Below are 57,671 nucleotides of genomic sequence, written 5' to 3'. Positions count from 1 at the left end.
ATGAGCATAGGTGTAGTAAGAATATATAAGAGCAAAAATGACCAATGGGTACAAGTTGGTAATGACCTTATGACTGGAAATGAAATTGACGGTTTTGGCAATAGTAGTAGAGGTAACGGTATAGATTTATCTGCTGATGGCTCTATAATTGCCATTGGAGCTTTTGAACATTATGAAAGTGGCGAATTTGGAGATGATAATGGGCTTGTCAGAGTATTTAAAAACAATCAGGGGGCATGGGAACAAATGGGCAATGATATCATAGGAGATATCGAAACACATACTGGACAAGCTGTTTCTTTATCCGATGATGGATTTACTTTAGCTATTGGGGCGGCCAAATATAAAAATTTTACCGGGCAAATAGAGGTCTATCGCTTCCAAAACAATGATTGGGTACAAATAGGAAATGCAATTGCAGGTAACGCAATAGGTGACTTATTGGGTACAACCCTAAGTGTTTCGGCCAATGGCGATAGATTCGCTGTTAGTGCACCAAACCCAGGAAACTTTACCATGGGCTATGCAAAAGTGTTCGAGAATAGGAATAATGATTGGGTCCAGATAGGCGAGACAATTAACAGCGATGGTACTTATGATTATGCCCGTTTTGGATTAAGGTTATCATTTTCTTCTGATGGATCAATCTTGGCTTTAAGTTCAATAAATAGCACTAGAGTTTATAAAGTTTCAGAAAATACCATCGATCAGTTCGATATTGATATTGAAAGCATTACCGCACCAATGAACTTGTCCCCAGATGGTTCGCGCTTAATTGTTGAAAATGCATTTGAAGTATTCGTGTATGACATCAGTGAATTCACTATTTCTGACAAAAAACAATAAATCAAGAGCACTGGTTTTATGTCATCTTGAGCGTGTCGAAGTGTTTTTAAGTTCTAAGCTTTAAGTTATCAGCTATCGGTTTCCTGACCCCTAACCTCGAACCTCCAACTTCTTGTCTTAAAGTTTGTCACACTGAGCCCGTCGAAGTGCTTTCCAGTGCTACGTTGTCAGTTGTCAGTTGTCAGTTTTCAGTTTCCTGATTCCTGATTCCTGATTCCTGATTCCTGATTCCTGATTCTTAATATCGTACCTCCAACCTCGTACCTCTAACTTCTTGCCTTTACGATTGTCACACTGAGCCCGTCGAAGTGCTTTCCAGTGCTACGTTGTCAGTTTTCAGTTACCAGTTTTCAGTTTCCTGATTCCTGATTCCTGATTCCTGACTCTTAATATCGTACCTCTAACTTCGTGCTTCTAACCTTTTACCCCCAACCTCGTACCTCTAACTTCGTACTTCCAACTTCGTACCTCCAACCTCGCACTTCTAACCTCGCACTTCTAACCTCGTACCTCTAACTTCGTACTTCCAACTTCGTACCTCCAACCTCGCACTTCTAACCTCGCACTTCTAACCTCGTACCTCTAACTTCGTACCTCTAAAAGGGCCGCAATGTGTTCCCAAAGTTGTTTGGCACTGAAGAGCGCATTCTTTTCGTCCTCATCGATAACGTGGTCCGATTGGTACAGCGCCATATCGTGCAGCAGTTGCAAGGCGTTTACCAAATCTGGGGCGTTGCACTGATCGGTAAATTCCAGCAGTTGTAACTGTGCGGAGGTAAGCAGTTTTGGGATTTTGGGTACAGCTTGGGCATTCCTGGGTGCAATGACTGCTTTACAGTGCGGGCATTGTTTTTGACCATTTTGTGTTGACATAAGTAAATGGATTAAAAAATGAATTAAAAAGGAAGGTCACCGTCAACACATTCCAAGCAATGCTCAGATAGGTCTCGGGACTTGCACCCGTATGCCTTCCCAGTTTTTTCCGTTTAAACCGTTTTTGAAATTTTCGCATTGCGAGATTTATAAAATGTGTTGACAATACAAATGTACGTTTTCTTGAAATATAACAATGCAGTAAAAGAGAGCTACGTGTTGATAACTTCCTTACAACTACAACCAGAATATCATTGATTTTGAAAGAAAATTCCGTGAACTTCGTTATCGGTCAATATAATTCAATAAGACAGAATTATATCTTTTATGTTGGCACCAATTTGAAAATCACGAATACTAAGAAAATTAATGGATAAAAGTAAATTATTAGATGACCTAATTGCACAAGGCGAAAAACTGACTAATTCGATTTATTATGTTCCAGCTGGAAGTGGAGTAATTAGATTTCATTCTGTTTACAATACAAAGGAAAAAGAAGAATATCAAAATTGGCAATCTTCATCTCAACGTTTTATTAAAACCTATTTCCCAAGTGATTTAGAAGACTTTAAACGAAGTACTGAACAATTGAGTCCAGACAACCATCAAAAAATGATGGGAATTTTACGAGCAATTAAATTAATGCCGGAAGAACCTGTAAAGACAAACGGAAAAAGTTCTGGAAATACGAATATTACAATTAATAATACACAGCAAATAGTTTTAAATCTTTTTGCGGAAGCAGTAAAGGACGAAATAACAGGAAAAGAATATAAGGAGCTGAAAGAGATTCTAAAAAACTATGAACGTGAACCTGAAAAAACAACATCCAAAATAAAGGAAAGATTGAAAAAAATGAGTGGAGATGTTTTGACTAATATCATTACCAATATTTTGACCAATCCAAATATTTATGGTGGACTAGTATGAAAACAAATAAAAAACTGGTGCCAATAATGTATAAAATAATTGCACAATTATGGGCTTAACTACGGTCGTTACAAGTTTACTACCTCTGATTTTCCTGCGGAAAATCTTTGCATGCAAACCCGAAACTATTCTTATACAAAACAGATAACGACACCCTATATCCTAGTTCTAAAAATTAATCCAGTAACTTTAAGTTTTAATCTAAAGCATGAGCAAAACCAAAACCTTATTTTTCTTCTTTATGTTGGTGTTGCTCTCAGCCAATACCTTCGTAAGCGCCCAAAATGGTCAACAAAACGACTATCTGGTACTACAAACTGGTGACACCCTCTACGGTAAAGTAGGCTATATTAACGAAAAGGCAGTTAACAGAGATTTCCATAAAAAAATACGGCTCACGGATGCCCAGGGAAAAACAAAAAAATACAATTGGAAACAGGTTTCGGGCTTTAGGTGGGATGGTTTTGATTATGAAAGCTTTTGGTTGAGCAAAAACTCGCCATCAGGACTAACCTTAACAGAACCAAGGCACGACATAGATTACAGTGACGGCACACAATTCTTTTTAAAGGTCATTAGCAAAGGGAATGTAAGCCACTATGAACTGGAATGGTTCAATCAAGGAAACAGCACCCTATGGTCCAAGGCCCTGCTCAAAAAAAAGAAAGATCCATTTCTTATACGCGCAGACCTGGGACTGCTGGGGCTAAAACGAAAAGTGCTGCACAAGTACTTTAGCGACTGCCCAGAACTCCAAGAAAAATTGGAACAAAAAGAATTCAGAAAAGTGAGTGAGGTCGTTGCATTTTATAATGGCAATTGTGTTGAATGAGGATAACCTTAATAGGTTTCAGGTTTCAAGTTCTAAGTTTTAAAGGTGGCTCCTTAGGAAATTTGTGCCAATTCGTGTCCAACCCCATCGTAACGAAAAGCGCAGTTAAGCCCTTTAGACATTAAGATTTATAAAACCGAATTCCAAAAAAACGATTTTCCAAAAATTTGTGCCAATTTCGTGTAATTTGTGTAAAACATACGTTAAACCGTTTCCAACCATTTTTATGACGGAAATCAAACTCTATAAATCCAAACGAAAAGCGGTTATCCTGATACTTTTGTGCACGCCCTTTGTGGCGATGGGTATTTGGATGCTCGTGGACGGCAACCTATTTGGATGGGCGCTTATCGCATTCTTTGGACTCGCCTATCCCGTTGGTATTTTCAATCTGTTCGACAAAAGACCACAGATTATCCTAAATGAAATCGGCATATTTGACCGTAGTATCAGTCAAGATTTCATCAATTGGGAATTGATACAAAATGCCTATCCATTTGCCGTAGGTAGAGAGCGGTTTGTATGTTTGGTGGTCGATGAACAATTTAAGCCCTCAAAAAAGAAAGGTCGATTTTATAAGGACGTGGCAAAACTGAATGAAGCCATAGGCGCACAAGAACTGAACATTAATTTGGGACAGGTTCAAAAAATCAATGATATTCAACTGACCCTATTTATTCTTCAAATGTCAAAAGCGACCAAAACCGATAAGGCTAAACTATTGAAAAGTCTTCCCAGCAAAGTATATCGGCCTTAAGCGGGTTTTCACGTAGAAAATCTTTCAATCGATTGCCTTTAGTTGAGCAAGTACAATTTTTATACAAATTGTGAGCAGGTTTATCCAAAAACAGGAATATGGGCAAAAAACCAAAGATAACTTCGACCCAAAATCTATAGAAAAGTCAATTGTTTTGCCAGCAATACTTGTTAGCTTTTCATAGCTAGATTTTAGAAAAGCACAAATTAACGGTGGTTTAAGGTATTACAACAAAGAAGTATTAATTAACTGACATTCCTCATTGTATATGATTACTTTTTTATATAATTTACCAAACACAAACATAACAGAAGTCCTGCGCAATTTACACCAAACAAATGACCAACTGAATGAAAAGATTATATCTATTTTTAATTCTAACCACGCCCCTGCTCTTAACAAATTCCTGTAGCAGTGATACCGAAGAAGAAATACCATTAAACGATAAAAATACCATTGAATCCTTCAGTGTACTATTAGGTACTGTAGCTTACAAAGCACAAATAAACCAACAAAACAGTACCATTAGTTTAGCACTGCCCTTTGGAACCGATCTAACACAAATTAGCCCAGATATTACAACGGCTGAAAATTCTTCCATCCTACCCGTTTCCGGTACCGTACAGAATTTTCAATCTCCCCGAACATATGTGGTAACTGCTGAAAACGGTGATGTAAAAGAATATATCATTACGATAATCGCACCCAACGACGAGCGAAAGATTCTTACTTTCTTTCTTGAAACCGATGATGCTGAAATTATTACGGGCTTTATAGACGAAGAATCCAATTCAATACTTCTTGAGGTACCCAATTCGCTTGACCTATCTGCGTTAAAAATGAATTTTACCGTCTCTGAAAATGCAGTTTCCGAGCCATTGACCGGTAGTATCGTTGACTTGAGCAATCCTTTTATCTGCAACATAACTGCCGAGAATGGTACTCCTGCCAAGTATAAGGTAGCTGCATATACCACAAATCAATTGTTTAATCCAGACGGGGAAAACAATGGTGACGGATGGAACTTTGTTGGTGATACAGGCATAGAGTCAACTTCAGATTTTGGAAATATATTCTTTATAACCGCAGATGAAGGTGATTTCTCTCCAAATATTAATCAAACGATAACGTTTCCCAGAGATTACAGTAGAAAGTACGTTTTATTCATTGGTAATCTAACAACTGAAAAAGCAGTTGCAGGATCCATTACCAGACATCCGTATTTGTGGGCATATCAAACAGGGGAATTTTCACAAGACGATTGGATATATATGCAAGGTATGACTCACAGAGAAGATGAAAATGTATGGGAGGTTGTTTCAGGAACCCATCAACTTCTTCCAAATGTTACGGGCACTCATTTTAGAATTGCACAAGCGAGGCAAAAGGGTGATCCATTTGATGGGACTAGAAGTAAGTATAGAGATTTAGAAGTACGACTTTTTGAATCACCTGAAGATGCCAGTATTTATGTAAACAAGCTATATCAAAAATAAACAACCGGCATAAGTAAACAGGGAAGTTATATACTAAAACAAAGAGGACAATATACTAGAAGTTGAATTTCCTATACAACTATCCGTATCGCTTTTTAATACTTTATTACACATAAAGCAATTGACTTTATCAAGTAGCTTTTCCCAACGAAACTGATGAAAACTAAAAACCCATAAAGATTATATATCCAGTCAGTATTTGCTAAATTCAAAGTTTAAAGAGTACGGTCTCTATTTTATATCCCTTAAGTTTTACCATAGAAAAGAAAGAACATGGGCAAAAAACCAAAGATAGCTTCGACCCAAAACCTGGAAAAGGACTTTTTGGGCGGGTTGCGAAATGTCATCTTAACATCGGATGAAACGGATGGCGACATCTATCTTGTTCAGGGCATCATGCCCAAGGGAAGTGCCGTTCCGGTACACATACATGAGCTGGAAGATGAAATATTCCACGTATTGGAAGGGAGCGTTGAATTGGTTTTGGGAGAAGAAACAATAGAAGGAAAAAAGGGCGATATTATCTATTTGCCACGCGGCATTAAGCACGGAATAAAAACACTTGGAGATGAAACCGCCAAGGTGCTCAATTACGTTATCCCCGGAAAAAACTTTGAAGCGTTCTTCGATAAGATGAATCATATAGGCCTGGATGCATCCAAAGAAGAAAAAGCAAAGATAGCTGTCGAATACGGGATAAGATTTTTATAAGTAGGGCAAAATCGACCGTTTTTGCAACTATACGGGTAGCTTTTCATAGTTAGTTTCCAATCGAAATAGCTGTAGTTTGAGAGATAATAATAAGAAGTATTAATTAACTGACTTTTCTCATTAAATACGATTCGTTTTTTGAATAGGTTTACCTGTGATATTTGTGTACAAGCACATAGATATCCATTTGACCAAATTAATAACCGACAAATCAAACAAATGAGAACTATTAAAATCATCCTTTTTTCTATTGTAGTTTCAACGCTGACCAACTGTGCATCAGGCTATAAAATGATCGAGCCAAAATCCATTAATTATATTTCAAGCAATGAAACCGACAATGTAAAACTTGAATATAAATATGATTTACTTGAAAAAAAGTACGCTAAAAAAGAATTAAAAAAGGGTGTTAAACTTGTAGCCGTTAAAATAACCAACAATTCCGAAAGAGATTTAGTATTTGGGAGAGATGTAGTGCTAGCTTACGAAAATGGTTCTGAAGTTTATATAATGGAGAACGAAAAAGTATTTACAACAATTAAACAAAGTCCAGCATCCTATTTATTCTATTTACTTTTAACCCCCGTAAATCTTTATACAACAGAAACCAATTCAAATGGTTTTGAAGAAACCACTAGCTCTACTCCAATAGGTTTGATATTAGGTCCAGCATTGGCTGGAGGCAATATGATAGCCGCTGGGTCTGCCAATACAAAATTTAAAACTGAAATGCTCGATTACAATATCAATGGAACCGTTATTCCAAAAAATGAGACAAAATATGGGTTAATCGGAATTAAATCAAACTCTTTTGATTCATTGAAATTGAAAATAGAGTAAAAATATGTTCAACCACATTTGCCATTAATTTAAACTTTCTAGATTCTCGATAAGCAATTATTAAGAAAAGGAAACAGAGTTAGCATGACACTAACGTATAATTTGGAGTGCATATTCATGTTGCCATTTAAAGCAAAGATTCTCATATTTGAAATATTAAGTTCCGGAGGAGGCCAGAATATATACCTTTAATAGATAAAATCAGCTTTCAAAAGATTTGGCAAACCTACATTCCACCCCCACTAGGCTTTCATTCCCAAGCTTCGTATCTTTGCATTGTGGAAAAGGAAAAGAAAATAATCTTGTTTGATGGTGTCTGCAATCTCTGCAATGGCGTGATTCAATTTATTATAAAACGGGACAAAAAGGACCTATTTAGATATGCTGCCCTTCAGAGCGAAACGGGCATACGTTTGACCCGGGAACGGGGCATCAATACCTCAAAAATAGATTCCTTTATTCTTATTGAACCGGGCGTCGCCTACTTCACAAAATCCGATGCAGCACTGCGTATTGGGCAGGACTTTGGAGGTTTATGGAAGGTTTTAGCCATTTTCACTTGGATTCCTACATCCTTTAGAAATGTTGTCTATGACTTTATAGCCAGAAACCGCTACAGGTGGTTTGGCCGTAAAGATGCCTGTATGATTCCCACTCCGGAATTGCAAGCTAAGTTTTTGGGATAAGTCATATTGATATTTTACAGGAAAAAATAAATTAAGACCAATACAAAGAAATTATTGAGAGCATGAAGTATTATTCCCGTTCGAAGTCCATCTGTATTTTTAGCATAATATCCTGTAATTAAGCCAAAAAGAACATAATAAATAAAAAGTGTTAAGTTGAAGTGTACTAATGCAAATAAAACAGATTGAAATACATTAGCCGCAATAAATCCTAGATGTTTTTCTACTGACCCTAATATTACACCTCTAAATATTATCTCTTCGTAGATTGGGCCTATTATAGCCACAGAAAGTACTCCAATAACAAAACCGTAAGTTTTTAGAACGGCAGCTATTTCAGCTGTTGCGCTAAACATTAATTGTGATAATTCAAAATCCTCAAATCCTACAAAGAATCTCAATATTTTTAACACAATAAGGTTAAAAATTACAAAACCTACGCCGAGACGAATCGATTTCCAAACTGACAGTTTGGAACTATACAAACATGAAAGAACATTTTTTTTCAGAACCGCAACTGTACCAATTGCCATAAATAAGATGAAGAATATCATACTGTTTGCCAATTGTATCGTATCCTCCTCTGATTCCTCATAAATACTATTAACTCCAAAGAGTGCAGCTATACTCTCCTCATAGTAGAAAATCAATGAGAGTAAGTATTGGACAACTAAATAAACAAAGCTAATTATCCAAAAATGCTTTAGTCCCCATTTGAAATTCAATTTCGGTTTTATGATACTTAATGAAGTTCTTGATTTAAGAAATAGCCCAAGATTAAAAACTGGCAATATCCATAGGTATGGTATAATTCCTATCAAGATTATTGAGAGTATTAGAAAGAACAAGTTTAGTAGTTCTGACAAATTCCAAAGTAAAAATGGATTCTTCAAAAAAAGACGAATTCTTTTGATTGCAAAAAAGTCATCCATAGCATCGTTTTTTTGTAGGCTTCTATAACTGGTCAATGCAGTTCTGGACTTTGAATATTTCAAGTCATGATTGAAGAGCATTTGTAAACTGGACGTTCTACTCCATTCATTTACTGTATCTTTCACCAAAAAGCTTCTTGCGGCCTCATAGTTGTTTAGATTGGTCATTGCCTTTGCCATTTCCGAATTGTTAACAAGGGTAGAATCCCTTTCTTGAACTTCATCAAACAATTCCAAGGCTATATCAGTTTCGCCTAAATCCAAAAGTATTTGTGCTTTATTGTTTAAATTCCAAAGTATAGTATCCTTCCTCAAGTTATCCAACAATACCTCTCGTGCCAATATCTCATTTTTTTGTTCAAGATATACTTGAGCAATATTCAATGATAAATCTGAATCCTTATTTTGCTTTTGAGCTAATTCATAATATTTAAGAGCCAATCTATTGTTATCTTCACCCCAATGGTACTCCCCCAACATTTTATTAATTGAAGCTTTTTGGATATCCAGCCAATTACCTAGGTTTTTATTAATTTCTTCTTGAGCCTTATCAAGAATCTCTAACCTTTCAATTCCGTATAAGCTTTCCGCTCTATATATCAGAACTTCAGGGTGAGAAGGGTTTTTTTCAAATAGCTCTTTAATACATGCTTCCGTTTCTTCATATTTTAAATTATAGCCTTCATACTCATCGTAATAAGAATTGCCAATGAATTTACAGCGTTCTAGTTCAGCTATTATATTGGAAGGATTTCTTTCTATGTATATCTCATAAAGCTCAATAATTTGTTGAAAATCAGAATCTTTAGAGTTACTTAACTGTGAAACGTAATAATGATGGCTCCCTAAATCTCCAAAACCAGGCGCTATTTGTGAAATTAAAGATTGGGAAACAAAAAAAAGAAAGAAGTAAACTCTATAAAAATTCATCATCCAAATTTGTAGTTGATTATTAGATATGATTAAAATAATGTATAATACTAACTCAAAGCGTATTTTGACTCGTTAGTTATGAACTTTCACTCATCGTTGGTTTTAGTTTTCATCTGAACCGAATAGGTTTACCCCAACTTTAAACCCAACAGTCATGAAAAAGCTCATCCTTCTTGTTTTGTTTATCCCACTAATAGCAGTGGGCAATGACCTAAAAGTCCCTTCAAAAATTAAGAAAGTAACCGTGTATCTGAGTGGAGCGCAGGTCTATCGTAAAGCCGAGTGCAAATTGCATGAGGGCACCAATGAAATCGTATTTACTGGTCTATCTTCAAAAATTCAGGAAAGTAGCATCCAAATATCGGGGCTGCAAGCAGTTTCCATCCTTTCCATGTCGTACGACTTAAACTATTTGGAGAAAACCGAGACTAACCCACAAGTAGTCAAATGGGAAGATGAGATACTACAGATTCAGCATAAAATTACCCTACTAAAGAATTTGATTCTTGGGTTGGAAGAAGAAGAAAAGGTTATTACTACCAATAGAATGATAAGTGCAAATAACCAAACGCTGGATTTAGAAAAAGTAAAGGAAATTAGTGCCTATTATCGTGAACGTATCACTTCCATTAAAAATGAAATCTTCGAGACCAATCTTAAAATCAATGGACTCAATTTAAACGTAAGCAAATTACGTAAGCAACTGGCCGAGGTCAATAATGCCCCGCAAGAAGAACAGGGCGAATTGACCATTAAATTCGATGCGCCCGTAGCCACTGATCTGGACCTATCCATTTCGTATTTGGTCAATGATGCCGGTTGGATTCCCAATTATGACATCAAATCCAAAAAATTGAACGCTCCCGTAGATTTTACCTACAAGGCGCATGTATACCAGAAAACCGGGAAAGACTGGGACAATGTGAACATCACGCTATCCACTGGCAACCCCAATGTTAATGTGAGCAAACCACATCTAGGTACTAAATACCTCAACTTTGTAAATAGATATGCCAAACTAAATCGACAAAAAGTTAAGAAGAAAGGGTATATATATAACCCAACCGTTCGTGAAGTGGCGGGAACTATTGTTGACCAAGCAGGCAATCCGTTGCCAGGAGCTAATATCATGGTCAAAGGATCCAATAAGGGCACGCAGACAGATTTTGACGGTAATTTTTCGTTGGATGTTGCCTCCGGCAGGGAACTACAGATTTCTTATATTGGTTTTATTGCTCAAGAATTGCCTATCTATTCTTCGGTTATCAATGTACAGATGGAGGAAGATTTCGCTGCTTTAGAGGAAGTTGTGGTAACAGGATATGGGAGTGTTGCTGTTAGTGATTCAAGCATTAGAGTTAGAGGAAATACCAGTACAGCAGAACCTAAATCTCCCCTCTATGTTGTAGATGGTGTTCCACAAGCTGGCTTTATTGAAGGCGACTTAGATGAAAACGAAATCCAAAGTATGGAAGTACTAAAAGGAACTGAAGCTGCAGCACTTTATGGGAGTAGGGGAACTAACGGCATAGTTGTTATAACCACTAAAAAAAGCTCCATACAAGATAATCTTACAAACACAAAGTTTGTTATCAAAAAAGCCTATTCCATAGTTTCTGATGGAGATATTACAGCGATTGAGATTGGTGCATTTCAATTACCTGCGGAGTATGAATATTTTACTGCACCCTTAATCAACGAGAATGTTTTTCTAACCGCTAAATTAAAGGATTGGGAAAAGCACCAATTATTACCAGGTGAAGCAAATGTTTATTTTGAAGGTGGATATGCTGGCAAAACAAATATTGACCCATACACAGTAAAGAAAGAGATGATACTCTCCATGGGAATTGATCCCAATATTACAGTAACCAGAAATCAGCAACGAGACTTTAAGAGCAAATCTTTCACAGGAAGCAACCGTATCTTGAATCGTGCCTATGATCTAGAAGTAAAGAATAATAAAAACTTGGCCATCAACCTAAAATTGATGGATAGGATTCCAATATCCCAAAACAAAGAAATCAAAGTAGATGATGTAAACCCTCAAGCAGCAACCCACGACAAGAAAACAGGTTTGTTGACATGGAATTTGGAACTGGATAGCAAAGAGAGCAAAAAGGAGAGCTTCTCCTTTCAAGTAAAATATCCCAGAGGGAAGTATATCTCTCTTTAGTAAAGCTCACAAAGAATACGCTTGGAGAGCAGAATATCGCCTTCCAAGCAAATTTTTTCTTAAAAAAATTAAAGAAATAATCAATTTTTTGTTTTTTAACTATTGTACAACCAGCACTGGCACTGATTTTGTGGAGGTATTGATGAGCATTTCGTTGATATAATGTGATTTTCTAACGCTTCTAAATCTTCGGGTAACTATAAGGAACCCTTAGAAGATGAAAACCACTTTTTTCATTGAAGATAGATGAGTCTACAGACCTTTACCTCTAACAAAAAAATAAAAAATGAAAAAGTTATTATTACTGTTTTTCCTGTCAATTTCCCTTGTGGCATTTACACAACAAGGTGGTGTAAACGATATTTTATTCACCAAGTCGGGTGAAATTATACAAGGTAAGGTAACCAAGGTTACCGCTTCCAGCATTAGTTTTAGTTATCCCGGAGAATCGCTTGTAAATGAAATTAGCGCCGACCAACTTCAAAAGATTGTGTTTTCGAGTGGAAGAACGCAAAACTTTGGCAATGGTGCCGCCAATGCCGCTTCAACAGCAGCAACAGTTCCAGAAAATCCCCCAAACCAAATTGAAAACGTGAGAACACTTCCAAAGGAAGAAATCTACCTTGGGCCAAATTACGATGACAATAAGTTGTCCGTGATCCCCCTAAGTTATTATAAAAACGAAACTTACAACAAAGAAACATCGAGCAAAATTACCAAGTTTGCCACCGACTATCTTACCCGTAAGAATCAATCATCGCCCATAAACGTACAAGATATGTCAACCACCATAAAAATGTTGGTGGATGGTGGTGTAGGATTCCAACAGTTAAGCGAAACGACCGTGGATAAACTACAAAGTGTACTTAGGTCCGAATACTTGGTCATGATAGAAGTAAACGAGATTACGGATAAACCCAAAACAGCAAAAAAACCTGGTTTCTTTGATAGTCAAGATGCTGTGGTCGATACGGAATCCACGGTAAAATATGATATTGAACTCATTGTTTACGGTGGAATGGCGAGCGAGAAATATGCAATAAAATTTTCTGATGAACGCACGTCCAAAAAAAGTTCAGTTACCGGCAACCAAGAAGGCTGGAAAACTGCCATGCAATATATCTTGGACCAAGTATTGACTTCTGGTAGTCTGTAACGTTATTATAGAATAGCAGCTTATCTAGAAAGTATAATTTGTTAGGGTTGTCAAGTTGAGCCCTTCGAAACCGATTAAAGATTATCGATAATCAAAAAAATCGATGGGCTCAATTTGATATTTCAGTTTACTTTTTAGAAAGCTACTGTTCTTTTCTGAGCTGCACATTAAACGCAATTCCTTCATTTCATTCAAACCCTTTGGTCACACCGATCTTGTCGAAGTGCTTTTTCCTTCGACGGGCTCAGGATGACATAAAAACAACAAACTACGAGTAATTCAAAAATGAGCAATGAAGCTGGTTTTTACTTTAAATTGTTCAAAATAAAATCCAAAGTGGTATTGGTGTTCAGTTTTTGGGCAAAAGAATGGCTCTTGTATGTAATTGGTTGTGCAAGTCCCAGATTCTTCAGGTAACGAATTACATCTTCGTTCTCCAACGCTACTTTACCCGTGAACAAAACATCCAAACTTTCCTCTTTCTGATATTTCCTGTAAATTTTACTAAGGCCGCTCAAGTACAATCGGTCTTTAGTGAACCCTCCCCCTCTGTGAGCGCGTAATGTTATCGCAAAAGCTTCGTGCCTGTTCAGCTTGTACTGTCCGTGAATTAAATCAAATGTATCAGCAAACGAATACCCCTTGATAAGACTGTCAGCGGCCAGTACGCGATATGCCAATTCCTTTAATCGTTTTAGTGTAAGCGCTCCGCCCATATATTCGCTGAATACGGCCAAACCTTCCTGAGTCTCCACATTTTTGGCCAATCCGTTAGAGAATATTTTCAAGGGCTGCAGCAATCCATTGTATGTGGTTACCAAATGCACACCAATTTCATGGTTGGCCAAAGTCAATAGTTGGTTCTTACTGAACTTGGCATTCTTTTTTATGACTAAGGTCTGGGAACTATTGCTCACCATGGCATCTGCTGCAATGTGCGTGGAAAAGCGAACCTGAAGCGGAAAATCATATTGTTTGCTGAAATTCAGAAAATAAGATTTAGCTTCTTCCGGAGAGAAAACTTTTTCCATATCCGAAGAAACAGGTTCATCGGCAAAATGAAGAATGAACCTTGCATTTTGAACATCGCGCTCTCGTGGTGTACCATAAACCCGTAGTGAATTGTAATAGAAGTTTTTGCCCTTTCCAATAGTCTCGATACACTGAATCATATTGGCGTAGTGATAGATGACATCTTGATACAACTGCCGCAACCTATCATCTGCTATACGCTCCAACCGTTGCGAAAAGAACAGTCGATGCAACTTATAGGGATTGAACTTAAGCTTGGGGTATTTAAAATTAGGTTCCGAAGTAAATTTTGAAGCAAAAAATCGTTGTTTTTCCTTTTCAATATTTAAGGGGTTGATGTAGTTGAGAAGCTCGATACGACGAACCAAACGGTCAAGATTTGCATCAATTTCAAAGAGATGGTCGTATTCCTTTTCCAAATTTCCAACTTCATGTTCACGTATCATAATCCAGCTTCTTCAAATTCCTGTACCACCTCCGGTATCAATTCTTTTAAATGTTCTTCTACCGATTGCACTACTTCGGGATAAATGACCCCAGTCAGTTCATCGCAATATATTTTTGATATTTCTGTGGCCAAAACCAGAGTATCTTTAAAGTTTTGGGTGATATACTTTAGAAAATACCCGTTTCCTTGAAAAGTATCATTGACTTTAGAGGTTGACTTAATACCGTTGGGCAATTCCATACCCCCAAGCTTTGCACGCCACTTTTCAATCAAAGTACCATAACGTTCTGTGTCAATGTTCGAAGTCCCCAAATTCCATACAGGTACTTCTCTATCCCAACGTTTCCAGTTATAGCTGTGCATATCAAAAACGATTACTTTTTTAAAATCGGTCTCCAATTTGGAAATAAGTTCGTGGACGACCCTGTAAAAATTCGTGTGCTTTTGTAAACTGGCTTTCTTTTCCTTTTCCAAAAGTGGTTTTTTCCATAAACGCTTGCCCCAGGCATCTTCATAAATCGCACGTTCGGGCTCCCTGTTCAAATCATATTCAAAACGACTATCGCAACCGGCAATTACAATGGGAAAGCTATTTACCATTTGTTTTGTGCATGGGTCTTCCTCATACCACCTTTCATATTCGGTATGCATGCAATTTTCCCAAAGTGATTTTCTAAATTGATGTCCATCATGCACCGCACCACAGACAAAAGGTGCATAACTTTCAATTTTTATGGTGAAGGAATAATCATCTGCGACCGCTTCGAAGCATTTTCGTTCCTCTATGGAAATAATGATATCTTCAACGGAAAGTTTACGCATTTTCAACCTCGCTACGCAGTCTAGACCTTCTATCAAATGCCTTCAATTTATCGAGTACCTTGCTCTCGACAAAATCGATGACCTTGCATTGAATCTTTGTTTTATAGACCTTGTTCATATAGGTGATTCCTCCCGGTGACATCACGTTTACCTCGACCAGTTTGCCTCCAATCACATCGATACCCACAAAATATAAACCGTCGTTGACCAATTTGGGTCCAATTTGTTTGCACAACGCTTTTTCTTGTTTGGTCAACGAATGTTTGGAAACCGAGCCCCCAGCACTTACATTGGAACGATGGTCATCTGATCCAGGAATTCTGCGCATGGCGCCAATAGGTTCACCATTCAGTAGAAGCACCCTAACATCACCTTGGTCAGCACCTTCTATATATTCTTGGAGTATAACGTAATTGGAAGTACCGTCTGAATTGGTCACGTAAAAATCCAACAAGGATTTAATATTGCTCATTGCAGATTTTTCAATAAGAATGACCCCAGAACCACCAAAGCCGTTCAAGGGCTTTAAAATCATCTTTTCTGCAGGAGATTCATTGATTTGCCGCACCAAATAGTTCTTGTTCTTTGACACGTGGGTTACGGGAATAATGTTGCTATGACTATCGCCAAAAGCAGCGGTATATAGTTTGTTGTTTGCTTCTCTAAGCCCTTGAATGGAATTTACGATAAAAACATCATCTTTCACCGAATCCAAAAAATTGAGCATCAATGGGTCCAATGGTGGATTGGCCCGCATAAAAATCACATCAAAACCTGCCAATGGAAGCATTTCTTCACGCAACGATGCTTGCTTATAAAATGTTTTTTGACTACTTGAAATCTTTTCCATTTTATTGATGACCGTACAAAAAGCACTGGTGACACTATTCCTGATGGTCAGGTTTGCAGGAGTGCAGATAGCCACTCCGTGTTTGCGTTTTACACACTCATGAATAAGTGCAAGGCTTGTATCGTTTTCTGGTTGGATTTCCTCCCACGGGTACATTAAAAAGCAGATATTCATGACGATATGGTTTTATGGATTAATCTCATCTAAATGGTCATCCCATTCCTTTATGTTGGGTTCTCCCAATTTTCCAACGGATTTGGCCACCACCATAGAAACTGATGCATCTCCCGTAACGTTTACCACGGTCCTGCACATGTCCAAAGGTCTGTCCACAGCAAAAATTAAAGCCAGGCCAATCGCTAGCTTATCTGCAGGAAAACCGATAGATTCCAAAACTATCACGAGCATTACCATACCCGCTCCGGGAACAGCTGCAGAGCCTATTGATGCCAATAAAGCTGTCAGAACTATGGTCAATTGGTCTGCAAAGGTAAGATCAAAACCCAAGGCTTGTGAAATAAAGACTGCCGCAACACCCTGATATAAACTTGTTCCGTCCATATTGATAGTTGCACCAACGGGCAGAACAAAGCTTGAAACTTCTTTATCAACACCGATATGCTCTTCCACTCTTTCCATGGTAACCGGTAAAGTGGCGGCACTGGAACTAGTAGAAAATGCCAGTAATTGTGCAGGGCTTATTTCTTTCAAAAACCAGAAAGGATTTTTTTTGGTGAATACTCCCACCACGATAGTATAGAATATAATCATTAAGAAAAGTCCCAATACGACTACACCTGCATACTTCAACAAGGCCAATAAAAGGTCGGGGTCACTGGAAGAGACCACTACTCCTGCCAACAGCGCAAAGACAGCATAAGGTGCGGTAAGCATAATTAAATCGACCATCTTGAGCACAACATCATTTAGGGCATCAAAAAAATCTTTTAAAGGTTTTGCCCTTTCCTCTCCAATGAGCAACATGGAAATCCCCAAGAAAATGGTAAAGAATATTACCTGAAGCATCAGTGTATTATTACTTAGTGCAGCAAGCGCATTCTCCGGAACCATATCCACCAAAAACTGGAGCGGACCGCTATTTTTCTGTTTTGAGGCTTCTTCTAGCTTATCGGTTACTCCCTTGTCGCTGGCATATGTCTCCGTCAATTTAGCAATTGTCTCCTCAGATATACCTTCTCCCGGTTGTGCTATGTTTACCAAAACAAGACCTATGGTTATTGCAACCACGGTCGTTGCAACATATATCATAATCGTACGCAAACCAATATTTCTAAACTTTGAGATATCCTTCAAATCAGAAATTCCTTTGACCAAAGAGGCAATGATCAAAGGAATAGCAATAAGTTTTAGTAGTGTTACGAAGATGGTTCCAAAGGGTTGAATCCAATCGGAGACAAAACCTTTTCCCCAATCCACTTGGGTCATTACAAACCCAAATACTATCCCTAAAAGCATTCCGATGAGAATCTGCCAATGCAGTTCTAGTTTACGCATATACAAATTTTAGGAAAGTAAGATACTATTTTGATTGGAAAAACCCTTACCTGACCATTATATTTTATTAGTGCGTGCCAAAAGTGTATAATCTGCCAATACCATTGCTGCCATAGCTTCGACTATTGGCACAGCCCTTGGAACAACACATGGGTCATGTCTTCCCTTGCCTTGGGTCATAACTTTTTCACCCTCTTTGTTGATGGTTTCGTAAGATTGAAGCACTGTGGCCACTGGTTTGAAAGCTATATTGAAATAGATATGCATACCATTGCTTATGCCCCCTTGGATACCACCACTTCGATTCGTAGACGTAGTTCCATCCTCATTAAATTGGTCGTTGTGCTCACTACCTTTCATAAGTACACCTTCAAAACCACTACCATATTCAAAACCCTTAACGGCATTTATGGACAGCATGGCCCTACCTAGTTCTGCATGCAGTTTGTCAAAGACGGGCTCTCCAAGACCAATCGGTATATTTTGAATGACACAGGTAATAACCCCACCAATGGTATCGCCTTGCTTTTTAATGGATTTGATGTATTCTTCCATCTTTTCAGCCATTTCCAAATCCGGACAGCGTACGGCATTTGATTCGATTTTTGAGAAATCGAGCTGTTGGTATTCTTTTTGCAGCTTTATTTCACCTACTTGGGATACGAAAGCATTGATTTTTATGTTTTCAAGAAACTGTTTTGCGATAGCTCCTGCCACTACCCTACTTGCAGTTTCCCTTGCCGAACTTCTACCACCTCCACGGTAATCCCTAAAACCATATTTTTGGTCGTATACATAATCTGCATGGGATGGCCGATAAGAATCCTTGATATGGGAATAATCTTTTGACTTCTGATTCGTATTATGGATAGCAAACCCTATTGGAGTTCCTGTAGTTTTCCCTTCAAACAGACCCGAATAGATTTCTACGGTATCCGGTTCCTTTCTTTGGGTGACTATTGCAGATTGTCCAGGTTTACGCCGGTTCAGTTCAAGCTGAATTTTTTCCAAATCCAAAGTTATTCCCGCAGGGCAACCATCTATCACCCCACCTATTGCCCTTCCATGCGACTCTCCAAAAGAAGTGAGCTTAAAAAGTTGTCCAAAAGTATTTCCCGCCATGTACTTATAAATTGGGTAAGCCTCAAAGGTAGAAGTTCTAGCTCATTTTCAAAAACAAGCTTGCCAGTTAATGTTTATGTAACATTATGATAGCGTTGTTGATGTTTTTTTAACTATATACTCATGAATTATTGATTTGAATTTGATTTTAAGTTTATTCCTACGCTGTTATTTTGCATATAAACTAAACTGTTGAAAAAAAGAAAGATTGAAGTAGCCGTAATTTCGGACGTACACCTAGGTACGTACGGTTGCCACGCCGATGAACTTATCGCATATTTAAACAGTATTCAGCCAAAGAAGCTTATTTTAAATGGTGATATCATAGATATTTGGCAGTTTAGCAAACGTTACTTTCCGGCCTCGCATTTAAAGGTGCTCAAAAAGATTATAGGCATGGCATCCAAGGGCACCGAAGTTTACTATATCACTGGTAATCATGATGAAATGCTCCGTAAGTTCAGTGATACTTCAATGGGTAATTTTAAAATCGCTAACAAGCTTGTACTCAATTTGGATGGAAAAAAGGCATGGATCTTTCATGGTGACGTCTTCGATGTATCTATCCAAAATGCCAAGTGGTTAGCCAAATTGGGTGGGTATGGTTATGACTTGCTTATTCTTATCAATAGCTTCATCAACTGGTGTTTGGCAAAAATGGGCCGTGAACGCTACTCACTGTCCAAGCGGATTAAAAATAGCGTAAAGGGAGCTATCAAGTATATCAACAATTTTGAGACAACAGCCGCCGACCTCGCTATTGAAAATGATTATGATTATGTTATTTGCGGACACATACATCAGCCAAAAAAAGAGCGTTACGAGAACAAATATGGTAGTTGTATATACCTAAATTCAGGAGATTGGGTAGAAAACCTAACAGCATTGGAATATTCTTTTAAACGTTGGAGGATATACTATTACAACCATGACAAGCTATCACCATTTTTTGTTGATGAGGACCTTAAGGAAATGGACATGAACGAATTGATTGCTTCCATTACGGACAAGGAGGTGGTTTCAAAAGAAATAGAACCCAACGATATTATAGAACATATTGGAAAAGATATTATAGAAACGATAGCGCCTGATAATATTGAAACTATAGACCTTGGAGAGCAAGACACCAAACCTCTAGACAATCAAGGCTTGACGCAAGATTGATACTGGATGTTGTGCCTCCCTTTTCGTCCCATCTTTTATTTGATGCCTACAGCTTGTGCCATTGGCCGCTATTATAGTCTCGGCAGTACTTTTTCTTACCGATGGGAACAGCTTTAACTCACCAACCTGCATACTTACTTCATAGTGTTCCTTTTCATACCCAAAAGAACCGGCCATACCGCAGCAGCCGGAAGGAATAATGGAAACCTTGTAATTTTTGGGAAGGTTAAGCACATCAAAAGTTACTTTTTGATCGGATAAAGCTTTTTGATGACAGTGATTATGGATTTTCACCACTCTTTCTTCTTCAGTAAACCTGTTGGGACCAAAAACTCTTTTTTTGATCTCTCTAGCAAGAAATTCTTCAATAAGAAAGGATTTAGAAGCTAACTTATTTACTAGTTCCGTGTCGTTATGTAGTCTTTTGTATTCATCCCTAAAGGATAAAATAGCAGATGGTTCCAGGCCAACAATCGGTATATCTTCCTGAATAATTTTTTTAAGTTTGATTATATTGTTTTTCACCAAGGACTTCGCTTGCTTTAGGAATCCTTTTGATAGGTACGTGCGTCCACTTTCCACATAAAATAACTGTACATCATAGCCTAGCTTGCAAAGTAGCTCAATGGCATCTTTACCTACTTGAACATCCAAGTATTTTGTAAATTCATCAATATACAGCACTACTTTTTTTAAGGTTTTGGTGTTCGCTTTTTTCTGCTTCTTCAAATACCTCTCAAAATTGAACCGATGAACCTCTGGAAGACTACGTTCACTGGCCACTCCTGAAGTTTTTTTCAGCAAACCTCCCAGGATACTGGACTTATAAACCGCATTTGTCAATGAAGGAAATTTGCTCCCCATGGCATTGAACTTGGTATTATAAGCAAAAAGCTTACTGCGCAAAGGATAGCCATTGGATTCTTGGTACTGGTACAAAAATTCAGCCTTTAACGTTGCTACATCCACATTGCTGGGGCACTCACTGGAACAGGCCTTGCAGCTAAGGCAGAGGTCAAAAACTTCTTTTAGCTCTTCCTGATCAAACCGATTTGGCTTTTCCGAATTGGTCAAAAATTCACGCAAAGCATTTGCCCTACCTCTAGTAGTATCCTTTTCATTTTTTGTGGCATGATAGCTTGGGCACATCGCCCCGGACATGGTATGGCTTTTACGACAATCTCCACTACCATTACATTTTTCCGCTGCTTTTAAAATCCCTTCATTATCTGAAAAATCCATCAACGTTTTAATGACAGGCTCCTTTCTATCGATATCATAACGCAAGGATTCATCCATTGGGAAAGCATCCACAATTTTACCGGGATTGAAAATGTTCAGTGGGTCAAAAGCAGATTTTATACGCTTTAGCAGTTCGTAATTGGCCGCTCCTATCATCAACGGTATAAATTCTGCCCTTACAATTCCGTCGCCATGCTCACCGCTAAAACTACCTTTGTATTTTTTGGTCAGCTTTGCCACATCTGTAGTAATTGAGCGAAAAAGAGCTACATCGTCAGACTTTTTTAGATTAAGGATGGGACGTAAATGCAGTTCCCCTGCCCCTGCATGGGCATAATACACAGCATCTTGCCCATAATCCTTCATGATTTGCGTAAACTCACCAATAAAGTTTTTTAAATCTTCCAAGGCAACTGCAGTATCCTCAATACAGGCAACCGCTTTTCTATCGCCTACCATATTCCCCAACAACCCCAAACCTGCCTTGCGGAGTTCTATGGCCTTGTTGATTTCGTCTCCGATCAAAACAGGGCTCGCATAACTCAGCCCAGAACTTTCTATGGTTCTCAGCAAATCTTCAAGTTGGGCTTTTAGTTTATCTTCTGTATCGGCCTTTACTTCCAACATTAATATTGCAGCTGGATCGCCACTCACAAAAAAACGATTTGCCAATTGAGAGCGGTTATTCTTGGTACAGTCCAAAATTACCTTGTCCATCATTTCACAGGTATGCAAATTATGCTGCATTACTGGGGCAACATCGCTCAAACAATCTTCAAGGGTGTGGTAATGGGTTGCGACCATAGCAGACAACGAAGGGGGAAATTCATCCAATTGCAAGGTGATTTCTGTCGTAAACGCTAAAGTTCCTTCGCTTCCTGAAAACAACTTGCACAGATTGAAATCTTCCCCAGTATTTCCAAAAACACGATTCTTTAAGAGCTCATCTATGGCATAGCCGGTATTTCTACGATGAATACTTGGTTTAGGAAATTCTGTTGCTATATTTTCTTGCGTTTTCTTATTGGAAAGTTCTGTTTCAATAAATGCGTATAACTTACCTTCAAGAGAATCCTCTTTTTTCTTGTTCTCGTATTCGTTCTTAGTTATATCTGAAAATAAAGCTTCGCTTCCATCCGATAACACGCACTTCATCTCCACCACTTTATCTCTAGTTACACCGTATTGAATGGATGTAGTTCCTGAAGAATTGTTACCGACCATCCCTCCTATCATGCATCTATTTGAGGTTGAAGTATTAGGTCCAAAAAAAAGACCGAAAGGTTTTAAATACTGATTGAGTTCGTCGCGGACAACGCCAGGTTGCACCCGGACTTGTTTCTTTTCTTCATCCAAATACAAGATATCCGTAAAATGTTTTGAAACATCAACTACAATACCATCGCCCACACATTGTCCTGCCAAGGAAGTACCAGCTGTTCTAGGAATCAATCCAATGGTATGATTACTAGCAAAAGTTATAAGTGTTTTTATATCTTCTATGTTCTTGGGGTATGCAACCGCCAATGGTTTTTTTCGATATACAGAGGCATCAGTAGCGTACAATGCCCTACTTAGGTCATCGCTGAATAATTCTCCTTGGAGTTTTTCAGATAGTTGGGTTAAAGATAATTTATCCAATCTGGAACAATTTTTGGTTACCTAATTCAGTTGTATTGGTCAGAAAGCTTTACAAAGCTATCTTTAAATTTTTTAACTAAAAGAGAAACTTATGAAGATTACCACATTATTTACCTGTCTTTTCATATTTGGGATATTTGCTGTCAGTGCTCAGGACATTTCTGACCATACCATAGGGTTACGTTTAGGCGATAGCGATGGGTTTGGCGCAGAAATTTCCTATCAAAAATCAATTGGTCGTTACAACCGTGCCGAATTCAACTTGGGCTGGCGCGATAGCAGACGATTTGATGCATTTAAACTCTCCGGGACTTACCAATGGGTGCATCAAATTGAGGGAAATTTTAATTGGTACTACGGTTTTGGTGGTGGATTGGGAAGCGTTGAATTTGAACCAGAACCAGATGGTGAAGACAATGATGGTCTTTTTGTATTTGCAGCCGGTGTTCTTGGTGTAGAGTACGACTTTGACATCCCACTACTTCTTTCATTGGATTTTAGACCAGAAATCGGGATTTTAGGTTACGATGGTTTTAATGATAATTTTGATTTTGATATTGCACTTGGTATACGATATCAGTTTTAGACTTACAAGATAGAAGAACCAAGACCGCTTCGCTGCCAGAGCAGAGAAACTGGGCTTTTGTCTTGGTTCTTAGTTCTATATTCTGATATCCCGCTAGCCCATAGGAAATCATTACTATCCTATTCCAATATTCTGGAACAGGGCCTTGAGGAATTTCATCGATTAGAGACGAAGGTTTTTATATGCGATAAGGAATGAATACCTTCGCAACTTAAATTGAAACAAATGAAAAAAGTACTTGCAATTGCTACAGGAATTCTATTCTTAGCATCATGTAATTCAAAACCGGAAGGATATACTTTAAAAGCTACTGTTACGGGAGAATTGGAAAATGGTACCCAAGTGTACCTAAAAACCACCGACTCCCTTAACCAATTGGTGGATATTGATACAACCACAGTAGAAAACGGAGCATTTACTTTTACAGGCTCGCAAGAAAAACCTATGCTCTATTATGTATTTATTGAGAAAAATAGGGGTAATATTCCATTTGTACTTGAGAACGGTGATATTGAGGTAAAGTTTCAAAAGGACAGCATGAACTACGCAAAACTGAAGGGTACACAACAGAATGAGCTCTTTATGAACTTTTTGACCGAATCGAGAAAACTTTCGGAAAGAGCAAGGTCTATGCAGAACGATATGCGCAATGCCGCTCAAAAGCAGGATTCGGCAACCGTTACTTCATTACGGGAAGAATACATAGAGTTTCAAGATGAGGTAAAAACCTTTAATGTTGACTTCGCCAAAGAAAATCCCAATGCATTGATTTCTGTATTGATCATAGGTAATTTAATGATGAACAAGAGTGTTCCCAATGATGAAATCAAAGGTATGTACGAAGCGCTTACGCCAGAGATGAAGCAATCGAAGCCAGGCGAACAATTAAAAGAGCAATTGGAAAAGCAAAAAGCTACTGATATAGGGGGTATAGCTCCCGAATTTTCAGCTCCAACACCAAATGGAGAGCTACTGGCATTAAGCGATGTTAAAGGAAAGCTGACCCTAATAGATTTTTGGGCAGCTTGGTGCCGTCCATGTAGAGCGGAAAATCCAAATATTGTTTCCGTTTACAATAAATACCATGAGAAAGGCCTAAATGTAATAGGCGTTTCTCTGGATGCCCGCGCAGAAGACTGGACAAAAGCCATCGAAAACGATGGATTGGCATGGAATCACATCTCCAATTTAAAACGATTTCAGGACCCAGTAGCCCAATTGTACAATATCAATGCGATTCCCGCAGCTTTCCTTATCGATGAGAATGGTGTAATCGTCGCAAAGGACTTGAGAGGTCCTGCTTTGGAACAAAAAGTAGCTGAACTGCTCAACTAGATTTTCCCCAACTTTTCCAGTACAAAAAGAATCAATATCGGGATTGCCAATAATACAACGATCAAAGTGTCAGTTACAAAAAGCTCAGGTTTTAAAAGAAGCGTAACGGCATAACCTCCAATTGCCCCACCAAAATGGGCCGTGTGCCCAATATTTCCCAACCTGCTTTTCATACCATAAATAGAATATAATAGGTAAGCTATTCCCAATACATATGCCGGTAATGGAATTGGAATAAACATGATTCCCAGTTGCATATCAGGATTCAATAAAATAGCTGCGTATAAAATTCCTGTTACCGCACCACTGGCACCAACTGCACTGTAAAAAGGCTCATCTTTATGGAAAAAGAGTGCTAAAAGGCTTCCTCCCACCAGGCTTATAAAATAGATAATCAAAAACTTGGTAGCACCAAACCAACCAATGACCACATTTGCAAAGAAATAAAGCGTGAACATGTTAAAAAAGAGATGGGAGATATCAACATGCAAAAACCCAGAAGTTACTGTTCTTTCCTTTTGTCCAGCCTTTATTCCGCCTATACTGAACTTATATCTGTCAAAAAAAACAGAATCACTGAATCCCCTTAGGGAGACAAGAATATTTGCTGCAATAATGGCTATTGTGGCAGCATGTAAATTGTACATACACTTTCAAGTTTGGGTTCAAATATAGCTATATTTGCGCACAAGAATTACGTATGCAATTAGTTGTTTTTATCCTTGTTTATCCGCTTCTCTGGTTGATTTCGAGACTCCCTTTTTGGGTGCTTTATTTTATTTCGGATATTGTTTATCAATTACTGTATCATGTTTTTGGGTATCGTAAAAAAGTAGTACGCAGTAATTTAGCATTAGTTTTTCCAGAAAAACCTGAAGCGGAGCGTTTACTAATAGAAAAGAAATTCTATAAACATCTTTGCGATATTTTTTTAGAGATGATAAAAACATTGGGCATAAGCAACGAACAAATGCAGAAACGATATGTTTTCTCCAATGTTAAAGTGTTTAAAGAGTTAGAGCGAAATGGAAAGAACACCATGATCATGATGCCCCACTATGCAAGTTGGGAATGGGTATTTTCCCTGAATTCCTACGTAGAATCCGAAGCATATGCCATTTATCAAACAATTCAAAACAAGTATTTTGATAAGTTGGTGCGTGATATCAGAAGTAAATATGGCACTACACTTATAAGAACCCATGAAAGCCGAAAAATTATAAAAGATGCAAAAGAAAAAGCTGAATTAATAACGGTTGGTATCATTAGCGACCAATCTCCAATGATGAATAGGGCAAGGCATTGGGCAAATTTCATGAATATATTGGTACCCATTCACGTTGGTGGCGAAGAACTATGCAAAGCCCATGACATTGTGCCCGTTTATCTTAAAGTGAAAAAAGTGAAACGTGGTCATTATGAAGCGACTTTTAAAGTCTTGACCGAACGACCTACAGAAGTGAAGGACTACGATATTTCCGAAGCCTTTATAAAAGAGACCGAAAAGTCAATACGTGAAGCACCTGAATACTATTTTTGGACACACAAAAGATGGAAACACCGAAATAAAGCTCCAAAAGAATTTCAAGCTGATGTAACGTCCAACACATAGTATTAGTGTTGTCAATATAAAAAGGTTTGACTTAGCCTACCATTTGATACACACTATTTTTACCAACCCTTAGACAAACAAAATCAAAGATTCCTTACCTTGTGTATCATTCAAAAAATATAAAATATGAGGTATTCAATTCTGTGTTTTTTTCTTATTGCTGGATTTGTGAACGGACAAAATAGTGATCGTGCAATCTCAGAGGAATTACTGGATTCGATAAAAACAGAGATATGGATTCCTTTTATGGAGTCCTATGCTTATTTAGATTCAGATAAATTGAAGTCCATTCATTCCGATGAAATTGTGAGAATAACATTGGACCAGAACAACATTCAAACAGGTCAAGATTATTTAGAGAATTTTAGCGGATATATCGACGACGTAAAACAGCAAGGTGGCGGTTTGGATATTTCATTCGTCATTTTGTCCACTGCAATCAATGAAACCGAAGATATTGCTTATCAAACTGGTTATTATCGTTTCAGTTCAAAACAAAAAGGTGAAAAAGATTTAAGCATACGAGGATACGGAAAATTTCATGTGACCCTTAAAAAAGAAGAAGGTTTATGGAAATTGGTATTGGATTCTGACAAAAGAATACAACTTTCCCACAATGAATTTAATGGTCAAAAAACAATCTATAAATTAGAACGATAGACTAAGACTCAATCAAGCCCAGCTATCACCTTGATTTCACCAATTATCCTATCAGCGAGAGCGTCGGCGGCTTCTTGCGACTTAGCTTCGGTATAAATCCTAATGATAGGTTCCGTGTTCGACTTACGCAGATGTACCCAATTTTCTGGAAAATCGATTTTAACACCATCAATTATAGATACTTCTTCGCCTTTATACTTTTCGTGCATGGCTTCCAGCAAAGCATCTACATCCAACTCTGGAGTTAATTGTATCTTCTTTTTACTCATAAAATAGCTGGGGTAACTTGCCCTTAGTTCGGCAACTGTACCTCCCTTTTCTGCCATATGCATCAAGAACAAAGCGGTACCTACCAATGAATCCCGTCCATAATGACTTTCAGGATAAATAATTCCACCATTACCTTCACCACCTATTATCGCATTGTTGGCCTTCATTTTGGTGACAACGTTTACTTCACCAACTGCAGCTGCTTCGTACGTTCCGCCATGTTTTTGGGTAATATCCCGCAACGCCCTGGATGAGGACAGATTGGAAACTGTATTTCCCTTGGTTTTCCCAAGTACATAGTCAGCGCAGGCAACCAGCGTGTATTCCTCTCCAAACATTTCACCATCATTGCTGATAAATGCCAATCGGTCAACATCTGGATCTACGACAATACCAAAATCAGCTTTTTCCTCAACAACCAATTTACAGATATCCCCTAAATGTTCTTTTAAAGGCTCTGGATTATGTGGAAAATGTCCCGTTGGTTCGCAATAAAGCTTAACGACTTCCACGCCTAATTCTTCAAGAAGCTTTGGGATAGCAATGCCCCCAGTGGAATTTACCCCATCAACAACAACCTTAAACCCTGCCTTTTTTATGGCTTCTTTGTCCACTAAGGGTAGGTTTAAAACTTCATCAATATGGATATCGATATACGAATCGTTCTTAATGACCGTTCCCAAATCATCCACTTCTGCAAAATCAAAATCTTCTTTTTCCGCAAGCTCCAATATGATAGCCCCTTGTTTTGCGTCCAAAAACTCTCCTTTCTCGTTCAATAGCTTTAGTGCGTTCCATTGCTTTGGGTTGTGACTTGCTGTCAAGATGATTCCACCATCGGCATTTTCCATAGGAACTGCGATTTCGACCGTTGGCGTTGTGGACAATCCCAGATCAACAACATTGATACCAAGCCCAACTAATGTAGAAACCACTAAATTTTGAATCATTTCTCCAGACAGTCTTGCATCGCGACCAATTACGACCGTTAGTTTTTCTTTTCCAGCATAATCCTTCAACCATGTTCCATAGGCTGCCGCGAATTTTACCGCATCGATTGGTGTAAGATTATCGTTTGTGCTACCGCCAATGGTACCACGTATTCCAGAAATTGATTTAATAAGGGTCATAATTGTTAAAAAAGTTTTTGCAAATATAATTGGCTGACTGCTATTCCGTGTTTCGAATTTGTAAATTTCGACAGAAAAGAAAATTATTCTATGAATTTTCTAGCACACATTTACCTTTCCTTTGGTGATGATGAAATTACTTTGGGCAATTTCTTCGCAGATCATATCAAGGGAAATAAATACAAACACTTTCCCGAAAGGGTTCAAAAAGGGATATTGTTACATCGTGAGATAGATACATATACCGACTCCCATCCCATTACTAAACAAAGTAGTAAACGGCTACACCACAATTATAGCCATTACAGTAGAGTGATCGTGGATATATTCTACGATCATTTTCTGGCAAAGAATTGGTCATCCTATTCTAAAACTCCCTTAGACATCTTTGTTGAACGCTTTTATGATCTTTTAGAAGATAATTATGATATGCTGCCACTTGCAACCCAGCGCATGATGCCCTATATGATTTCTGGAAATTGGCTGTTGAGTTATGCCGATTTACAGGGTATCTCCAAAGTTTTGGAAGGTATGAACCGTAGAACCGAAAACAAGTCCAAAATGAATTATGCCATCATAGACCTAGAAGAGCACTATGAAGCCTTTGAAAATGAATTCACCCTCTTTTTTAAAGAATTGATTACCTTTTCCCAACAAAAATTTGATTCCCTATGCGAAGATTAATACTGCTTGTCCCCTTTCTTTTATTCCTAAACTGTAAAAAACAACCTGCTATCCCAACGGGAACTGTAGCTGAAAAAGCAATGGTGGTCTCTGCACGGGAAGAGGCCTCAAGAATTGGCTCGGAAATTATGGGAAAAGGCGGTAATGCCTTTGACGCCATGGTCGCTACGGAAATGGCACTGGCAGTCGCCTACCCTTTCGCGGGAAATCTTGGTGGTGGTGGATTTATGGTGTACAGAAAAAACAATGGTGATGTAGGTGGACTGGATTATAGGGAAAAAGCGCCTTTATCCGCATACGAGGACATGTACTTGGATTCCTTGGGCAATGTTATCCCAAATCTAAGTACGAAAGGTGCTACGGCGTCTGGGGTTCCTGGAACCGTTGCAGGAGTTATGGCAGTACATCAAAGGTTTGGTTCCCTGCCCCTTTCTGATATTTTGACCCCGGTAATCAAACTTGCTAAAAGAGGTGTTGTCGTGACGGAGAAACAGGAAAAGCGATTGGAAAGTTATCGTGAGCGTTTTATCGAAGCCAATGGGGACAGTACTAAGTTCGCAACCAATTTCAAAGCTGGGGACACTATAAAATACCCTGCACTGGCAAGAACCATGGAAAAAATCCTTAAAGAAGGTAGGGATGGATTCTATAAAGGCGAGGTTGCACAAAAACTTGCTGCTTTCATTCAGGGAAAAGGCGGGTTTATCACCGAGGAAGACCTAGAAAAATATAAGGCCAAATGGCGTGAGCCTATTATTTTCGACTATAAGGACCTTCATATCATATCCATGAGTCCGCCCAGTAGCGGAGGAGTGACCATCAATCAGATTTTTAAGATGATGGAGCCTTACAAGGTTTCCGATTTTGGACACAATTCCACGAAAGCCATTCAACTGTTTACGGAAGCATCACGCCGCGCTTATGCAGACAGAAATTATTTTTTGGGAGACCCTGACTTTGTGGATATTCCTTTGGATGTCATATTAAGCGATAACTATCTGCAAGAAAGGATGCAGAATTTTTCATTTGAAAAAGCCACCTTGTCCTCTGCTGTGGAGCATGGAAAAGTGGAAATAGCAGAAAGTATGGAGACCACCCATTACTCCATTGTGGACAGTCAAGGAAATGCGATATCCGCCACCACAACGTTAAACGGGGGCTATGGTTCAAAACTGTATGTGGAAGAACTCGGTTTTTTTATGAACAACGAAATGGACGATTTTAGTTCCAAGCCCGGAGTTCCCAACATGTTTGGTCTAATAGGTGCCGAAGCCAATAGTATAGCTGCGGAAAAACGAATGCTGAGCAGTATGACACCAACCATAGTAGAAAAAGACGGAAAACTCTACATGGTTGTGGGCACGCCTGGTGGCTCTACCATCATTACCGCGGTGGTCCAGACCATTCTTAATGTTTATGAGTTTGATCTTAGTATGCAAGATGCCGTCAACGCACCCCGTTTTCACCATCAATGGCTGCCAGATGTCGTTATTTTTGAACCAGAGGGTTTCTCGCCAGAGCTAAAGGACGAATTGAAATCCAAAGGTTATATCATCAATGAAGAAAGAACCCCAATTATTGGTAAGGTCGATGCCATTCGCGTATTGCCCAATGGAAAATTGGAAGGTGGTGCGGATAAAAGAGGCGACGATACCGCAATTGGCTTTTAAATATCCCCTACTATGTACGACATTGTAATTCTTACCGACCGAAGGTATATCGACCCAAAAGAGAAAAACGAATATACCGATAACATTTTGCTGGAGGACAGGTTGGTGGCAGAAGCCTTTGAAAATATTGGACTGAAGGTCATCCGAAAATCTTGGGATGATCCAAAATTTGATTGGACAAGTACGAAGTATGCACTTTTTAGAACAACTTGGGATTATTTTGACCGTTTTGAAGCGTTTTCCAAGTGGTTAGATACAGTTTCAACTCAAACACGATTGATCAATTGCAAAAAACTCATCGACTGGAACATTGACAAACACTACTTGAAGGATTTGGCCGCTGCCGGCATAACTATTCCCAAAACGGTATTTGTTGAAAAAGGTATGGAAACTTCGTTGGCAAAAACCTGTGAAGAGGCGAAAGAAAAGTATCATTTCAAATCCAATTCGTTTGTTTTGAAACCCTGTGTTTCCGGTGCGGCGAGACATACTTATAAATTTGATGTCTCTGAAATAACCCAGCACGAAACCATCTTTAAAGAACTCATTGCCACCGAGGCTATGATGCTCCAAGAGTTTCAGCATAATATTGTTGAACAGGGAGAAATATCCATGATGGTCTTTAATGGCAAATTTACCCATGCCGTATTGAAAGTTGCTAAGCAAGGAGACTTTAGGGTACAAGATGATTTTGGTGGAAGTGTTCACGATTACAAACCTTCCAAAACAGAAATTGAATTTTCAGAAAAAGTAGTGAATGCCGTTCCTGAACTTCCCATCTATGCCAGAGTTGATATCTTTAAAGACAATAATAGCGATTGGGCATTGGCCGAGTTGGAAATTTTTGAACCTGAACTTTGGTTCAGGCATAATCCGGAAGCAGCAATTGTTTTGGCACTAACCATTAAAGAAAGATACTTTTCATGAAAAGGGTTTTAAAAATAGTGATAATCTTGATTTTGGGGTTGGTCATTTTCCTGTTGATCAAGCATGAGCCTTTACCTGAAGGAAGTGCGCCTCTGGACGCGGATAAACTCGCAACTAAAATGCTAAATGCCCTTAATTATGAAAAATACAAGGACACCCGTTTCTTGGAATGGTCTTTTCAGAATGGTACGAACAATTACAAATGGGATAAAGAAAATGGAATTGTTGAAGTCAAGTGGGATGAGTATACTGTAAAATTGGACTTGGTTACGCATGCAAGTAGTACAGCAGAAAAAACAGGAACCAAGTTATCCAACGAAGAAAAGGAGAAAATTACGTCCAAAGCCCTAAAATTGTTTAACAACGATTCTTTCTGGTTGATAGCACCCTATAAAGTATTTGATGAAGGCACTACAAGAAGCCTTGTAACACTAGATGATGGCTCCAAAGGCTTGTTGATCACCTATTCCAAAGGAGGTACAACTCCAGGTGATAGTTATTTGTGGATATTAAATGAAAATGGGTTTCCGATCAGCTATAAAATGTGGGTGAAAATTATCCCTCTCGGAGGTCTCGAAGCCACCTGGGACGACTGGCAAGTAATGGAAAGTGGGGCTTTCTTGCCTAAATCACATCAACTTGGCCCTTTTACATTGGGAATGGGCGATGTTAGGGCTTATAACTGATTGTCCTTATATTTCGCTCAAGCCATATTCAGCCAGTACTACGCTCCATTCTTGTGTTTCCATAATCTCTAGGATAACCTGAGATATTTTTTGCTCCAATGCCGTATTGTTTTTCACAATACCAAAAGCATAAAACTGTACATCAAACTTAATGGGCAACAATTCTAAATTGGTTAGTGTGGAGTCTTTTTTAATTCTATATTGTAGAATAGGCTCGTCATAGATAAAAGCGTCTATTTTCCGTTTTCTTAAGTCGGTAAGCCCAGGTATAACACTTGAATATGTGTTGATATTTTTAAAAAAATGGGTTTTTAAAAAATCATTGGCACTCGAATTGTTTACGGTGCCAACATTCCGATTTTTGAAGGCGTTAAAACTATCGGTAGTGTCGGCAAGCTGATTTACGGTTAAACTGGATGCTATGCTGGCCGTGAGCCCAGAAACGAATAAAAGCCCACTGAACATCAATCCTAGAGCAGCAATTTTACCCATTCTGGTTTTTGGTGCCTTATCACCATAACCCACTGTGGTCATCGTTACTACGGACCACCAAAGTCCATCCCATATTCCTCTTGCACCCGGGCGAAAATGTGCTGCATTTTTTCGCCGTTCAAAAAGCCAGATAAGGGTTCCAAAGAAGAGTAAGATAACGAATAAGAGAAGAAACCCGCGTAGAAAGTTGATATGTAAAAATGCCTCTAAAAAAGTTCTTAATTTTTGGAAAGAGGTGCTTTGGGTCACAGCAATAGTGGAATGAGAAGCAAAAAAAGAATGTGTAAACTCCATATGCTTACTCCGTTCCCCAGTTATGGTCAAAGGGTTGATGCTTACGTCTATGCTGCCTGCCTTCAAAGCATCGAGCATATCAGAAAACTCCATCGAGACCATTTTGTACTCCAAATCAAGTTCTTTCGCTACTTGTTTCCAAAGCCAAACATTGATGCCTTCCAAAGATTCATTTTCGGTTATAATGAAAGGTGCTGCCCGAGTGTACCCGATTTTTAAAGTATCTCCTTGAGCTTGAGAAAATGCCGACGAAAACGCACACAGGAGCAACAGCGTAACTAAAAGATGCTTCACTACTATAAAGAGGTTGGTTAAAGCTCTAAGATAGTCAAGAATTTAAGAAACTAGTTTTTTACACCTCCCACTTGCCGTTTCAGTTCTTCCATAGATTGTTGTAATTGTCGCAGCAGCCCGGTTTCCGTAGTTGCATCAACATTAAAGGTCAATTTACTGCTGACCTCCCATATTTCCTGTATTTGGAAAGGCTTAATATCGTACGGTGGGTATGTTTCGTTCAAAGAGACCAGCGTAATGTTATTGGAATTTGGTCTTTTTTCGATTTTCTTGACCAATACGGCATCTTGAAGCACAACCACATACATTTTATTCGCATTTACGTAATCAATATGTTCTATGGCCCTGGCCAGTACCCAATCATTGGGCTTCAAATTTGGGAGCATACTATCTCCTTCCACTTGAAATCCCCTATATGTGGCATTTCTAAATTCGGGAATGGGCAAATCAAAAGCGGGAAGTTGGTGATACCAGCTCGTATCGGCAATATTTTGTGGATACCCTGCAGCAGCCTTGGCATTCACTAGCACCATGTTATCATTATCTGCACTATCCACCGTAACCACTTTAGGAATTACGCTGGTACGCGAAGTCTCTAGGTGTTTTTCCTCACTTTCCCCAAAAAGCCAAAGTGGATTGATATTAAATTGCCTTAACAACTCCACTACTACTCTTCCTGAAAGTTTGGTCCGTCCTCGTTCAATATCCGCAGTAGTGCTGGAAATGCCTAAAAGTTTTGCAAACTCAGCTTGAGTATGTCCAAGTTCCCTTCTTATCTCTGTAAATCGTTTTAAGGTTATTTCATTCTCCATAGTGCTTTAGCTTTTGGGTCGAGGACAGTCGAGCTGACTTCTCTACACTCCAAATATACTGATTTTGGAATATTTCCAAAAAATAATTTGGAATATTTCCATTTTTAGGAATATTTCCATAATTTTGGAGTAATTACAATCTACGCTATGAATTTTGAAAGAATACAAGAAAAGTTAACCATTTTGGCAGATGCAGCTAAGTATGATGTATCCTGTTCCAGTAGTGGTAGCAAACGTACCAATACCAATAAAGGTTTGGGGGATAGCTCGGGAATGGGAATTTGCCATAGCTATACCGAAGATGGACGCTGTGTATCCCTTTTAAAAATATTATTGACCAACCACTGTATTTTTGATTGTGCGTATTGTGTTACGCGAAAAAGTAATGACATTAAAAGGGCTGCTTTCAAAATTCAGGAAGTGGTCGACCTCACCATCAATTTTTACCGAAGAAATTATATTGAAGGGTTGTTCCTAAGCTCCGGTATCTTCAAAAATGCCGATTATACCATGGAAAGGCTCATTGCGGTAGCTAAAAAACTACGGCAAGAAGAGAATTTTAACGGCTATATTCATTTAAAATCCATTCCCGGCGCCAGTGATGAATTGATGTACGAAGCGGGATTGTACGCAGATAGGCTTTCCGTCAACATAGAAATCCCTACGGTGTCCGGTCTTAAATTATTGGCCCCGGACAAAAAACATGAGGACTTTACCAAACCTATGTTGAAGGTTAAAAATGAACTTATTCGATTTAAAAACGAACGAAAAATCATAAAAAGTACTCCCAAGTATGCCCCAGCGGGACAGAGTACCCAAATGATTGTGGGCGCAACGGGAGAAACGGACAAGGATATTATGTATTCCGCTACCCATTATTATAAAAATTTCAATATGAAGCGGGTCTATTATTCCGGGTATGTGCCCGTGGCCGAGGACAGCCGTTTGCCCTCCATTGGATCGCAGGTTCCCATGTTACGGGAAAACCGATTGTACCAAACCGACTGGCTTTTGCGATTTTATGGTTTTGCCGTAAATGAAATTTTAAATAACGAACACCCCAATCTGGATGTTGATGTAGATCCCAAACTCTCCTGGGCTCTGCGTAATATGCACCATTTTCCCGTGGATGTGAACAAAGCGGACAAGCGCATGTTGGCCCGTATTCCAGGCTTGGGTTTAAAGTCGGTACAGAAAATTGTCAATGCCAGAAAGTTTAGAAAATTGAACTGGGACCATCTTAAAAAAATAGGTGTGGCCCTTAACCGCGCTAAATACTTTATGATTTGCGACTCCAGGAATTGGGAGCGCAGGGATTTGGATGTGGAGAAAATAAAAGGAATGATTTTGCAACATTCGGTAGGAAAGTTTCGGAATCAGTATAGCACGCAACTATCATTGTTTAACTAACACTATTTTAGGAAATCATGGACTATTTAAACCATACCACAAAAGATTTGAATGCCCAAGAACAATCCAACTATATGGAACGTGGTCGCTTTGTGATTTTAAATTTTGGTTATGATTTTATAGCGTTCAAAAGCAAGGCGCGAAAGTCGCTCTCTCGATTAAAAAAACGGTTTACTACCGCTCATCTATAATATCTTGATTATGCAAAACTCCAAAACTTTACTATACGATGGAAGCTTTAATGGCTTTCTTACCGCAGTCTTTGTCGCTTTTGAAGAAAAACTGGACGTGGTGGATATTCAGCGAAACACGAAAGGCCAAAGTGGGCTTTTCTCAGAGACGGAAACCGTTTTTACCAATGTGGAAAAAGCAAAACGCGTGTGGAACGGTATACGCAACAAAAGCAATAATGCCATATCCCAAGTGTATTTTGCATTTTTGAGCGAGATGGAAGGTGTAGAACTCACACTCTATACGTATATCAGAAAATTGATGGCCACTACTCATGTAAAGCAGACCGATTATTCAGATGGTACCGTATTGCGCATTAGCAAACTGGCACGCTCCGTTGGGCGCGAAAAACACCGTATGGAGGCCTTCGTACGCTTTCAATTGACCAAGGACAATATCTACTTTGCCAACATTGAACCAGATTTTGATGTACTGCCCCTTATATCCAAGCACTTTCGTAATCGCTATGCAGACCAGCAATGGTTAATCTATGATGTGAAACGCAAGTATGGTATTTTTTACAATCTAGATCATGTTGAGATGGTATCGCTCAATTTGAACGAAATCCACTTCAATAAAATCCATAGGAGCGATGCATTCTTGAACGAGGAGTACGACTATCAAACACTTTGGAACGATTATTTTAAAAGTACCAACATTAAATCCCGTATCAACAGAAAATTGCATACGCAGCATGTTCCCAAACGCTATTGGAAGTACCTCTCCGAGAAGAAAGAGACCGCATAAGTTTTGTAGTTGCATTTTTTAAAATTGTAACTATCGAATGATGCTGTTTTCAATGGCACAGTTACGTCTTCATCCAGTTTTGAAGGAAAATTCGTTACGATTCGTAATCACAAAGACCGCCTCAACCTCTTCTAATGTCCCGTGTAATTTAACTCAACTATGGACTATATCAGTTTAAGTATATCATTGGCCGTCCTAACTATTTCAGGTTTGACGTTCTGGTTGAGTCGGATTAAAAAAGGAACGGTTAAAATGACCCGCCCTTCCATGATTTATTTTGGTGTGGACAACAAGGGACAGAAGAAAATAGGGATTCGAACGCTGCTCTATAGCACTTCGGAAAAAGGGAAGTATGTGCAATATATGTATGTGCGATTGCAGCGCAGGGAAACGGTTCAAAATTTTAATGTATGGTCCTACAAAAATAACGGCCTTGTTCTAGGTAGCGGATTGTTCGTTAACAAAACCGGGGTTTCGTGCGATCATAGCTTTTTGTTACCAAAAGATGGCACGCATTACACTTTTTTGTCCGGAGAGTACGTACTTCAAGTGTTTATCGAAGCTATTGATGAAAAACCAAAAAAGATTTTTGAACAATGCCTTACGCTATCGCAACAGCAACAAGAAGTCATGGAGCTTAAAAATGGTGCAGTATATTTTAATTGGGCACCAAATGCACAGAATTACTTTTCACATGTTGTTTTAGGATAAAATGCGAAAATGCCAAACCTGAAAGATATTACATAACCTACATTTTACTATGGATATGCTTATTTTTATTATAAGTATATATATCTAAACGTTATTCATAAGCTAAAAAATAACCTAATATCTATTAAAATGAAGAAAATACTATCAAGTGCGATGATTGGATTTCTATCAAGTATGACATTTTCTCAAGTAACTGATACTGGAAACAGAGTGGGAATTGGGGAGTCGACTCCTCAAACCAAATTACATATAAATGTAATTAATGCTAATTCTGAAATTTTAAGATTAGATAACGCTGGACTTAGAGCAACATCGTTTACTAACTATTCAGATGGAACATATGATAATGTAGGAATACAGTTCAAAAAAAGTAGCTCAGAAGGGCAATTCAAGTTCAGTAATCTCAATGGTGACCTTTTGACAATTTTATCCGATGGGAAAATCAACATATCTAATACAAATCCAAATACAGAATTATTGAGATTGGGTAACGCCGAACTTAGAACAACGTCATTTATCAACTATTCGGATGGAACATACGACAATGCAGGATTACAGTTCAAAAAGAATAGTACAGCAGGGCAATTCAAGTTCAGTAATCTTAATGGTGACCTATTGACAATTTTATCCGATGGCGATGTTGGAATAGGAACAACTAACCCTAAAGGATGGAAATTGGCTGTAAATGGAAAAATTAGAGCAAAGGAAATAAAAGTAGAAACTGGATGGTCTGACTTCGTTTTTGAAAAAGACTACTATCTGCCAACCTTAAAAGAAGTTGAAGAACATATCAAAGACAAGGGTCATCTCAAAGACATACCAAGCACCAAGGAAGTCAAAAAAAATGGAATTTTTCTTGGACAAATGGATTCAAAGCTTCTTCTAAAGATTGAAGAATTGACTCTTTACACTATTCAACAGGAAAAGAAAATAGAGGAACTTGAAAGAAAAAATGAGCAATTAGTTATATTGAACGAAAAGCTTCTTGAACTGCAAAAAAGAATGGAGATATTAGAAAAGAAATAAAACCAATGCCTCATTGGCTATAAGTAATGACGCTGTTCTCGCCTACCCTTCGACACGCTCAGGGCATCGCTTCTAAAAATCCTTGCTAATTTTCAGTTTGGTATGTACTTGCCAAGTTAAGTGCAAAACCAAGCAACGAAACATAGGCAGAGCTGCTAAATTTAATATTACAGTCTAGTTACTTTGTAGAAAAATTAAAAGACAAGTAAACAAAAAAGAAATGACTTTACCCTTGACGCTCTGTAAAACAAAATTTCAATATAAGGTTGTTTTTTTAACCGCTATTCTACTACTTTTTATGTCATCGTTCGTCTGGTCACAGGAACAAACAACTAAAGATTCGGAATCAACCGAACTATCCATTGAAAAAATGGTATCACAAATCAATGTAGAAATTGACCCAGAATTTGTTTACGATTACGAGCAGACAAAATTTGTTCCTCTCCATGGAAAAACCCTGCTTATTATGGGACAAACGGTTGAAAGCATTTCAGAATATCTTGAGAATTTTCCTGATCAAAAGATTCCAGGTGGCTGGTCTGCGTATTGGGGGATACCCGAGTTTAAAGGTATTACAGAGTCTCATAAAAATGATACTGGCGGCACACAAAATCACCAAATGTTAATTGATAAGTTTCCCAATACCGTTGTGCACAGTGCTATGTGGATGGTAGGCAAATGGAATGTTGCCGACTTTACTGGTGAAGGTTATTATGATAAGGTCATCAAGAAATACGCTATCTGGGCAAAATCTACGAACCGACCTATATATCTGAGGATAGGCTATGAATTTGACGGGCCACATAACGAACTTGAGCCCAAAAGTTACGTAAAAGCGTACCGGCGCATCGTTGATCTGTTGCGGAAAAAAGAAGCAAACAATATTGCCTTTGTCTGGCATTCATACGCTTCCAAACCGTTCAAAGATTACAAGTTGTCCGCATGGTATCCCGGTGATAACTACGTGGATTGGATAGGTATTTCTGTCTTTGGCCATGCTTATGGCGGTGCTGACTTTGGTCCTTATTGTGATACCGTTTTAAATTTTGCCAAAGAGCACAAGAAACCCATAATGATAGCAGAATCGAACCCTATTAAAGGTATTGATAAAGAAAATATTGAGGTATGGGATGAGTGGTTTGTCAATTTTTTCACCTTCATCTATAACAAGAACATTAAGGCAGTTAGTTTCATAAACGAAGACTGGCAAAGGTTGTTTATCCAGGGGATTTCGCATTGGAGAGATGGACGTCTCTACAATAATGAAAAAATATCAAAAGCCTGGTTCCAAGAAACCAATAAAGAACGTTATTTGAAGCAATCACCTGAACTCTTTGAACAATTGGGGTACTCAAAGCACTGATAGTAAAGATTTATATAAAAGTATTCTGCTAAAAGACCTAAACTAGAACAATAGTTAACAAAATATAGGCACTCGTATCGGGCAAGGCCCAACATGCCATATGTATGCAGTTAGTGGTAATTTGACCAAAATACAGATGGAAATTAAAAATTTGCAAGGGATAGATAATAAAGAAATTTTAAGTGTTTTCAATACATCTTTTTCTGACTATTTTGTCCCTTTTAAATTGACGGAAGAACAGTTGGCATCAAAAATGATTGTTGATAAAACCAACCTTGAATTATCCGTTGGTGTATTTGAAAATAAAAAGCTCATTGCTTTCATTCTACATGGAATTGATACCATTAATAATCAAAAAGTAGTATATAACGGGGGAACAGGTGTTATTCCAAAAAAAAGAGGTTCAGGATTAACAAAACAAATGTACCGCTACAATTTACCAGTTTTAGAAAAGAAAGGAATCGATAAAATCATTCTTGAAGTAATATCCAAAAATATTCAAGCCATAAAATCTTATGAAAAATCCGGTTTTACAACTACAAGGGAGTTAGCTTGTTATAAAGGAAATTTCACCTCTACCAAAATCAACAAAGAAATAGAGGTCAAGGAACTTCAAAACTATCAATGGAAGCAAATGGAATCTTTTTGGGATATAGATCCTACGTGGCAAAATTCAAAAAGAGTAATGGATAAATTGCGGATAGACAATATTTCATTTGGAGCTTACCTAAAAAACCAGTTAGTCGGCTATGTTATTTACAATCCGAAAAACAACCGAATACAACAAATCGCTGTAAACAAGAATTTTAGAAGAAAAGGAATAGCTTCAAATTTAATAGCTGAATTGGTAAAAAAGCACGGAAATGCCTTTTCTATTATTAATGTGGATAAAAAAGCTGAAAATGTTACCGGTTTTTTTGATTCAAAAGGGTTTAAAAATTATCTGGATCAGCTAGAAATGGAATTAAAATTTAATAAAGAACATAGCCAACAATAGCCTCAAGCAGTTGCTAATTCTCGCCTACCCTTCTACAAATCATGTATTGAGCTTATCGAAATGTTCAGGGTCGGCTCTTGAAGTTTTTGATTTCCTTGAAGAACAGAAATTTAAAGTTCGCTGAAAAACCTGCCCCTAATCCGAATGGAGGTTTCCAATTTATTATCATAAATCAGAAAAAAGAGAAAAGCGGACAAGCGAAATTATGGATTTATAAATCTAAACAGTTCTGATCAGGAATAGCTTACAACGGGCATCCGTCAATCCAAAACGGCCATACGTCAATGCACACCTTATATAAGTCGGCCAACGCCCTATTTTAACCTAATAACTAAGTTTAAAACCAAAAAATCATGAAACTATGCAAACTATGTGCCATGGCCACATCTGCCTTAGCGCTGTGCTTAATCTCTTGCTCGGATGGTGAAGACGGAACGGATGGCATTGATGGCATTGACGGAAAAAATGGTATCGATGGAAAAAATGGAATCAATGGTGTTGATGGACAAGATGGTGTCGGTTTTGATGAACTGACAAGATACGGCAACATCACTATGCATATGGAAGGCACCCGGCCAGATGGTGATTCTTTTTCCGATTCCAGAACGTATAGGTTTACTCCCGTGGAGGCCACCTCAATAGGTTCTTCAAATAGAGTTGATATCATTCCAATTCTAGAGGGTGGTGCCAGCTATGAGTTTAGAATTAGGCGCTATTATGCCAATCCCGATGAGGCATATCAACAGAACTACATCCGCTTTGTTATCTTAATTGACAACGTTGGAGAGGAAAATGAAGCTTTGGTTTCTGCAACAATGAGTATAGTAAACCATGCCGTTATAAGTGATGATGGTAAATTCTTCATTATAAATGATGTCTTTGGACTAGGTGAACCAAGCGTTCCCGAGTTCGAATTCTCCGATATGGCTTTCGACCCGGAAACCAATAACCTTTCTTTCGGATATCGGTTCAGCGTGGACGCAGAGTTTAACGATTCAGGAAATGACCTGCACATTTCAGGAAAAGTGGACGTAGACCTTTTGGAACTTATATAGCTAAATCTAAAAAGAATTTCATTCTTTTCTAAAACTATGGATTTTGAATCCATAATGGTTTAGTTATAGGATGCCAGAGGACATCGTGAAAAGATATTCTCTTTTCTTTTTGAGGAAATCCATCATCCGTCAATCCAAAACGGCCATCCATCAATCCACACCCTATATAAATCGGCCAGCACCCTATTTTCACCCAATATTAAGTTTAAAACCTAAAATCATGAAATTATATAGATTGCTCAGTATAACACTACTTACCCTTTCCATATGCCTGGTCTCCTGTTCTGGCGAGGACGGGGCGGACGGTACCAACGGTATCGATGGAAAAAACGGGGACGACGGTATTAACGGAACGAACGGTAAAAATGGAGCGGATGGAACCGATGGCGAAGGTTTTAACGAGTTGACACAATACGGCAACGTGACCATGGCCCTCAAAGGCACAAGACCGGACAGTGAGGGATTTGAGGACAGTGCGGACTTTACGTTTACGCCCGTTACCCTCCAAAATGAAGATGGTTCGTACAGTACATTGACGATAACTGAAATCGATAATGGCTTACGGTACGGGTTTGAGTTAACGCGTTTTTTGAGTGCACCCGATGATATATATCAAGATGCACATTTGTATTTTTTCATCCAAATCGATAATCTGGGCGAGCCTGAGGAGGAATTTGGTTTTATTGAGTTTGTAATAAATAATTATGCCGTGATCGGCGACGATAACAAGTACTTTATTATGAATGATGTATTTAATTTTGCCGAAGTTCCAGAGTCGGAGTTTTCCAATTTTGTCTTTGATCCCGAGACCTACAACCTAACCTTTTCGTATAATTTTATGGTTGACGAAGAGAACAATAGTTCCAGTAATCCCATTGAAATTTCCGGTGAGGCAAATGTTTTTGTAAAAGAGTTGGTCGAGGAGTGATACCATACCAATTTTTAGCATTCAAAAAGCTTATTTTGCATTAGAGAGGAGAGGGCATCGCAAAAAAGATGTCCTTTTCTCTTTTGGAGAGGTAATGCCAAAGTTTCTTCATCCGTCAATTCATATGCCCTATCCGTCAATTTTACCTCCTTTTCAAAATTGGACTTAACTATATTATGCCGTGAAGTGGTTTACACTTCTATAACTAAAAAACAAGTACTATGAATCAAATTAAAAAATTAAAACTCATCCTTTGTTTATTCTTTATTTTCTCAGTTTCCAACCTTTCAGCACAGCGGTTGGAATTTGAATCTGTAGAAAGAAGGGACGGAACCGCTTTTTTCGCAATTGACAAAACTACAGGTCAAATCTCATTTATGCTCGATCACGGTTCCCAAGCAGGTAATTGGAAAAATTATGGCGGCACCATTAAGAGAAACCCATTAGCGAAAAACTTAACCTTTTATACGCTCAAGAGAAGTGAGGGAACAGCTTTTTTTGGTATGGATGGTAGTACGGGACAAGTATATTATATGCTGGACTATGGATCAAATGCAGGTAATTGGGAAAGTTATGGAGGTACATTGCCAAGTTCAGGTAAAGGCTATGTGCGCTTTCAGGCAGCTACTCGCACCGAGGGCTCTGCTTTTTACGCCATGGACGGAGATACGGGACAAGTTTATTTTATGCTAGATTACGGGTCAAACGCAGGGAACTGGAAAAGTTATGGAGGAACTATTCCTAAATAGGAGTTCTATAAACTGTATCAGAAAAACCTTGGCCTAAAACAGTCGTCAACAATGAATAAAGCATGTTAAAACGAGCCTTGTTCAAACCAACTGTTTGCCGATGATGGAATTCTTTGGAAGTATTGGACAAAACTTACTTTTAGCATGAAAAACCGGGAAGTATTTTAAGAATGGACTAGAGCATAAATAGTAAATTAAAATAACATGTTTCATTGGATACCTTATGATAAAATCTACATAGAAAGTAAATAGGTTCAAAGGCAACTTCTGAAAAATCCCCCTGTTCTCAATCTCTAATTGGATTTGTAAAAAGCAAGAGATAGCATTGGCTATAATTTGAAGCTGTAATTCGTTAACTTTAGGCGCTCAAACGACGAACAGCGGATTTACTTTAGCGAAAAGTCCCAATATTTCCAAAGTATCCATAAACATATCCTGGCAATAACTAAACTATTATTGAAATCAGTGAAACATTAAAAATACTTGACTCAGGGGGTTACACAGGAAAAATTGTTCAAAGAATGGATATTGATGATAGTATTATATCCAACACAATATATTCCAATAAACAAAACGATTCCGAATGGCACTACCATGAAAACCTTCACATCAGCTTTGTGTTTGAAGGTGGAAAAGCCGACACTTTACGCAACACAAAATATACAGATCCCAATGGAAGTGTATTTTTTTACCATTCCGAAGAAAAACACCGTTGGATCTCCCCTCAATCGATATCGAAAAGTGCCAATATTGAGATAGGACGGGCATTCTTAAAAAAGCATCAGCTATCAGAAGCAATTATTAAAGAAGCAATTACAAAAAGGCCCAATGCCAAGGCCTTGATTTTAAAAATACAAAATGAAATGCTCACAAATGACTTGAATAGCCATTCTTCCATAGAGTCATTAGTATTGGAGTTGATAACAAATCCAGAAATGAAAACTTTTAAGGACACCCCAAAATGGGTCGTTGTCTTAAGGGAATTACTTCATGATAATTGGGATAAAGAGCTATCACTGGATGAAATAGCAAGGATTGTACAACTGCATCCGATAACAATTTCCAAATATTTCAGAAAATACTTCTCCTGCACATTGGGTGAGTACAAACGCATGTTAAAAGTTGAAAAAAGTATTGAACTCATCAAAGAGTTTGACAAGTCACTTTATGAAATAGCGTATGATTGTAACTTTTCGGATCAAAGCCATTTCATAAGAAATTTTAAAAAGGCAACCGGTTTTCTTCCAAAGAATTTTAGAAGTTTTTAGCGTAGGCAAATTTCATTCTATTTTCCCGTATCATCATCTTTTATTTTTGGCCTATATTTTTAAATCTAAAGATGAAGTCTAATAATTTACTATTCGCATTTTTTTTAATTCTTATCATTTCTTTTTCCTCTACCGCCCAAAATAAAATGGGCAAAACAATAGATAAAGATAAGGTTACCAAGATTATAGATTCGATTGCCAAACTAGCAGAAGTATATTATATTTCTGAAGAGATTGGCAAAAATACAGGAGATTATATCAAGGAAAGACACAGAAAAGGAGCTTACAATGGTTTGTCCTGTAAAAAACTGGCCAAACGGTTAACAAAAGATATGCGTGCAGTTAGTAACGATTTACATATGTCCGCTTTTTGTAGTGATTTTAAGGAAACCCCAAGTGAAAGTGCCCTGTCCACCAAACTGAATACACGTGGAGAAATCAGCAATTATGGATATGTAGAAACAAAAATCGACAAGAGCAATATTGGTTATCTAAAAATTGAACATTTCTCACGAACGCAATTTTTTCAAGAAATAAAGAAATCGGTTGATCTTTCTATGGCTATATTGAAAAATACAAATGCCCTGATCATCGATATACGTGATAACGATGGGGGCTTTGAAGAAATAGTCGCTTATTTAATGAGTTATTTTTTCGATGAAGAGCCTATTTATCTTCAAGAATACTATGCAAGGCATCTAGATAGAAAAAGAAGCATCAGTACAACCAATAGCATTCCAGGAAAAAAACTTCCAGAAATCCCGATCTACATATTGGTGAACAAAGACACAGGTTCGGCCGCAGAATCTTTGGCCTATATGATGAAACACCTAAAGAGAGCCACTATCATTGGGGAGACCACCGCGGGTGCTGGAAATGGCTCAAACCACCTTAGAGTTTCCAAGGAGCTCATGGTGTCTATAGCTACTTGGGAAACCATTAATTCTGTCACTAAAACAAGCTGGGAACAAGTAGGTGTCATACCCAACATCGAGACCAAAAGCAAAAAAGCCTTAAAAATCGCCCTCGATTTAGCAGAAGTATCAGCCGTTACGTACAAAGCAAAATTGGTAGATTCGTATAAAACATATTTAGACGATATGGAAAAGGCTTTGGAAGAACTCCCAAACAATCCTGAAAGCGAAGCACTGATGAGAAGCCTAACCGATTGCGTGAAAAATGGTTTGATCACAGAATCAGGAATCAACAGACTGGGTTATGATTTCTTAACACAACGGAAGATTCCAACAACGGCAGAGGCCATTTTTAAGTCAAATACGGTCCTATTTCCTAAATCAGCAAATGTTTTTGATAGTTATGCCGAAGCGTTGGCAATAAATGGAAAACTACAGGAATCAATAAAAAATTATGAAAAAGCTGTGAAAATAGCCATTGAAAACGAAGATTCCAATCTAGAGCTTTTTAAAGAGAATCTAGCGAAAGTAAGAAATCAAGTACAACCAAATCATTGAGTCCAACGGTAAACAGTCTCTATCAACCAATCTTAAATTTTTCAAGATAATACAAACCGAATCTCCTCCTACTCTGCGCTTCTAGTAAAAATCAACCCCAAATCTCAAAACTCATTTTCAAAAACTTAAAAAAAAGACTTTTTGACAAATACCCTATCCCGCTACGAATTACCTTTAATGTTCTTTTTTTCAAAAGCCTATACATACTGGCCGTTGACAAGCATAGAACACAGAGAAAATGACGAGAGAAGGGTTTATAAAAATCTTTGGAATGTTGGGGCTTGGCACTCCACTTCTTGATACTTTAGCATTACAAAACAATCAAAAAAAAACCAGTTTTTCGGGAAATGTAGTTATCGTAGGCGCGGGAGCTGCTGGTTTATCCGCAGGATATTTATTGAAAAAGCAAGGAATTGATTTTACCATACTCGAAGCCAGAAAGGTTCATGGTGGAAGAATGAAAACAAACAATGATTTTGCAGATTTTCCTATTCCGCTCGGTGCCGAATGGACAGTAGCAAATACAGGATATATGGACCAACTGGTTGGAAACAAAACGGTTTCTTCAAAAATCAATACCATCGGATATACCCAGAATGAAACCTATGGGGTTTGGTACAACAACAAACTGATTTTTGGTGACTTGGGCACACTCAACTACAGAAAATTTCTAAAAAGCTCTTGGCTCGATATTTTTGAGAAATACATTACTCCTACTTTGGCAGAGCATATACGGTACGAAACACCGGTTACTTCAATAGACTATTCAGATTCACCAATTGGCATAAAAACAAAAAGCTCTGAATTTAAAGCTGATAGGGTAATCATAACAACACCCTTACCACTACTACAAAATAAAAAAATCCAATTTCGGCCACAGTTACCAAAAAAGAAATTGAATGCCATCAACAATTTGGTAGTTTGGGACGGTTTTAAAGCCTTTATAGAGTTTAAGGAAAAGTTTTATCCTGCCTTTGTAGACGTTTTAATTCATCCAAAAACAGATGGGCAGTTATCCTACTATGATGCTTCTTACGGTCAAAAAACAAACAAAAATATCCTTGGTTTGTTTTCTGTTGGGAAACCGGCCAAGAAATACAGCCAACTAACCGATTTAGAGTTAAAAAACTACATGTTAAACAAGTTGGACAAGATTTTTGATGGTAAGGCAACATCAAATTATGTTAAACATATCAAACAAGATTGGTCTAAGGAACCTTATGCAGGAGGAGCATACATAAACGATCATGCGAATCCCAAAACCGTTGCTACAGTAAAGGAATCTGTTGATGAAAAACTATTTTTTGCAGGAGATTGCTATACCGATGGAAACGATTGGGGAAATGTCCATAATGCAATAGAGTCGGCCCAGCAATGTGTGCAAAAAATTTTAGAAAACTATAGTTAAAAATAGAATGAAAAAACTTTGTCCGTTACTACTACTGCTGTCCACTGTAAGTAGTATTCATGCGCAGAAATTTGAGAAGGAAAACCTCTACAGTATCTGGTACTTGGACAAATATTCAGATGCGGAAGCATACTATAAACCATCAAAAAAGGAAATCGGGGATTACTTTACCTTCAATAAAGATATGACCTACAGCCTCAAATCTGAAGGTGAACCCAGTTCAGGAACTTGGATGTTCAATACCAATGGAAATTACATCGAATTAAAGGAAGAGGATGGAAATACCGAAAAGTTGTACGTGTACTTTCTTTCAAAAAAATCCTTCGTCTTTAGTTATGATACCGATGAATATAGAATTTGGGAGGCACATTATGTTTCATGCAACTAAATACTTCATATGAGACCAATAGTTGTACTACTCATATCCTTCATAGTACTTTTTAAATCACAGGCGCAGGAAATTGTTCATTTGAAAACCGTTCCTTTTGAACCAGAAACGAGTACAATTTACATAGAAGAAGTAACTGACGAACGAGAAGAACAGCCCTTGGGATTGTTTAAAAAGGCAAACGGGAATAAAGTAACACTGCACTTGAACAAAGGCGCTGCTCAGGCTGTCAAAAATTTTTATGAAGCCTCATTATTGCCTGTTGGCAAGCCAATCCACATAAAAATAAAAGCATTAAACGTGCAGGAGTCGCACAGGCGCATGAACAAAGGTATCGTCAAAGTGGCCAGGGCCCATGTGGAACTATGGTTCTTTGAGAAGAACGGAAATACGATAACAGAAGTTTTCCGAATACAACACAATGAAGATGAAGTTTTTGGTTTGGCTGAAAAACAAAGGCTTCAAGATACCCATGAAAAAAGAATACGAGCTGCGTTGGAATATTGTATGCACGCTTTTTTGAATAACTACACTGAAACAACATCCAAACCATTGGTAAATCATTTTAAGCCTCCTACAGAGGGTTACAACGTAGATGAAAGGCTCGGCCAGTGGTTTAATCTTGTTACCCTAAAAGGTATGCGAAGCACCAATTTCGAAGGATACGGTGTTAGCTACACAGGTTTTGTGGACAGTAAAAAGGGTTTGATAAAGCCCTATGAAACCTCTTTTGAAGTTACCTGGACACGACCAGGAGTGGCAGAGGAAAATGGCTATAAAGACGTGAATTCATATGTATTTCGGCCAGAGCTGTATTTTTTCTACAAAAGGATTGTTACCGGGGTATATGCCACCGCCAGTGCCAATATTCCCATTGGCTATGAAATAGCAGAAGACTTGGATGGTGACAATTCCTTTAATTTTATAATTGGTGCCGGGGCAAGTCAAGGAATCAGAATTATGCCGTGGAAAAGAAAAGGACTCGTCTTTGGCGTTGATTTCTTTCAACAGTTTGAAACTTCCAAGGTATTTAGGACAGATTTTGGATTGGAACTGGTTTTAGGCGTAAACTTTTAAAAGCATCTCATAAATCAATACTAAAAAATGTATCACCCAAGATTATATAACGATTTCTACGATATGGGCCTCAAGTATGGCAAATTGCTCTATGAAAAAGCAAATTTTTCCATACCTCCAATTAGTGCTGAAAAAATGGAATTCGGGTTAGAATCATATGAAGAGCTAAAGCTCTTTTATCCCGAAATGATAGAAGAAATAGAGGGATTCGCCCAAGGAATAAAGGACACACCCGAGAAATTAGGAGCGTTTTTATTAAGCATAGGGATTTTTAATGCCACTGGGCAATGCAGTGTATTTGCCTTTAGAAATAGTACTTCTACCATTATTGGCCGAAACTACGATATGCTCTTCGCCTTTAAAAAATTCACGGAGAGTAGTTTAATTGCACCAACAAACAAATACTCATACATCAGCCAATCCGATGTATTTATAGGACGCTCGGATGGAATCAATGAAAAGGGACTATCTATTGCAATGTCTTTTGTAAATGGCACTAAGGTTCAGCCCGGCATAAGTTTTCATTTTGTAGTTAGAAAAGTGCTTGAAAATTGCAGTACCACAAAAGAAGCCACTGCGCTCATAAAAAAGGCCAAGGTTTCTTCTGCAAATAATTTTCTTGTAGCGGATAGCTCTGGTGATATTGCAGTAGTGGAATCTGCACCACAGCAAAGTAATATTCTACGACCAAAAAAAGACGAGAATTTTATGTTTGTTACCAATCAATTCACTTCCACTTGTATGAAACCTTTTGACAAAGGCGGAGTTGCATGGAGCAAGAGTTTGGAAAGATATGAAGGACTACAAAAAGCACTTAAAAATACAGCAGAAATGGATTTGGCGAAAGCAAAGGGGATACTTTCGGATAAATGTGTATGCTTAGATTTAAAGAAGGAAAAATTCGGAACAATATGGTCGGTAGTGGCAAACCTGAACGAATTAAAAATTGAAAGAGCGGAAGGCAAACCCAAGCTTACAAACTACAAACCCGAAACCAGATTGGATTGGTGGTTAAAAAAGAATAAATAGAAGACAAATCTCTGATGTCTGATGTCTGAATTTAGAAAACGAAAACCAAAAGAATAAATAAACCTTAAAACTCTATCCTTCAAGCTTTTACCTTTATCCAAGCCCTAAGCCCTAAGTCCTAAGCCCTAAGTCCTAAGTCCTAAGCCCTAAGTCCTAAGTCCTAAGTCCTAAGTCCTAAGCAAAAAAATTATTTACTCCGTTCCCCCACAAATTGGTCGCTCTTGTTTTTAAAAAGCACATTAAATGTGGTCAAACTGCCATAAATACGGGTAATATACTGTTGAAGGTCCACTTTTTCTTGATCATCCAGATTTTTACTGCTATTTATTTTCTGTTCCATAACACGGATACGGTCACGTACCATAACAATTTTATGAAAGAATGTATCAATGGGCATTTCTTTGTTTGCCATAGCATCCCCAGGTTCCAAAACAAGCTTTCCTCCACGCCACTTATCGGCAATGGCTACTTTCTCTCCGGTATCGCTCCATTTTTGCAGAATCGATACCAAGGAACGCTCAACATCAAAAAAGCTAACGGAATCCACTTCATCCTCAACACCTTCAATTACTTCAAACTCTGAATCTATATCAATGGTTTCCAGTCCATTCTCCAAGAAAGTCACCCAATAATGCTTGGAAGAAACGTTGGTAACCACTCCTTTTCCATATTCCGGATGTTCAATGCGAGAACCTATGCCCAATAATTTCATGCGTTATATTTTAAATTTATCAACTCGGTTACAGTTTCGACCAAGCTACAATCAATAGTATTTGTTCGATAAAAATACCCTTCATAACGAAGAGTTCTTTAATCAATCCAAAAATAAGACATCAATTAACAAAAACGAAACAAGAAGCCACTTCCATTTTAAGATTCAAAACCTTATTTTAGCATCTTGTGCTATGATTAATTACGAAGAAAATATTGAAGTTCGTGGGGCAAGGGTCCACAACTTAAAAAATATCGATGTCACCATACCAAGGGAAAAATTGGTGGTCATAACCGGGCTTTCCGGAAGCGGCAAATCCTCTTTAGCTTTTGACACCATTTATGCCGAAGGACAACGTAGATACATAGAAACTTTCTCTGCTTATGCCCGACAGTTTTTAGGCGGATTGGAACGTCCGGATGTAGATAAGATAGACGGACTATCCCCTGTTATTGCCATTGAACAAAAGACCACTTCAAAATCCCCACGTTCAACTGTAGGAACTATCACGGAAATATATGATTTTCTGAGACTTCTCTTTGCAAGGGCCGGCGACGCCTACAGTTACAATACTGGCGAGAAAATGGTAAGCTATAGCGATGAACAAATCAAAAAGCTGATTATCGACTCCTATCTGGAAAAGAAAATTAATGTTCTGGCGCCAGTGATTAAATCCAGAAAGGGGCACTATCGGGAACTCTTTGAACAAATTGCAAAGCAAGGTTTTGTAAAGGTGAGAGTTGATGGGGTCATAGTGGATATTACCAAGGGCATGAAGGTTGATCGCTACAAAACTCACGATATAGAGATAGTTGTCGACCGTCTTAAAGTTGTGGAAAACGAGGATTTTCACAAACGGCTCAAAGAAACTATCAATACAGCCATGTACACTGGAAACAACGTGCTCATGGTCTTGGAAGAAGGCGAAAAAATACCACGTTATTTCAGTCGGGATTTAATGTGCCCTTCCACAGGAATCTCCTACCCCACTCCAGAACCGAATACATTTTCCTTCAATTCGCCTAAAGGCATGTGCCCAAAATGTAATGGTCTTGGGCACGTGTACGAGGTAAATGAGCAAAAGATTTTTCCAAATAAAAAACTATCCATCAAAGCAGGAGGCATTGCACCTCTTGGAGAGTATAAGAGTTCTTGGGCCTTCAAGCAGTTGGAAACCATAGCACAACGGTACTCGTTTGAGTTGACCGACCCATTAGAGAAGATACCGGCCGAGGCTATGGATATCATCTTGAACGGAGGAAACGATAGTTTTGAAGTTGATTCAAAAACGTTGGGCGTAAAACGTCAATATAAAATTGATTATGAAGGGATTTCAAACTTTATCAAAAATCAATTCGATGAGGCAAACTCCACTTCCATAAAACGTTGGGCCAAAGAATATATGGACAAAGTTCAATGTCCCAATTGTGAAGGCGCCAGATTGCGAAAGGAATCTTTGTACTTCAAGGTTGGGAAAAAAAACATAGCTGAACTTGCACATTTGGACATTTCGGAGTTGGCGTCCTTTTTTGAAGCACTTGACGATAACCTGAAAGGAAATCAGAAAAAAATAGCAGAGGAAATTATAAAAGAGATTAAAACCAGAATTCAGTTTTTGTTGGATGTCGGTCTCGATTACCTATCCCTAAATAGAAGTTCAAAATCTTTATCTGGTGGTGAAGCGCAACGTATTCGGTTAGCTACGCAGATTGGTTCACAATTGGTGGGCGTACTCTATATTTTGGACGAGCCCAGTATAGGTCTGCATCAACGTGACAATGAACGTTTGATAAATTCCTTGGTCTCGCTTCGGGATATTGGAAACTCGGTTATTGTGGTGGAACATGATAAAGATATGATCGAGCATGCGGACCACGTTATCGATATAGGTCCGAAAGCCGGTAAACATGGTGGTGAGATTATTTCTGAAGGTAAGCCCGAAGATTTAAAACTCCATCAAACTCTCACAGCAGAATACATTACAGGAGTTCGGGAAATTCCGGTTCCCCAGAATAGAAGAAAAGGAACAGGAAAGAAAATTGTGCTATCGGGCTGTACGGGAAACAACTTGAAAAACGTGACTGCAGAATTTCCTTTAGGAAAACTTGTAGGTGTTACAGGGGTATCGGGCAGTGGTAAATCCACCCTAATCAACGAGACCCTCTACCCCATCATGAACGCACATTATTTTAATGGCGTCAAAAAACCAATGCCCTACAAAAAAATTAAAGGGCTGGAACATGTCGATAAGGTCATCGATATTAACCAATCCCCTATTGGTAGGACTCCGCGTTCCAATCCCGCTACCTATACCGGCACATTTAGTGAGATTAGGGCACTCTTTGCAAAAACCACTGAGGCCACTATCCGCGGTTACAAACCAGGAAGATTTAGTTTTAACGTTGCCGGCGGACGCTGCGAAACTTGTCAAGGAGGTGGCCTAAAGGTCATTGAAATGAATTTTCTACCAGATGTTTACGTTGAGTGCGAAACGTGCAATGGTAAACGTTTTAATAGGGAAACACTGGAAATAAGATATAAGGGAAAATCCATAGCGGATGTACTGGAAATGACCATTAACGAAGCTGTGGACTTTTTTGAGAACATACCCAAAATCCACAGAAAACTAAAGACGATTAAAGATGTAGGACTTGGTTACATTTCACTGGGGCAACAATCAACAACACTCTCTGGTGGTGAAGCACAGCGGGTAAAACTGGCCACCGAACTTTCTAAGCGAGATACGGGAAACACATTCTATATTTTGGATGAGCCCACAACGGGCCTTCATTTTGAAGATATTAGAGTGTTGATGGAAGTTTTGAACAAATTGGTAGACAAAGGAAACACCATCTTGGTCATAGAGCACAATATGGATGTTATAAAAATGATGGATTACATCATAGATATTGGATATGAAGGAGGACGTGGTGGCGGAATGATCGTTGCCAAAGGCACACCGGAAGAGGTCGCCAAAGACGAAAAAAGTTATACGGCAAAGTTTTTGAGGAAAGAATTGGATAATGCCAAACAAAAAGTGGCTTCAGCCGTTTAAAAATCAATAAAAGTATATGCGAAAAGAACAACATCATAAAGGTTGGAACGAGATAAAAACCAACGACTCTTGGGCTATTTTCAAGATTATGGGCGAATTCGTCAATGGTTTTGAGAAAATGAGTGAAATAGGCCCTTGTGTCTCCATTTTTGGGTCAGCACGTACAAAACCAGGCGAAGAATATTATGAACTTACCGTAAAAATCGCAAAAAGTATTGCTGCAGCAGGATATGGTGTTATTACTGGAGGTGGGCCAGGTATTATGGAAGCAGGAAACAAAGGAGCAAACTTAGCAGGAGGCATATCTGTAGGCTTAAACATCGATTTACCTTTTGAGCAACATGATAATCCATTTATTGATAGCGATAAAAGTTTGGATTTCGACTACTTTTTTGTCCGCAAGGTAATGTTTGTAAAATACTCTCAAGGTTTTGTGGTTATGCCAGGTGGTTTTGGCACTTTAGATGAACTTTTTGAAGCTATTACTTTGATACAGACCAACAAAATCCAAAAATTCCCGATTATTTTGGTAGGATGTGATTTTTGGTGTGGCCTTACGGACTGGATCAAGGATACCATGATTAAAGCCGGGAATATCAGTCCTACGGATTTAGACCTTATAAAAGTTGTGGAGACCGAAGATGAAGTTGTCGAAATAATCGATGCTTTTTATAAAGGTAGAACCCTAAGTCCTAATTTCTAACGCAATACATCCTTGGTAAACTACGGTTCAATTCATAAGCTGTTATCATTTTTCATTCTTTTTCTGAGCTTTTCCCTTTTGGCTCAGCACAAGAATGAAATCAATGCTACTTTGAACGACTCTACCAAACAAATTGAAATACAACAAAAATTCACTTATGTGAACGACTCTGAGGATGGACTATCCATCCTCTATTTTAATGACTGGAACCATGCCTATGCCAACAGAAACACTGCCTTGGCCAAACGTTTTGGAGAAGAATTTAAGCGTAGTCTTCACCTGGGGAAAGATTCTGAAAAAGGAGATACCCACATTGTTAGTATTGTAGACAGTGATTACATAGGATTGGATTGGAATAGGGTCAAAAACAAGGATATTATTAGAATCAAGCTTGAGAAAGTGCTGGAGCCTGGTGAATCTGCTGAACTTTTTTTCACCTATACCATAAAGTTGCCACACAAAAAGTTTACGCAGTATGGTTATAATGACAACGGGGAATACTATTTAAAGGATTGGTATTTAGTGCCATCGGTTTATGACGAGGAATGGAAGTTATACGACAACATGAACCTTGATGATACTTATACTGATGTAGCAAACACCAGTATAGACTTCAGCTACCCAGAAGAACTGTCTTTGGCTTCTAATTTTGATGAGTTCAGTCCCAACACGTATTTGGGTGCCCAACATATCATTCTGCGAGGAACCAATAGGAAAAACTGTGAAATAATTCTTAGCAGACAAAAACGTTTTACCAAGCACGTAACCCGATTTTTAACTGTTACTACAGATTTAAGCACCAATAAATATGATGATATATCCCAAGGCATATCCATTGATAAAATAGCTAAATTTCTAGATGCAAATCTTGGTAGATACCCGCATGGCAATCTATTGGTAAGTCAAATTAATTATAATAAAACTCCACTATACGGAATAAACCAATTACCCTCTTTTATAAGGCCCTACAAAGAACAGTTTCAGTTCGAAATGAAGTTTTTAAAAACGGCCATAAATAGTTTTTTGGAAGAGACTTTGTTCTTGGACCCGAGAGCGGAACGCTGGGTAAATGATGCCATCGCCAATTATTTGATAATAAGATATGTTGAAGACAATTATCCAGATCAAAAGTTAGCCGGAAAACTTTCCAAATTATGGGGCTTTAGAAGTTTTCATTTAGCAAAAATGGACTTTAATGAGCAATATGCCCTTTTGAGCATGTTCGCTGCACGTAAAAACATTGACCAAGCTCTTAGCACACCCAATGATTCCTTGATCAAATTCAATGCAAAAATAGCCAATAGTTACAAGGCCGGATTGGGCATGTACTATCTTTCAGATTATTTGGGAAACAAAAAAGTGGACAGTAGTATTATATCTTTCTATAAAACACATAATCTGCGGCCCAAGGTAAAAGCAACAGATTTTAGAAATGAAATAGAGAAATTTTCGGATAAGAAAATTGATTGGTTTTTTGACGAATATGTTGCCACAAGAAAGAAGATAGATTTTAAAATAAAAAAAATAGATAAAACGGAAGATTCTATCACTTTTATCATAAAAAATAAAAGAGGAACAAAAGTCCCCATTTCATTGTTCGGTCTCCAAAAAGACTCTGTGGTTTCTAAATATTGGTTTTCGGATATTGATACATCAAGGACCTTTACCATACCCAGAAAGGGGGAAGATAAGCTTGTTCTTAATTATGATCAGAAAATACCAGAGTTCAATCAACGGGATAATTGGAAAACATTGAGTGGCTTTTTTTCCAGTAATAAAAAGTTGAAGTTTCAATTTTTCAAGGATACCGAAGACCCCTACTTTAATCAAGTTTTTTATGTTCCTATCGCAAATTTTAATGTTTATGATGGTATTACACCTGGAATGAGGATTTATAACAAAACCTTTTTAGAACGACCATTTCAATATGATTTTGCTCCTACCTACTCCTTTTTGGAGAAAACTGTAGTAGGGAAAGCCAGTCTTAGATACCGTAAATATCATGGAAAAAGTGGCCTGTTTGTATCCAATTATTCTTTTTCAGGGTCCACTTCCCACTTTCAGGTTAATTCTCGGTTTACCACGCTAACTCCGGCCATCAGTTTTGGATGGAGACCAGAAAACCTTATTTCAAATCGAAGGCAATCGTTGCTTTTTCGATACAGAAGTGTATTCCGAAACATAGATGAGGCGATAGTAGATCAAATTGATACAGAGCCAGACTACAGTGTATTCAATGTTCGATTTAGAGACACGGACAATGATATTTTAAACTTTAGTTCTTGGTATTTAGATGGCCAACATTCAAGCGACTTCACCAAATTATCGTTTGAAATGGAATATAGAAAACTATATGAGAACAATAGGCAGTTTAATGTTCGATTTTATGCGGGTAAATTTTTGAGGAACAGAACAGATTCAGATTTTTTTAGTTTTGCTCTGGATAGGCCTACAGATTATTTATTTGATCTAGCTTATTTGGGGAGATCAGAAGATTCAGGTATCTATAGCCAACAGATAATCATAGCGGAAGGTGGGTTTAAATCCCAATTGGAGAATCCATTTGCCAATGATTGGATTGCAACCACAAATGCAAGCACAAGTATATGGAGATGGATAGAAGTCTATGGTGATTTAGGGTTCATAAGGAATAAAGGACAAGATCCACGATTTGTATATGACTCTGGCGTACGGTTAAACCTTGTAACCGATTTTTTCGAATTATACTTCCCCGTGTATTCTAATAGAGGGTGGGAAATTGCTGAACAGAACTACGGGGAACGAATACGATTTATAGTCACACTAAGCCCAAGAACCCTAACTGGACTATTTACCAGAAAATGGTTTTAAATTGATAAATTCCTAAAAAAAGGCTTTTTAAGAATC

The 57,671-nt window shown here is 38.2% G+C and carries 51 protein-coding genes (1 of these 51 only partly in view); 38 read left to right on the top strand and 13 right to left on the bottom strand.

Translation table 11 applies throughout. The annotated features are described in order from the left end of the window. On the top strand, positions 1 to 846 hold the 3' portion of the coding sequence (locus LV716_RS16125; protein WP_163418804.1) for a WD40 repeat domain-containing protein. Its footprint begins 666 nt before the window's first position; the window shows 846 of its 1,512 coding nt (coding positions 667–1,512); its start codon lies off the left edge, out of view; it ends in the stop codon at positions 844 to 846. A gap of 582 nt (positions 847 to 1,428) precedes the next feature. On the opposite strand, the gene LV716_RS16120 is transcribed toward LV716_RS16125, so the two are convergent. Further along, positions 1,429 to 1,719 carry a hypothetical protein gene (locus LV716_RS16120; RefSeq protein ID WP_163418803.1) on the bottom strand — a complete coding sequence of 97 codons (291 nt, stop codon included), beginning with the start codon at positions 1,717 to 1,719 and terminating at the stop codon, positions 1,429 to 1,431. A 369-nt stretch (positions 1,720 to 2,088) separates the two neighbouring features. On the opposite strand from LV716_RS16120, the gene LV716_RS16115 reads away from it, so the two are divergent. From LV716_RS16115 to LV716_RS16085, 7 genes are all read left to right on the top strand, one after another. Next, on the top strand, positions 2,089 to 2,649 hold the full coding sequence (locus LV716_RS16115; protein ID WP_163418802.1) for a hypothetical protein: 561 nt from the start codon (positions 2,089 to 2,091) through the stop codon (positions 2,647 to 2,649). Between the two features lie 208 nt (positions 2,650 to 2,857). Then, complete coding sequence (locus tag LV716_RS16110; protein ID WP_163418801.1) at positions 2,858 to 3,481, top strand: hypothetical protein; 624 nt, start codon at positions 2,858 to 2,860, stop codon at positions 3,479 to 3,481. A gap of 226 nt (positions 3,482 to 3,707) precedes the next feature. Next, on the top strand, positions 3,708 to 4,238 hold the full coding sequence (locus tag LV716_RS16105) for an STM3941 family protein (RefSeq protein WP_163418800.1): 531 nt from the start codon (positions 3,708 to 3,710) through the stop codon (positions 4,236 to 4,238). Between the two features lie 350 nt (positions 4,239 to 4,588). Then, positions 4,589 to 5,734 (top strand): hypothetical protein, encoded by a 1,146-nt coding sequence (locus tag LV716_RS16100; RefSeq protein WP_163418799.1) that lies wholly within the window; start codon positions 4,589 to 4,591, stop codon positions 5,732 to 5,734. 273 nt (positions 5,735 to 6,007) lie between these two features. Next, positions 6,008 to 6,445: a cupin domain-containing protein gene (locus tag LV716_RS16095; RefSeq protein WP_163418798.1), complete on the top strand. Its 438-nt coding sequence runs from the start codon at positions 6,008 to 6,010 to the stop codon at positions 6,443 to 6,445. A gap of 219 nt (positions 6,446 to 6,664) precedes the next feature. Next, positions 6,665 to 7,285 (top strand): hypothetical protein, encoded by a 621-nt coding sequence (locus LV716_RS16090; protein ID WP_163418797.1) that lies wholly within the window; start codon positions 6,665 to 6,667, stop codon positions 7,283 to 7,285. Positions 7,286 to 7,563: 278 nt separating this feature from the next. After that, complete coding sequence (locus tag LV716_RS16085; protein ID WP_233759161.1) at positions 7,564 to 7,971, top strand: thiol-disulfide oxidoreductase DCC family protein; 408 nt, start codon at positions 7,564 to 7,566, stop codon at positions 7,969 to 7,971. 14 nt (positions 7,972 to 7,985) lie between these two features. Here the strand turns inward: LV716_RS16085 and LV716_RS16080 are convergent, their stop codons facing one another. Continuing rightward, positions 7,986 to 9,836 carry a type II CAAX endopeptidase family protein gene (locus tag LV716_RS16080; protein ID WP_163418796.1) on the bottom strand — a complete coding sequence of 617 codons (1,851 nt, stop codon included), beginning with the start codon at positions 9,834 to 9,836 and terminating at the stop codon, positions 7,986 to 7,988. Between the two features lie 154 nt (positions 9,837 to 9,990). Between LV716_RS16080 and LV716_RS16075 the strand changes: the two genes are divergently transcribed. After that, on the top strand, positions 9,991 to 12,012 hold the full coding sequence (locus LV716_RS16075) for a DUF4139 domain-containing protein (RefSeq protein WP_163418795.1): 2,022 nt from the start codon (positions 9,991 to 9,993) through the stop codon (positions 12,010 to 12,012). A gap of 286 nt (positions 12,013 to 12,298) precedes the next feature. Beyond that, on the top strand, positions 12,299 to 13,168 hold the full coding sequence (locus tag LV716_RS16070; protein ID WP_163418794.1) for a hypothetical protein: 870 nt from the start codon (positions 12,299 to 12,301) through the stop codon (positions 13,166 to 13,168). Positions 13,169 to 13,473: 305 nt separating this feature from the next. On the opposite strand, the gene LV716_RS16065 is transcribed toward LV716_RS16070, so the two are convergent. The 5 genes from LV716_RS16065 to aroC are packed head-to-tail and all read right to left on the bottom strand — an operon-like array spanning position 13,474 to position 18,957. Further along, entirely contained in the window at positions 13,474 to 14,646 is a 1,173-nt protein-coding gene (locus LV716_RS16065; protein ID WP_163418793.1) for a flavohemoglobin expression-modulating QEGLA motif protein, read from the bottom strand. Next, on the bottom strand, positions 14,643 to 15,470 hold the full coding sequence (locus LV716_RS16060; RefSeq protein WP_163418792.1) for an N-formylglutamate amidohydrolase: 828 nt from the start codon (positions 15,468 to 15,470) through the stop codon (positions 14,643 to 14,645). Before LV716_RS16060 ends, LV716_RS16065 begins: the two co-directional genes overlap by 4 nt. Next, positions 15,463 to 16,494, bottom strand: a complete 1,032-nt coding sequence (gene gshB / locus LV716_RS16055) for a glutathione synthase (RefSeq protein ID WP_163418791.1) — start codon at positions 16,492 to 16,494, stop codon at positions 15,463 to 15,465. The genes LV716_RS16060 and gshB overlap by 8 nt, the downstream gene beginning before the upstream one ends. A 12-nt stretch (positions 16,495 to 16,506) precedes the next feature. Further along, on the bottom strand, positions 16,507 to 17,835 hold the full coding sequence (locus LV716_RS16050; protein ID WP_163418790.1) for a dicarboxylate/amino acid:cation symporter: 1,329 nt from the start codon (positions 17,833 to 17,835) through the stop codon (positions 16,507 to 16,509). A gap of 57 nt (positions 17,836 to 17,892) precedes the next feature. Then, positions 17,893 to 18,957: a chorismate synthase gene (gene aroC / locus LV716_RS16045; RefSeq protein WP_163418789.1), complete on the bottom strand. Its 1,065-nt coding sequence runs from the start codon at positions 18,955 to 18,957 to the stop codon at positions 17,893 to 17,895. A gap of 192 nt (positions 18,958 to 19,149) precedes the next feature. Between aroC and LV716_RS16040 the strand changes: the two genes are divergently transcribed. Then, positions 19,150 to 20,121 (top strand): UDP-2,3-diacylglucosamine diphosphatase, encoded by a 972-nt coding sequence (locus LV716_RS16040; RefSeq protein ID WP_233759160.1) that lies wholly within the window; start codon positions 19,150 to 19,152, stop codon positions 20,119 to 20,121. On the opposite strand, the gene LV716_RS16035 is transcribed toward LV716_RS16040, so the two are convergent. Further along, positions 20,092 to 23,004 carry an FAD-binding and (Fe-S)-binding domain-containing protein gene (locus LV716_RS16035; RefSeq protein ID WP_163418788.1) on the bottom strand — a complete coding sequence of 971 codons (2,913 nt, stop codon included), beginning with the start codon at positions 23,002 to 23,004 and terminating at the stop codon, positions 20,092 to 20,094. The genes LV716_RS16040 and LV716_RS16035 overlap by 30 nt on opposite strands. A gap of 91 nt (positions 23,005 to 23,095) precedes the next feature. Here LV716_RS16035 and LV716_RS16030 point away from each other — a divergent pair, with 91 nt between their 5' ends. Further along, the gene (locus LV716_RS16030; RefSeq protein WP_163418787.1) at positions 23,096 to 23,590 is read left to right on the top strand and encodes a hypothetical protein; all 495 of its coding nucleotides are present in this window, start codon (positions 23,096 to 23,098) and stop codon (positions 23,588 to 23,590) included. A 225-nt stretch (positions 23,591 to 23,815) separates the two neighbouring features. After that, positions 23,816 to 24,925: a TlpA disulfide reductase family protein gene (locus LV716_RS16025; protein WP_163418786.1), complete on the top strand. Its 1,110-nt coding sequence runs from the start codon at positions 23,816 to 23,818 to the stop codon at positions 24,923 to 24,925. On the opposite strand, the gene LV716_RS16020 is transcribed toward LV716_RS16025, so the two are convergent. Beyond that, positions 24,922 to 25,572 (bottom strand): rhomboid family intramembrane serine protease, encoded by a 651-nt coding sequence (locus LV716_RS16020; protein ID WP_163418785.1) that lies wholly within the window; start codon positions 25,570 to 25,572, stop codon positions 24,922 to 24,924. The genes LV716_RS16025 and LV716_RS16020 overlap by 4 nt on opposite strands. Before the next feature lie 53 nt (positions 25,573 to 25,625). On the opposite strand from LV716_RS16020, the gene LV716_RS16015 reads away from it, so the two are divergent. After that, on the top strand, positions 25,626 to 26,537 hold the full coding sequence (locus LV716_RS16015) for a lysophospholipid acyltransferase family protein (protein ID WP_163418784.1): 912 nt from the start codon (positions 25,626 to 25,628) through the stop codon (positions 26,535 to 26,537). A 126-nt stretch (positions 26,538 to 26,663) separates the two neighbouring features. After that, on the top strand, positions 26,664 to 27,197 hold the full coding sequence (locus LV716_RS16010) for a nuclear transport factor 2 family protein (RefSeq protein WP_163418783.1): 534 nt from the start codon (positions 26,664 to 26,666) through the stop codon (positions 27,195 to 27,197). Positions 27,198 to 27,205: 8 nt separating this feature from the next. Here the strand turns inward: LV716_RS16010 and glmM are convergent, their stop codons facing one another. Next, entirely contained in the window at positions 27,206 to 28,597 is a 1,392-nt protein-coding gene (gene glmM, locus LV716_RS16005; protein WP_163418782.1) for a phosphoglucosamine mutase, read from the bottom strand. Between the two features lie 90 nt (positions 28,598 to 28,687). Here glmM and LV716_RS16000 point away from each other — a divergent pair, with 90 nt between their 5' ends. From LV716_RS16000 to LV716_RS15985, 4 genes are read left to right on the top strand one after another with little or no spacing between them, the layout of a single operon-like run. Continuing rightward, positions 28,688 to 29,281: an ACP phosphodiesterase gene (locus LV716_RS16000; RefSeq protein ID WP_163418781.1), complete on the top strand. Its 594-nt coding sequence runs from the start codon at positions 28,688 to 28,690 to the stop codon at positions 29,279 to 29,281. Continuing rightward, positions 29,269 to 30,951, top strand: a complete 1,683-nt coding sequence (gene ggt, locus LV716_RS15995) for a gamma-glutamyltransferase (RefSeq protein WP_163418780.1) — start codon at positions 29,269 to 29,271, stop codon at positions 30,949 to 30,951. Before LV716_RS16000 ends, ggt begins: the two co-directional genes overlap by 13 nt. Positions 30,952 to 30,963: 12 nt before the next feature. Continuing rightward, positions 30,964 to 31,878, top strand: a complete 915-nt coding sequence (locus tag LV716_RS15990) for a RimK family alpha-L-glutamate ligase (RefSeq protein ID WP_163418779.1) — start codon at positions 30,964 to 30,966, stop codon at positions 31,876 to 31,878. Further along, positions 31,875 to 32,564 carry a hypothetical protein gene (locus LV716_RS15985; RefSeq protein ID WP_163418778.1) on the top strand — a complete coding sequence of 230 codons (690 nt, stop codon included), beginning with the start codon at positions 31,875 to 31,877 and terminating at the stop codon, positions 32,562 to 32,564. Before LV716_RS15990 ends, LV716_RS15985 begins: the two co-directional genes overlap by 4 nt. A gap of 6 nt (positions 32,565 to 32,570) precedes the next feature. Here LV716_RS15985 and LV716_RS15980 read toward each other — a convergent pair whose 3' ends face one another. Both LV716_RS15980 and LV716_RS15975 read right to left on the bottom strand, forming a co-directional pair. Then, entirely contained in the window at positions 32,571 to 33,644 is a 1,074-nt protein-coding gene (locus LV716_RS15980; RefSeq protein ID WP_163418777.1) for a transporter substrate-binding domain-containing protein, read from the bottom strand. Positions 33,645 to 33,694: 50 nt separating this feature from the next. After that, positions 33,695 to 34,456 carry a LexA family transcriptional regulator gene (locus LV716_RS15975; RefSeq protein WP_163418776.1) on the bottom strand — a complete coding sequence of 254 codons (762 nt, stop codon included), beginning with the start codon at positions 34,454 to 34,456 and terminating at the stop codon, positions 33,695 to 33,697. Positions 34,457 to 34,603: 147 nt separating this feature from the next. Here LV716_RS15975 and LV716_RS15970 point away from each other — a divergent pair, with 147 nt between their 5' ends. The 16 genes from LV716_RS15970 to LV716_RS15895 all read left to right on the top strand — a co-directional run bounded on the left by LV716_RS15970 (position 34,604) and on the right by LV716_RS15895 (position 50,315). Continuing rightward, positions 34,604 to 35,866 carry a putative DNA modification/repair radical SAM protein gene (locus tag LV716_RS15970; RefSeq protein ID WP_163418775.1) on the top strand — a complete coding sequence of 421 codons (1,263 nt, stop codon included), beginning with the start codon at positions 34,604 to 34,606 and terminating at the stop codon, positions 35,864 to 35,866. Between the two features lie 17 nt (positions 35,867 to 35,883). Beyond that, entirely contained in the window at positions 35,884 to 36,057 is a 174-nt protein-coding gene (locus LV716_RS15965) for a hypothetical protein (protein ID WP_163418774.1), read from the top strand. Positions 36,058 to 36,067: 10 nt separating this feature from the next. Next, entirely contained in the window at positions 36,068 to 36,844 is a 777-nt protein-coding gene (locus LV716_RS15960) for a TIGR03915 family putative DNA repair protein (RefSeq protein WP_163418773.1), read from the top strand. Between the two features lie 159 nt (positions 36,845 to 37,003). Next, a complete protein-coding gene (locus LV716_RS15955) occupies positions 37,004 to 37,555 on the top strand; it encodes a hypothetical protein (RefSeq protein WP_163418772.1) in 552 nt (183 codons plus the stop codon). A 129-nt stretch (positions 37,556 to 37,684) separates the two neighbouring features. Then, positions 37,685 to 38,581, top strand: coding sequence for a hypothetical protein (locus tag LV716_RS15950; protein WP_163418771.1), 897 nt, complete (start codon positions 37,685 to 37,687; stop codon positions 38,579 to 38,581). Between the two features lie 298 nt (positions 38,582 to 38,879). After that, on the top strand, positions 38,880 to 39,944 hold the full coding sequence (locus LV716_RS15945) for a glycoside hydrolase family 26 protein (protein WP_163418770.1): 1,065 nt from the start codon (positions 38,880 to 38,882) through the stop codon (positions 39,942 to 39,944). Between the two features lie 136 nt (positions 39,945 to 40,080). Further along, complete coding sequence (locus tag LV716_RS15940) at positions 40,081 to 40,941, top strand: GNAT family N-acetyltransferase (RefSeq protein ID WP_163419500.1); 861 nt, start codon at positions 40,081 to 40,083, stop codon at positions 40,939 to 40,941. A gap of 353 nt (positions 40,942 to 41,294) precedes the next feature. Then, positions 41,295 to 41,996: a hypothetical protein gene (locus LV716_RS15935; protein ID WP_163417934.1), complete on the top strand. Its 702-nt coding sequence runs from the start codon at positions 41,295 to 41,297 to the stop codon at positions 41,994 to 41,996. A gap of 220 nt (positions 41,997 to 42,216) precedes the next feature. Continuing rightward, positions 42,217 to 42,924: a hypothetical protein gene (locus tag LV716_RS15930; protein WP_163417933.1), complete on the top strand. Its 708-nt coding sequence runs from the start codon at positions 42,217 to 42,219 to the stop codon at positions 42,922 to 42,924. 221 nt (positions 42,925 to 43,145) lie between these two features. Continuing rightward, complete coding sequence (locus LV716_RS15925; RefSeq protein ID WP_163418769.1) at positions 43,146 to 43,673, top strand: hypothetical protein; 528 nt, start codon at positions 43,146 to 43,148, stop codon at positions 43,671 to 43,673. A gap of 521 nt (positions 43,674 to 44,194) precedes the next feature. After that, complete coding sequence (locus LV716_RS15920) at positions 44,195 to 44,941, top strand: AraC family transcriptional regulator (RefSeq protein ID WP_163418768.1); 747 nt, start codon at positions 44,195 to 44,197, stop codon at positions 44,939 to 44,941. A gap of 71 nt (positions 44,942 to 45,012) precedes the next feature. Beyond that, positions 45,013 to 46,413 carry a S41 family peptidase gene (locus LV716_RS15915; RefSeq protein ID WP_163418767.1) on the top strand — a complete coding sequence of 467 codons (1,401 nt, stop codon included), beginning with the start codon at positions 45,013 to 45,015 and terminating at the stop codon, positions 46,411 to 46,413. A 238-nt stretch (positions 46,414 to 46,651) separates the two neighbouring features. Then, the gene (locus tag LV716_RS15910; RefSeq protein WP_163418766.1) at positions 46,652 to 47,821 is read left to right on the top strand and encodes an NAD(P)/FAD-dependent oxidoreductase; all 1,170 of its coding nucleotides are present in this window, start codon (positions 46,652 to 46,654) and stop codon (positions 47,819 to 47,821) included. 7 nt (positions 47,822 to 47,828) lie between these two features. After that, complete coding sequence (locus LV716_RS15905) at positions 47,829 to 48,209, top strand: lipocalin family protein (protein ID WP_163418765.1); 381 nt, start codon at positions 47,829 to 47,831, stop codon at positions 48,207 to 48,209. Between the two features lie 9 nt (positions 48,210 to 48,218). After that, entirely contained in the window at positions 48,219 to 49,286 is a 1,068-nt protein-coding gene (locus tag LV716_RS15900; protein WP_163418764.1) for a hypothetical protein, read from the top strand. 27 nt (positions 49,287 to 49,313) lie between these two features. Further along, a complete protein-coding gene (locus LV716_RS15895; RefSeq protein WP_163418763.1) occupies positions 49,314 to 50,315 on the top strand; it encodes a C45 family autoproteolytic acyltransferase/hydolase in 1,002 nt (333 codons plus the stop codon). Between the two features lie 187 nt (positions 50,316 to 50,502). On the opposite strand, the gene LV716_RS15890 is transcribed toward LV716_RS15895, so the two are convergent. Continuing rightward, entirely contained in the window at positions 50,503 to 51,027 is a 525-nt protein-coding gene (locus LV716_RS15890; RefSeq protein ID WP_163418762.1) for a hypothetical protein, read from the bottom strand. Between the two features lie 193 nt (positions 51,028 to 51,220). Between LV716_RS15890 and uvrA the strand changes: the two genes are divergently transcribed. The 3 genes from uvrA to LV716_RS15875 all read left to right on the top strand — a co-directional run bounded on the left by uvrA (position 51,221) and on the right by LV716_RS15875 (position 57,635). Further along, a complete protein-coding gene (gene uvrA / locus LV716_RS15885) occupies positions 51,221 to 54,082 on the top strand; it encodes an excinuclease ABC subunit UvrA (RefSeq protein WP_163418761.1) in 2,862 nt (953 codons plus the stop codon). 16 nt (positions 54,083 to 54,098) lie between these two features. Then, the gene (locus tag LV716_RS15880; protein ID WP_163418760.1) at positions 54,099 to 54,785 is read left to right on the top strand and encodes a TIGR00730 family Rossman fold protein; all 687 of its coding nucleotides are present in this window, start codon (positions 54,099 to 54,101) and stop codon (positions 54,783 to 54,785) included. 78 nt (positions 54,786 to 54,863) lie between these two features. After that, complete coding sequence (locus LV716_RS15875) at positions 54,864 to 57,635, top strand: metalloprotease (protein WP_233759159.1); 2,772 nt, start codon at positions 54,864 to 54,866, stop codon at positions 57,633 to 57,635. Positions 57,636 to 57,671 lie beyond the last annotated feature (36 nt).

This window comes from Flagellimonas sp. HMM57 (genome assembly GCF_021390175.1).
Lineage (GTDB): Bacteria > Bacteroidota > Bacteroidia > Flavobacteriales > Flavobacteriaceae > Flagellimonas.
This window is presented reverse-complemented; position numbering and strand designations above follow the sequence as displayed.

What these genes read in the sequence shown, in the direction of transcription:
- uvrA (WP_163418761.1), top strand. Translation starts at nt 51,221, where the DNA reads ATGATTAATTACGAAGAAAATATTGAAGTTCGTGGGGCAAGGGTCCAC.
- LV716_RS15925 (WP_163418769.1), top strand. Translation starts at nt 43,146, where the DNA reads ATGAATCAAATTAAAAAATTAAAACTCATCCTTTGTTTATTCTTTATT.
- LV716_RS15985 (WP_163418778.1), top strand. Translation starts at nt 31,875, where the DNA reads ATGAAAAGGGTTTTAAAAATAGTGATAATCTTGATTTTGGGGTTGGTC.
- LV716_RS15935 (WP_163417934.1), top strand. Translation starts at nt 41,295, where the DNA reads ATGAAACTATGCAAACTATGTGCCATGGCCACATCTGCCTTAGCGCTG.
- LV716_RS15965 (WP_163418774.1), top strand. Translation starts at nt 35,884, where the DNA reads ATGGACTATTTAAACCATACCACAAAAGATTTGAATGCCCAAGAACAA.
- LV716_RS15930 (WP_163417933.1), top strand. Translation starts at nt 42,217, where the DNA reads ATGAAATTATATAGATTGCTCAGTATAACACTACTTACCCTTTCCATA.
- LV716_RS16075 (WP_163418795.1), top strand. Translation starts at nt 9,991, where the DNA reads ATGAAAAAGCTCATCCTTCTTGTTTTGTTTATCCCACTAATAGCAGTG.
- LV716_RS16110 (WP_163418801.1), top strand. Translation starts at nt 2,858, where the DNA reads ATGAGCAAAACCAAAACCTTATTTTTCTTCTTTATGTTGGTGTTGCTC.
- LV716_RS15905 (WP_163418765.1), top strand. Translation starts at nt 47,829, where the DNA reads ATGAAAAAACTTTGTCCGTTACTACTACTGCTGTCCACTGTAAGTAGT.
- LV716_RS15900 (WP_163418764.1), top strand. Translation starts at nt 48,219, where the DNA reads ATGAGACCAATAGTTGTACTACTCATATCCTTCATAGTACTTTTTAAA.
- LV716_RS15915 (WP_163418767.1), top strand. Translation starts at nt 45,013, where the DNA reads ATGAAGTCTAATAATTTACTATTCGCATTTTTTTTAATTCTTATCATT.
- LV716_RS16105 (WP_163418800.1), top strand. Translation starts at nt 3,708, where the DNA reads ATGACGGAAATCAAACTCTATAAATCCAAACGAAAAGCGGTTATCCTG.
- LV716_RS15990 (WP_163418779.1), top strand. Translation starts at nt 30,964, where the DNA reads ATGTACGACATTGTAATTCTTACCGACCGAAGGTATATCGACCCAAAA.
- LV716_RS16070 (WP_163418794.1), top strand. Translation starts at nt 12,299, where the DNA reads ATGAAAAAGTTATTATTACTGTTTTTCCTGTCAATTTCCCTTGTGGCA.
- LV716_RS15960 (WP_163418773.1), top strand. Translation starts at nt 36,068, where the DNA reads ATGCAAAACTCCAAAACTTTACTATACGATGGAAGCTTTAATGGCTTT.
- LV716_RS15945 (WP_163418770.1), top strand. Translation starts at nt 38,880, where the DNA reads ATGTCATCGTTCGTCTGGTCACAGGAACAAACAACTAAAGATTCGGAA.
- LV716_RS16025 (WP_163418786.1), top strand. Translation starts at nt 23,816, where the DNA reads ATGAAAAAAGTACTTGCAATTGCTACAGGAATTCTATTCTTAGCATCA.
- LV716_RS15895 (WP_163418763.1), top strand. Translation starts at nt 49,314, where the DNA reads ATGTATCACCCAAGATTATATAACGATTTCTACGATATGGGCCTCAAG.
- LV716_RS15975 (WP_163418776.1), bottom strand. Translation starts at nt 34,456, where the DNA reads ATGGAGAATGAAATAACCTTAAAACGATTTACAGAGATAAGAAGGGAA.
- LV716_RS15955 (WP_163418772.1), top strand. Translation starts at nt 37,004, where the DNA reads ATGGACTATATCAGTTTAAGTATATCATTGGCCGTCCTAACTATTTCA.
- LV716_RS15920 (WP_163418768.1), top strand. Translation starts at nt 44,195, where the DNA reads ATGGATATTGATGATAGTATTATATCCAACACAATATATTCCAATAAA.
- LV716_RS15880 (WP_163418760.1), top strand. Translation starts at nt 54,099, where the DNA reads ATGCGAAAAGAACAACATCATAAAGGTTGGAACGAGATAAAAACCAAC.
- gshB (WP_163418791.1), bottom strand. Translation starts at nt 16,494, where the DNA reads ATGAATATCTGCTTTTTAATGTACCCGTGGGAGGAAATCCAACCAGAA.
- LV716_RS16030 (WP_163418787.1), top strand. Translation starts at nt 23,096, where the DNA reads ATGAAGATTACCACATTATTTACCTGTCTTTTCATATTTGGGATATTT.
- LV716_RS15890 (WP_163418762.1), bottom strand. Translation starts at nt 51,027, where the DNA reads ATGAAATTATTGGGCATAGGTTCTCGCATTGAACATCCGGAATATGGA.
- LV716_RS16115 (WP_163418802.1), top strand. Translation starts at nt 2,089, where the DNA reads ATGGATAAAAGTAAATTATTAGATGACCTAATTGCACAAGGCGAAAAA.
- ggt (WP_163418780.1), top strand. Translation starts at nt 29,269, where the DNA reads ATGCGAAGATTAATACTGCTTGTCCCCTTTCTTTTATTCCTAAACTGT.
- LV716_RS16015 (WP_163418784.1), top strand. Translation starts at nt 25,626, where the DNA reads ATGCAATTAGTTGTTTTTATCCTTGTTTATCCGCTTCTCTGGTTGATT.
- LV716_RS16065 (WP_163418793.1), bottom strand. Translation starts at nt 14,646, where the DNA reads ATGATACGTGAACATGAAGTTGGAAATTTGGAAAAGGAATACGACCAT.
- LV716_RS16060 (WP_163418792.1), bottom strand. Translation starts at nt 15,470, where the DNA reads ATGCGTAAACTTTCCGTTGAAGATATCATTATTTCCATAGAGGAACGA.
- LV716_RS16000 (WP_163418781.1), top strand. Translation starts at nt 28,688, where the DNA reads ATGAATTTTCTAGCACACATTTACCTTTCCTTTGGTGATGATGAAATT.
- LV716_RS15910 (WP_163418766.1), top strand. Translation starts at nt 46,652, where the DNA reads ATGACGAGAGAAGGGTTTATAAAAATCTTTGGAATGTTGGGGCTTGGC.
- LV716_RS16090 (WP_163418797.1), top strand. Translation starts at nt 6,665, where the DNA reads ATGAGAACTATTAAAATCATCCTTTTTTCTATTGTAGTTTCAACGCTG.
- LV716_RS15970 (WP_163418775.1), top strand. Translation starts at nt 34,604, where the DNA reads ATGAATTTTGAAAGAATACAAGAAAAGTTAACCATTTTGGCAGATGCA.
- LV716_RS16050 (WP_163418790.1), bottom strand. Translation starts at nt 17,835, where the DNA reads ATGCGTAAACTAGAACTGCATTGGCAGATTCTCATCGGAATGCTTTTA.
- LV716_RS16100 (WP_163418799.1), top strand. Translation starts at nt 4,589, where the DNA reads ATGAAAAGATTATATCTATTTTTAATTCTAACCACGCCCCTGCTCTTA.
- LV716_RS16010 (WP_163418783.1), top strand. Translation starts at nt 26,664, where the DNA reads ATGAGGTATTCAATTCTGTGTTTTTTTCTTATTGCTGGATTTGTGAAC.
- LV716_RS15950 (WP_163418771.1), top strand. Translation starts at nt 37,685, where the DNA reads ATGAAGAAAATACTATCAAGTGCGATGATTGGATTTCTATCAAGTATG.
- glmM (WP_163418782.1), bottom strand. Translation starts at nt 28,597, where the DNA reads ATGACCCTTATTAAATCAATTTCTGGAATACGTGGTACCATTGGCGGT.
- LV716_RS16080 (WP_163418796.1), bottom strand. Translation starts at nt 9,836, where the DNA reads ATGATGAATTTTTATAGAGTTTACTTCTTTCTTTTTTTTGTTTCCCAA.
- LV716_RS16095 (WP_163418798.1), top strand. Translation starts at nt 6,008, where the DNA reads ATGGGCAAAAAACCAAAGATAGCTTCGACCCAAAACCTGGAAAAGGAC.
- aroC (WP_163418789.1), bottom strand. Translation starts at nt 18,957, where the DNA reads ATGGCGGGAAATACTTTTGGACAACTTTTTAAGCTCACTTCTTTTGGA.
- LV716_RS16020 (WP_163418785.1), bottom strand. Translation starts at nt 25,572, where the DNA reads ATGTACAATTTACATGCTGCCACAATAGCCATTATTGCAGCAAATATT.
- LV716_RS15940 (WP_163419500.1), top strand. Translation starts at nt 40,081, where the DNA reads ATGGAAATTAAAAATTTGCAAGGGATAGATAATAAAGAAATTTTAAGT.
- LV716_RS16120 (WP_163418803.1), bottom strand. Translation starts at nt 1,719, where the DNA reads ATGTCAACACAAAATGGTCAAAAACAATGCCCGCACTGTAAAGCAGTC.